Annotated in this window: 49 protein-coding genes and 1 pseudogene (2 of these 50 only partly in view); 32 read left to right on the plus strand and 18 right to left on the minus strand. The window is 54.6% G+C overall.

The window, feature by feature from the left end; translation table 11 throughout:
• The 3 genes in view from OGV94_RS19150 to OGV94_RS19160 are tightly spaced (at most 16 nt apart) and all read right to left on the minus strand, a layout consistent with a single transcriptional unit that may run on beyond the window.
• On the minus strand, positions 1–193 hold the 5' end (the start) of the coding sequence (locus tag OGV94_RS19150; protein WP_047406681.1) for a Gfo/Idh/MocA family protein. Its footprint begins 875 nt before the window's first position; only the first 193 of its 1,068 coding nucleotides appear in the window; its start codon is at positions 191–193; its stop codon lies beyond the left edge, outside the window.
• Complete coding sequence (locus OGV94_RS19155) at positions 190–1,374, minus strand: Gfo/Idh/MocA family protein (protein ID WP_087051755.1); 1,185 nt, start codon at positions 1,372–1,374, stop codon at positions 190–192. The genes OGV94_RS19150 and OGV94_RS19155 overlap by 4 nt, the downstream gene beginning before the upstream one ends.
• A gap of 16 nt (positions 1,375–1,390) precedes the next feature.
• On the minus strand, positions 1,391–2,545 hold the full coding sequence (locus OGV94_RS19160; protein WP_075145305.1) for a Gfo/Idh/MocA family protein: 1,155 nt from the start codon (positions 2,543–2,545) through the stop codon (positions 1,391–1,393).
• 190 nt (positions 2,546–2,735) lie between these two features.
• Between OGV94_RS19160 and OGV94_RS19165 the strand changes: the two genes are divergently transcribed.
• A complete protein-coding gene (locus OGV94_RS19165) occupies positions 2,736–3,791 on the plus strand; it encodes a LacI family DNA-binding transcriptional regulator (protein ID WP_043018204.1) in 1,056 nt (351 codons plus the stop codon).
• 7 nt (positions 3,792–3,798) lie between these two features.
• Here OGV94_RS19165 and msrA read toward each other — a convergent pair whose 3' ends face one another.
• On the minus strand, positions 3,799–4,437 hold the full coding sequence (msrA, locus tag OGV94_RS19170) for a peptide-methionine (S)-S-oxide reductase MsrA (RefSeq protein ID WP_043018205.1): 639 nt from the start codon (positions 4,435–4,437) through the stop codon (positions 3,799–3,801).
• A 212-nt stretch (positions 4,438–4,649) separates the two neighbouring features.
• Here msrA and tamA point away from each other — a divergent pair, with 212 nt between their 5' ends.
• Genes tamA through OGV94_RS19185 form a run of 3 tightly spaced genes read left to right on the plus strand, consistent with a single transcriptional unit; the run spans position 4,650 to position 10,503 of the window.
• Positions 4,650–6,383 carry an autotransporter assembly complex protein TamA gene (gene tamA, locus OGV94_RS19175; protein WP_043018206.1) on the plus strand — a complete coding sequence of 578 codons (1,734 nt, stop codon included), beginning with the start codon at positions 4,650–4,652 and terminating at the stop codon, positions 6,381–6,383.
• Positions 6,380–10,156, plus strand: a complete 3,777-nt coding sequence (tamB, locus tag OGV94_RS19180) for an autotransporter assembly complex protein TamB (protein WP_221922691.1) — start codon at positions 6,380–6,382, stop codon at positions 10,154–10,156. The genes tamA and tamB overlap by 4 nt, the downstream gene beginning before the upstream one ends.
• A gap of 2 nt (positions 10,157–10,158) precedes the next feature.
• The gene (locus tag OGV94_RS19185; protein ID WP_003025723.1) at positions 10,159–10,503 is read left to right on the plus strand and encodes a gamma-glutamylcyclotransferase family protein; all 345 of its coding nucleotides are present in this window, start codon (positions 10,159–10,161) and stop codon (positions 10,501–10,503) included.
• A 57-nt stretch (positions 10,504–10,560) separates the two neighbouring features.
• Here OGV94_RS19185 and OGV94_RS19190 read toward each other — a convergent pair whose 3' ends face one another.
• From OGV94_RS19190 to ppa, 3 genes are all read right to left on the minus strand, one after another.
• A complete protein-coding gene (locus OGV94_RS19190) occupies positions 10,561–12,570 on the minus strand; it encodes a TonB-dependent receptor domain-containing protein (protein WP_087052263.1) in 2,010 nt (669 codons plus the stop codon).
• A gap of 86 nt (positions 12,571–12,656) precedes the next feature.
• Positions 12,657–13,727 (minus strand): 7-bladed beta-propeller protein YncE, encoded by a 1,071-nt coding sequence (gene yncE, locus OGV94_RS19195; protein WP_080625810.1) that lies wholly within the window; start codon positions 13,725–13,727, stop codon positions 12,657–12,659.
• Between the two features lie 198 nt (positions 13,728–13,925).
• Positions 13,926–14,453: an inorganic diphosphatase gene (gene ppa, locus OGV94_RS19200; RefSeq protein ID WP_005134479.1), complete on the minus strand. Its 528-nt coding sequence runs from the start codon at positions 14,451–14,453 to the stop codon at positions 13,926–13,928.
• Between the two features lie 309 nt (positions 14,454–14,762).
• Here ppa and ytfQ point away from each other — a divergent pair, with 309 nt between their 5' ends.
• From ytfQ to OGV94_RS19225, 5 genes are all read left to right on the plus strand, one after another.
• Positions 14,763–15,719 carry a galactofuranose ABC transporter substrate-binding protein YtfQ gene (gene ytfQ, locus OGV94_RS19205; protein ID WP_008786033.1) on the plus strand — a complete coding sequence of 319 codons (957 nt, stop codon included), beginning with the start codon at positions 14,763–14,765 and terminating at the stop codon, positions 15,717–15,719.
• Positions 15,720–15,822: 103 nt separating this feature from the next.
• On the plus strand, positions 15,823–17,325 hold the full coding sequence (ytfR, locus tag OGV94_RS19210; RefSeq protein WP_043018210.1) for a galactofuranose ABC transporter, ATP-binding protein YtfR: 1,503 nt from the start codon (positions 15,823–15,825) through the stop codon (positions 17,323–17,325).
• Positions 17,326–17,338: 13 nt separating this feature from the next.
• On the plus strand, positions 17,339–18,361 hold the full coding sequence (gene ytfT / locus OGV94_RS19215) for a galactofuranose ABC transporter, ATP-binding protein YtfT (protein ID WP_043018517.1): 1,023 nt from the start codon (positions 17,339–17,341) through the stop codon (positions 18,359–18,361).
• The gene (yjfF, locus tag OGV94_RS19220; RefSeq protein ID WP_008786036.1) at positions 18,348–19,349 is read left to right on the plus strand and encodes a galactofuranose ABC transporter, permease protein YjfF; all 1,002 of its coding nucleotides are present in this window, start codon (positions 18,348–18,350) and stop codon (positions 19,347–19,349) included. Before ytfT ends, yjfF begins: the two co-directional genes overlap by 14 nt.
• A 103-nt stretch (positions 19,350–19,452) precedes the next feature.
• Positions 19,453–20,565, plus strand: coding sequence for a methyl-accepting chemotaxis protein (locus OGV94_RS19225; RefSeq protein WP_080625808.1), 1,113 nt, complete (start codon positions 19,453–19,455; stop codon positions 20,563–20,565).
• Between the two features lie 125 nt (positions 20,566–20,690).
• On the opposite strand, the gene fbp is transcribed toward OGV94_RS19225, so the two are convergent.
• A complete protein-coding gene (fbp, locus tag OGV94_RS19230) occupies positions 20,691–21,689 on the minus strand; it encodes a class 1 fructose-bisphosphatase (RefSeq protein ID WP_016155536.1) in 999 nt (332 codons plus the stop codon).
• Between the two features lie 175 nt (positions 21,690–21,864).
• On the opposite strand from fbp, the gene mpl reads away from it, so the two are divergent.
• Positions 21,865–23,241, plus strand: coding sequence for a UDP-N-acetylmuramate:L-alanyl-gamma-D-glutamyl-meso-diaminopimelate ligase (mpl, locus tag OGV94_RS19235; protein WP_286524014.1), 1,377 nt, complete (start codon positions 21,865–21,867; stop codon positions 23,239–23,241).
• Positions 23,242–23,340: 99 nt separating this feature from the next.
• Here mpl and yjgA read toward each other — a convergent pair whose 3' ends face one another.
• Complete coding sequence (gene yjgA / locus OGV94_RS19240) at positions 23,341–23,892, minus strand: ribosome biogenesis factor YjgA (RefSeq protein ID WP_008786039.1); 552 nt, start codon at positions 23,890–23,892, stop codon at positions 23,341–23,343.
• A 95-nt stretch (positions 23,893–23,987) separates the two neighbouring features.
• Between yjgA and pmbA the strand changes: the two genes are divergently transcribed.
• The 11 genes from pmbA (at position 23,988) to OGV94_RS19295 (ending at position 33,545) form a co-directional block, all read left to right on the plus strand.
• Positions 23,988–25,340, plus strand: coding sequence for a metalloprotease PmbA (gene pmbA, locus OGV94_RS19245; RefSeq protein WP_043018213.1), 1,353 nt, complete (start codon positions 23,988–23,990; stop codon positions 25,338–25,340).
• A gap of 83 nt (positions 25,341–25,423) precedes the next feature.
• Positions 25,424–25,810: a cytochrome b562 gene (gene cybC / locus OGV94_RS19250; RefSeq protein ID WP_043018214.1), complete on the plus strand. Its 387-nt coding sequence runs from the start codon at positions 25,424–25,426 to the stop codon at positions 25,808–25,810.
• A 330-nt stretch (positions 25,811–26,140) separates the two neighbouring features.
• Entirely contained in the window at positions 26,141–26,449 is a 309-nt protein-coding gene (locus tag OGV94_RS19255; protein WP_016151467.1) for a PRD domain-containing protein, read from the plus strand.
• 10 nt (positions 26,450–26,459) lie between these two features.
• Complete coding sequence (locus OGV94_RS19260; RefSeq protein WP_003830384.1) at positions 26,460–26,822, plus strand: SFCGS family glycine-rich protein; 363 nt, start codon at positions 26,460–26,462, stop codon at positions 26,820–26,822.
• Positions 26,823–26,824: 2 nt separating this feature from the next.
• Complete coding sequence (locus OGV94_RS19265; protein WP_016151468.1) at positions 26,825–27,124, plus strand: DUF4312 family protein; 300 nt, start codon at positions 26,825–26,827, stop codon at positions 27,122–27,124.
• 22 nt (positions 27,125–27,146) lie between these two features.
• The gene (locus OGV94_RS19270; protein ID WP_043018215.1) at positions 27,147–27,923 is read left to right on the plus strand and encodes a DUF4311 domain-containing protein; all 777 of its coding nucleotides are present in this window, start codon (positions 27,147–27,149) and stop codon (positions 27,921–27,923) included.
• A gap of 11 nt (positions 27,924–27,934) precedes the next feature.
• Positions 27,935–28,579, plus strand: coding sequence for a DUF4310 family protein (locus OGV94_RS19275; RefSeq protein WP_043018216.1), 645 nt, complete (start codon positions 27,935–27,937; stop codon positions 28,577–28,579).
• Between the two features lie 58 nt (positions 28,580–28,637).
• Positions 28,638–29,771, plus strand: coding sequence for an amidohydrolase/deacetylase family metallohydrolase (locus OGV94_RS19280; protein ID WP_100193876.1), 1,134 nt, complete (start codon positions 28,638–28,640; stop codon positions 29,769–29,771).
• Positions 29,755–30,873: a DgaE family pyridoxal phosphate-dependent ammonia lyase gene (locus tag OGV94_RS19285; protein ID WP_080625806.1), complete on the plus strand. Its 1,119-nt coding sequence runs from the start codon at positions 29,755–29,757 to the stop codon at positions 30,871–30,873. Before OGV94_RS19280 ends, OGV94_RS19285 begins: the two co-directional genes overlap by 17 nt.
• Entirely contained in the window at positions 30,870–31,610 is a 741-nt protein-coding gene (gene dagF / locus OGV94_RS19290; RefSeq protein ID WP_043018219.1) for a 2-dehydro-3-deoxy-phosphogluconate aldolase, read from the plus strand. The genes OGV94_RS19285 and dagF overlap by 4 nt, the downstream gene beginning before the upstream one ends.
• 21 nt (positions 31,611–31,631) lie before the next feature.
• A complete protein-coding gene (locus OGV94_RS19295; RefSeq protein ID WP_047406644.1) occupies positions 31,632–33,545 on the plus strand; it encodes a BglG family transcription antiterminator in 1,914 nt (637 codons plus the stop codon).
• A gap of 66 nt (positions 33,546–33,611) precedes the next feature.
• Here the strand turns inward: OGV94_RS19295 and OGV94_RS19300 are convergent, their stop codons facing one another.
• Genes OGV94_RS19300 through OGV94_RS19325 form a run of 6 tightly spaced genes read right to left on the minus strand, consistent with a single transcriptional unit; the run spans position 33,612 to position 41,000 of the window.
• Positions 33,612–34,004: a DUF4280 domain-containing protein gene (locus OGV94_RS19300; RefSeq protein ID WP_087051765.1), complete on the minus strand. Its 393-nt coding sequence runs from the start codon at positions 34,002–34,004 to the stop codon at positions 33,612–33,614.
• Positions 34,001–34,927, minus strand: coding sequence for a type VI secretion system protein TssA (locus tag OGV94_RS19305; RefSeq protein WP_231130629.1), 927 nt, complete (start codon positions 34,925–34,927; stop codon positions 34,001–34,003). Before OGV94_RS19305 ends, OGV94_RS19300 begins: the two co-directional genes overlap by 4 nt.
• Positions 34,924–38,463: a type VI secretion system protein gene (locus OGV94_RS19310; RefSeq protein WP_286524017.1), complete on the minus strand. Its 3,540-nt coding sequence runs from the start codon at positions 38,461–38,463 to the stop codon at positions 34,924–34,926. Before OGV94_RS19310 ends, OGV94_RS19305 begins: the two co-directional genes overlap by 4 nt.
• The gene (locus OGV94_RS19315; protein ID WP_080625802.1) at positions 38,460–39,209 is read right to left on the minus strand and encodes a DotU family type IV/VI secretion system protein; all 750 of its coding nucleotides are present in this window, start codon (positions 39,207–39,209) and stop codon (positions 38,460–38,462) included. The genes OGV94_RS19310 and OGV94_RS19315 overlap by 4 nt, the downstream gene beginning before the upstream one ends.
• Positions 39,190–40,527 carry a type VI secretion system baseplate subunit TssK gene (gene tssK / locus OGV94_RS19320; protein ID WP_080625801.1) on the minus strand — a complete coding sequence of 446 codons (1,338 nt, stop codon included), beginning with the start codon at positions 40,525–40,527 and terminating at the stop codon, positions 39,190–39,192. The genes OGV94_RS19315 and tssK overlap by 20 nt, the downstream gene beginning before the upstream one ends.
• A gap of 14 nt (positions 40,528–40,541) precedes the next feature.
• Positions 40,542–41,000, minus strand: a complete 459-nt coding sequence (locus OGV94_RS19325; protein ID WP_080625800.1) for a T6SS protein Cts2N — start codon at positions 40,998–41,000, stop codon at positions 40,542–40,544.
• Positions 41,001–41,299: 299 nt separating this feature from the next.
• Here OGV94_RS19325 and tssB point away from each other — a divergent pair, with 299 nt between their 5' ends.
• From tssB to OGV94_RS19380, 11 genes and pseudogenes are all read left to right on the plus strand, one after another.
• Entirely contained in the window at positions 41,300–41,887 is a 588-nt protein-coding gene (gene tssB, locus OGV94_RS19330) for a type VI secretion system contractile sheath small subunit (protein WP_231125750.1), read from the plus strand.
• A gap of 18 nt (positions 41,888–41,905) precedes the next feature.
• Positions 41,906–43,387 (plus strand): type VI secretion system contractile sheath large subunit, encoded by a 1,482-nt coding sequence (gene tssC / locus OGV94_RS19335; RefSeq protein WP_051642785.1) that lies wholly within the window; start codon positions 41,906–41,908, stop codon positions 43,385–43,387.
• A 19-nt stretch (positions 43,388–43,406) separates the two neighbouring features.
• Positions 43,407–43,892, plus strand: a complete 486-nt coding sequence (locus OGV94_RS19340) for an Hcp family type VI secretion system effector (RefSeq protein ID WP_043018228.1) — start codon at positions 43,407–43,409, stop codon at positions 43,890–43,892.
• A pseudogene (tssE, locus tag OGV94_RS19345) lies at positions 43,892–44,271 on the plus strand (type VI secretion system baseplate subunit TssE). Before OGV94_RS19340 ends, tssE begins: the two are co-directional and overlap by 1 nt.
• 20 nt (positions 44,272–44,291) lie before the next feature.
• Positions 44,292–46,013, plus strand: coding sequence for a type VI secretion system baseplate subunit TssF (tssF, locus tag OGV94_RS19350; RefSeq protein WP_080625798.1), 1,722 nt, complete (start codon positions 44,292–44,294; stop codon positions 46,011–46,013).
• Complete coding sequence (locus OGV94_RS19355; protein ID WP_172862617.1) at positions 45,977–46,924, plus strand: type VI secretion system baseplate subunit TssG; 948 nt, start codon at positions 45,977–45,979, stop codon at positions 46,922–46,924. Before tssF ends, OGV94_RS19355 begins: the two co-directional genes overlap by 37 nt.
• Positions 46,915–49,419, plus strand: a complete 2,505-nt coding sequence (tssH, locus tag OGV94_RS19360; protein ID WP_220771607.1) for a type VI secretion system ATPase TssH — start codon at positions 46,915–46,917, stop codon at positions 49,417–49,419. The genes OGV94_RS19355 and tssH overlap by 10 nt, the downstream gene beginning before the upstream one ends.
• A gap of 21 nt (positions 49,420–49,440) precedes the next feature.
• Positions 49,441–50,349 (plus strand): hypothetical protein, encoded by a 909-nt coding sequence (locus OGV94_RS19365; protein ID WP_075145287.1) that lies wholly within the window; start codon positions 49,441–49,443, stop codon positions 50,347–50,349.
• Positions 50,350–50,409: 60 nt separating this feature from the next.
• Positions 50,410–50,595 (plus strand): hypothetical protein, encoded by a 186-nt coding sequence (locus tag OGV94_RS19370; protein ID WP_075145286.1) that lies wholly within the window; start codon positions 50,410–50,412, stop codon positions 50,593–50,595.
• A 150-nt stretch (positions 50,596–50,745) separates the two neighbouring features.
• On the plus strand, positions 50,746–52,707 hold the full coding sequence (locus OGV94_RS19375) for a type VI secretion system Vgr family protein (protein WP_286524023.1): 1,962 nt from the start codon (positions 50,746–50,748) through the stop codon (positions 52,705–52,707).
• Positions 52,707–53,228 carry a toxin-antitoxin system YwqK family antitoxin gene (locus OGV94_RS19380; protein WP_199994924.1) on the plus strand — a complete coding sequence of 174 codons (522 nt, stop codon included), beginning with the start codon at positions 52,707–52,709 and terminating at the stop codon, positions 53,226–53,228. Before OGV94_RS19375 ends, OGV94_RS19380 begins: the two co-directional genes overlap by 1 nt.
• A 22-nt stretch (positions 53,229–53,250) precedes the next feature.
• Here the strand turns inward: OGV94_RS19380 and nrdG are convergent, their stop codons facing one another.
• The 3 genes from nrdG to treC all read right to left on the minus strand — a co-directional run.
• Positions 53,251–53,715 (minus strand): anaerobic ribonucleoside-triphosphate reductase-activating protein, encoded by a 465-nt coding sequence (gene nrdG, locus OGV94_RS19385; protein ID WP_047406606.1) that lies wholly within the window; start codon positions 53,713–53,715, stop codon positions 53,251–53,253.
• 120 nt (positions 53,716–53,835) lie between these two features.
• Entirely contained in the window at positions 53,836–55,974 is a 2,139-nt protein-coding gene (gene nrdD / locus OGV94_RS19390; RefSeq protein WP_043018234.1) for an anaerobic ribonucleoside-triphosphate reductase, read from the minus strand.
• Positions 55,975–56,383: 409 nt separating this feature from the next.
• Positions 56,384–57,671, minus strand: the 3' portion of a protein-coding gene (gene treC / locus OGV94_RS19395) for an alpha,alpha-phosphotrehalase (protein ID WP_286524026.1). The gene runs 365 nt beyond the window's last position; only the last 1,288 of its 1,653 coding nucleotides appear in the window; its start codon lies beyond the right edge, outside the window; the stop codon is at positions 56,384–56,386.

Raw genomic sequence — 57,671 nt, forward strand, 5'->3', positions numbered from 1 at the left:
GAAATTGATCGATTTTGTGCGGGTCGGGATCGTAAACCCATTTCAGCGTGGCGCCTGCTTCAATCAACCCGTTACACATGCCGTAGATATGACCATGATCGAGTGAGGCCGCGGCAATGACAAACTCGCCAGGTTTCACGACCGGCTGAGGCTTCCCGGTAGGGGCGTAGTGCATTCCATCTTGCTTGTTCATTCTTTAACTCCTGAATCTAAGTCTTTACCCAGAGGGATGGCGCCCACTTCCGTGAAATTGCTTACGGAGGCGGATTTCTCATAGAAATGCGGGGCGATGTCAATCAGGCCGCCGGTGCGATAAAACGCATCGGTGTGGTGAATGGGCAGCGTCACCACCGTGCGGGTGATGGCGGATTTATAGATAGCGGTAATCAACTCCAGCGAGCGCTTGCCCTGTTCGCCATCGACCAGGGGACGGAGCTGTTGTTCGATGGCATTAAGCAGGTTATCGATTTGCCCAGTATGTAGCGTCCATTGCAGCGGTGGCGTAGTGCGAAAAAGTGTCTCCAGATGCTGTTCCAGCTCGCCGTTATTGTCAGTTTGCGGGAAGCCGTTATCCGCCGACTGGCTGGCATGAACCTGCCACGGCGCGGAAATACGCGCTTTTTCACCCTGAATGACAATCTTTTGATCTTCACCGTGATGCACCACGGAGGCGGTCAACTGCGTCAGTGCCCCGTTCGGGTATTTGAAGATAGCCGCGCTAAGATCCTCGACTTCGGCGTTGTCATGGGCGACGTTGGTCATCATCGCCACCACTTCAGTTGGGAAACCCAGCATCCATTGAATGGCGTCAATGTGGTGTACCGCGTGATTCAGCGTGCAGCCGCCGCCTTCTTTCTGCCACGTGCCGCGCCACCATAGATCGTAATAGCAGTGTCCGCGCCACCAGAATGAATCCACCTGTGCATGGCAAATCTTGCCCGCCAGCCCGGAATCAACAACGGTTTTCAGCCGCCAGAAGGCATCGGTAAAGCGGTTTTGCGCGATGATCGATAAGGTTTTCCCGCTGGCCTTTTGCGCGGCGATCATCGCATCGCACTCTTCGAGCGAAGAGGCCATTGGTTTTTCGCACAACACATGTTTTCCGGCCTGCAGCGCATCAATGCTGATGGCTGCGTGCACGTACGGCGGGGTGCAGACATCTACCACATCGATCTCAATGTCCGCGTCCAGCATCGCCTGATGACTGCGGTAGACTCGCGCTTCGCTCAGGCCGTAGCGTGATTTCTTTTCTTCCGCTTTCTCCGGGTAGATATCAACCAACGCGACAATCCGGCAACGATCGGCAAACTGTAAATACCCCTGAATGTGGTTGTGGGAGATATTCCCGGTTCCGACAATGGCAATGTTGAGCATGATTTTCTCCTGCGCGTTACCAGCTACCGGAAGCGTCCAGCGTGCGGCTGGTCGCGGTTTTTTCAACTGAGGAGGCGATACGTTGCTGGAGCAACTGGAAGTAGCGCTGCTCATCGATTGGTAGCTCAACCCAGTCATCGGTCCAGGTAGAAAGGTGCATCGCATTGGAAAGCGTCAGGCCGCGAATGCCTTCCAGACCGGGGGCGATCAGCGGTTCGCCGTGCAGAATTGCGGCGGTGAAATTGCGGGTAATGACATAGTGCTCGCTGCATTCTGGTTCGGTAGGGATTATCACCTCCCAGCATTCAGGCTCACCAAAACCGTTTTGCCAGCGCGCATTAAAGTCGGTTTCGGATTCCCGTAGTCTCCAGAAGCGCAATCGGCCTTCTTCCACCACGACTTTTCCCCGACTGCCGACAATTTCCAGGCGGTTTGTGCCGGGCGTTTCGGCGACGGTGGTGATAAACACGCCGGTCGCACCGTTGGCGTATTCCGCGTAGGCCGTGACGTCATCTTCAACTTCAATCTGGCGGTGCTTGCCAAACTGGCAAAAAGCGCGCAAGCGTACCGGCATGCCGACCAGCCATTGCCATAAATCGAGCTGGTGCGGATCCTGATTAAGCAGCACGCCGCCGCCTTCACCTTTCCAGGTCGCGCGCCAGCCGCCGGAGTTGTAATAGCTCTGCGAACGATACCAGTTGGTAATGATCCAGTTAGAGCGACGCAGTTCGCCGAGTTCGCCGCTGTCGATCAGATCTTTAACTTTCTGATAAAGCGGATTGGGGCGCTGGTTGTACATCATGCTGAACACCACATCGCATTCGCGCGCGCAGGCATTCATCTCTTGTACCTGCGCGGTATAGACCCCGGCAGGCTTCTCGCACAGCGTATGGATGCCAAGTCGCATGGCCATCATCGATAAACCCGGATGGTCATAGTGCGGAGTGGCGACGATAACGGCGTCAATAAGCCCACTTTCCAGCATCTCACGCGCGTCGCTGAATAACGTCACCTCTTCACCGACCAGCCGTTGGATAGCCGCATGTTTATCAGGATTGTTATCACACACTGCGGTAAGCACTGCTTCGTGTACCGTTCCGGCCAGCAGGTAGCGCGCATGGACGGTACCAATGTTGCCAACCCCAATAATGCCAAAGCGTATTTTTTTCATGTCGTGCCTTTTTCATGAGAAATAAGGGATATGCGGAACATAAGAAACGCCTGGAATATCGACAATGTGATTTTGTGAGAACGGTTGCAGGATGAAAAAGAAGTTCATCCGGTCATTGAAAAAGTGTTTTAGAGTCAATGAACTACGTTTGCAAAAAATTGCAAAGATTGATTGCGAGTGAGGTCACAGAATGTCTGGCAAGCTAAAAATGGATGAAATTGCTGCCCTGACGGGGTACTCGGTGAGTACAGTGTCGAGGGTGCTTAGCGGGAAGTCATATACCAGCGATAAAGCGCGTGAGGCGATCGTCAGCTGCGCGCGCAGGCTGGGTGTTCTGGACTCGCTGTCCAGTGGACGACTGTTGATCAACGGCATTGCCGTTTTCGCTCCGTTGCGCACTTTCACCGCCCGTGGCGATGCGTTTTATCTTGAAGTCACGCGCGGAATTGCGGAGGCGATAGCGCCGCATGATGTCTATCTGAGTTACTGCGGGCTGGATGAGCAACGCGCGGACATCAAGGTCTTTCAGGAAAAGGCCAACAATAAGAATATCAATGCCATTATTCTTATCGGCATTGATGACCCGACCGTGCATAAACTGGCGCAACTGCTGGATAAACCCTGCGTGTTGATTAACTCGCAGGACAAAGAAGGGTTACTGGATGCGGTATCTCCCGATCATCGGGCGATTGGCAACCGTGCTGTGCAATACCTTTTTGATCAGGGGCATCGGCGTATTCTCCATGTCACCAGCCTGCGCCGGGAAACGATGTACTGGCGTCTGGAGGGCATTAAGGAGGTCTACAGACAGTATCAGATACCGTTTGATACCGGGCGCGATCTGCTGGTGACGGAAGGGTTTTCTGAGGATGAATCAGAGCGGGCTATAGGCAACTGGCTACGTGAAACGCCGCGTGAAGCATGGCCAGAGGTGATTTTCTGCGCCGGGGCGTCAATGTCGACGGGCATTCGGCGGATCCTGGAAAACGTTGGCGTGGAGATACCCGGTGAGCTGTCGCTGATGACGACGGATGTTCAGGAACTGGACGCGCATATCGTTGCCGCGGTAACCAGTATCACTATCCCCTGTCGGGCGCTGGGTGTGGAAGCGGTGCATTTGCTGCAGAACCGTCTTAATCGCCCCTCTGCGCCGGTATTTAACCTGTTGCTGAAGGGAAAGGTGACGGATCGGGGAACCGTCACCCACGCAACGCGCCATGCCGCGCGGGTGACGGTCGCTCGTTAATTGCGGATTAACGTTCTGGCGGCAGGCAAACGCCGATGCCACCAATTCCACAGTAGCCATATGGATTTTTGTGCAGGTACTGCTGGTGATCGTCCTCGGCATAGTAGAACGGGGTTGCCGTAGTGATTTCCGTTGTAATGGCGCGCTCGTCGCCTGCGGCGGTCATTGCTGCCTGAAAACGCGCAAGGCTCGCCTGTGCCGCGGCGGTTTGCTCTGGCGTTAACGGGTAAATGGCGGAGCGATACTGCGTACCCTGGTCGTTCCCCTGACGCATGCCCTGCGCCGGGTCGTGATTTTCCCAGAACACCTGCAGCAGTTGTTCGTAGCTGATAACATGCGGGTCATAGACAACGCGTACCGCTTCGGCGTGCCCGGTATCGCCGGAACAGACTTCGCGGTAGGTTGGATTAGGGGTGTAGCCGCCGGTGTATCCGGCTGCCGTGCTGTATACCCCGGGTAATGACCAGAATAAACGTTCAACGCCCCAGAAGCATCCCATGGCGAAATACGCTATTTCCATACCGTCGGGCACGTTGGTCATCGAATGTTGGTTAACCGCATGCAGCGTTGCCACTGGCATCGGGGTGTTGCGTCCAGGTAGGGCATCTGCTTGAGTAACAAGATGCTTTCTATCAAATAAACTCATGGCCGTTCTCCCGAAATCAGTCATTTGGGTTAAGGTTGTAACGAGACGCGTCTTTGCCCACAATAAACGGCGTGAATACGTCTAGAGTTAAACATAAGAAATATTTGGGTTGTCGTCTGTTTTTCAACTCTTATTGTTGATTTTTTGTTAAGCCGAGGAACGGCATAGTATTTTTTTCCAGGGGTGGGAAAAAAGGATATTCAGGAGAAAATGTGCCACATATCCGTCAGTTATGTTGGGTGGGATTACTGTGCTTAAGTGGCTCCGCCGCCGCCGCGAATGTTCGCTTACAGGTCGAAGGATTATCAGGACCGCTGGAGAAAAACGTCCGTGCGCAGCTGTCCACGATTCAAAGTGATGAAGTCACTCCGGACCGACGCTTTCGTGCGCGCGTTGATGATGCCATCCGCGAAGGGCTAAAGGCGCTGGGCTACTTTGAGCCAACCATTGATTTCGAACTGCGTCCGCCGCCGGCGAAAGGACGTCAGGTGCTGATTGCCAAAGTGAATGCTGGCGAGCCGGTGCTGATTGGCGGCACCGAGGTGATTCTGCGCGGTGGCGCGCGTACGGACAAAGATTATCTCGATCTGCTGAAAACGCGGCCGGCAATCGGCACCGTGCTGAATCAGGGGGACTATGACAACTTCAAAAAGTCACTCACCAGCGTGGCGCTGCGCAAAGGCTATTTCGACAGTGAATTTAATAAAAGCCAGCTTGGCATAGCGCTTGAGCGCCGCCAGGCGTTCTGGGATATCGATTACAACAGCGGCGAACGCTATCGCTTTGGACATGTCACCTTTGAAGGTTCGCAAATTCGCGACGAGTACCTGCAAAATCTGGTGCCTTTTAAAGAAGGTGAAGAGTACGAGTCGAAAGATCTGGGCGAACTGAACCGTCGTCTGTCGGCGACCGGCTGGTTTAATTCTGTGGTCGTCGCGCCGGAATTTGATAAAGCCCGCAAAACCAAAGTGCTGCCGCTAAAAGGCGTGGTCTCGCCGCGAACCGAAAACACTATCGAAACCGGGGTCGGTTATTCAACTGACGTTGGGCCACGGGTGAAGACTTCGTGGAAAAAGCCCTGGATGAACTCCTATGGCCACAGCCTGACCACCAGCGCCAGTATCTCGGCGCCAGAGCAGGTTCTTGATTTCAGCTATAAAATGCCGCTGTTAAAGAACCCGCTGGAGCAGTATTACCTGGTGCAAGGGGGCTTTAAGCGTACCGATTTAAACGATACCGAGCAGGACTCCACGACGCTTGCGGTTTCCCGCTACTGGGATCTCTCCAGCGGCTGGCAGCGAGCGATTAACCTGCGCTGGAGCCTTGACCACTTTACCCAGGGGAACGTCACCAATACCACCATGCTGCTCTATCCAGGCGTGATGATTAGCCGAACGCGTTCGCGCGGTGGCCTGATGCCTGTGTGGGGCGATTCTCAGCGTTATTCTATTGATTACTCCAACACGGCCTGGGGTTCAGACGTTGATTTCTCCGTCTTCCAGGCGCAAAACGTCTGGATCCGCACGCTGTACGACAGGCACCGCTTTGTGATGCGCGGCAACCTCGGCTGGATCGAAACCGGCGACTTCGACAAAGTGCCGCCGGATCTGCGTTTCTTCGCCGGGGGCGATCGCAGCATTCGTGGTTACAAATACAAATCTATTTCGCCTGAAGGCAGCGACGGCAAGCTGAAAGGGGCCTCGAAGCTGGCGACCGGCTCGCTGGAATATCAGTACAACGTGACCGGAAAATGGTGGGGCGCAATGTTTGTCGATAGCGGTGAAGCGGTCAGCGATATCCGCAAAAGCGATTTCAAAACCGGCGCCGGGGTCGGCGTACGCTGGCAATCGCCGGTCGGTCCCATCAAGCTCGACTTTGCCGTTCCTGTCGGCGACAAAGATGAACATGGTTTACAGTTTTACATCGGTCTGGGGCCTGAATTATGAGTTTATGGAAGAAGATAAGCCTCGGCGTGCTGATTTTTATCCTGCTGCTGTTAGGCACGGTGGCGTTCCTCGTTGGCACCACCTCGGGCCTGCATCTGATCTTCAAAGCGGCTAATCGTTGGGTTCCGGGTCTGGAAATTGGTCAGGTCACCGGCGGCTGGCGAGATCTATCGCTTAAAAATATTCGTTACGACCAGCCTGGCGTGGCGGTGAATGCTGGTGAAGTGCATCTGGCCGTGGGGCTTAACTGCCTGTGGAACAGCAGCCTGTGCGTCAACGATCTGGCGCTGAAAAACATCAACGTGGCGATCGACAGCAAAAAGATGCCGCCCTCAGAGCCGGTTGAAGAAGAAGAGAGTGGTCCGCTCAACCTTTCCACGCCTTACCCAATCACGCTTTCGCGCGTGGCGCTTAACAACATCAACATCAAAATCGATGACACCACGGTTTCGGTGCTGGATTTTACCTCCGGCCTGAACTGGCAGGAAAAAACGCTGACGCTGAAGCCAACGTCATTACAGGGGCTGCTGATTGCCCTGCCTAAAGTGGCCGAAGTGGCGCAGGAAGAGGTCGTCGAACCGAAGATTCAAAACCCGCAGCCGGATGAAAAACCGCTCGGCGAAACGCTAAAAGATCTGTTCTCAAAACCGGTGCTGCCGGAAATGACCGATGTCCATCTGCCGCTCAATCTCAACATTGAAGAGTTTCGTGGCGAGCAGTTGCGCGTGACCGGGGATACAGATTTAACGGTACATAACATGCTGCTGAAAGTGAGCAGCATTGACGGCAACATGAAGCTTGATGCGCTGGATATCGACTCGAATCAGGGAACGGTAAAAGCCAGCGGCACGGCGCAACTCACCGACACATGGCCGGTTGATATTACGTTAAACAGCACACTCAACATCGACCCGTTAAAAGGTGAAAAGGTGAAGCTGAAGGTCGGCGGCGCGCTGCGTGAACAGCTGGAAGTCGGCGTCAATTTGTCTGGTCCGGTGGATATGGACCTGCGGGCGCAGACGCGTCTGGCAGAAGCCGGATTGCCGCTCAACATTGAGGTGGTGAGTAAGCAGATTTACTGGCCGTTTACCGGCGACAAACAGTTCCAGGCCGATGACATCAAGCTCAAACTAACCGGCAAGATGACAGACTATACGCTGTCGATGCGTACCGCCGTGAAAGGGCAGGATATTCCTCCGGCTACCATCACGCTGGACGCCAAAGGCAACGAACAGCAGATTAATCTCGACAAACTCAGCATTGCGGCGCTGGAAGGAAAAACCGAGCTGAAAGCGCTGGTGGACTGGCAGCAGGCGATCAGCTGGCGCGGCGAGTTAACGCTGGATGGTATCAATACCGCGAAAGCGATCCCGGACTGGCCGTCAAAACTGAATGGCCTGGTGAAAACGCGCGGCAGTCTGTACGGCGGAAGCTGGCAGATGGAGGTTCCGGAGCTGAAGCTGACCGGCAACGTGAAGCAGAACAAGGTCAATGTGAACGGTTCGCTGAAGGGGAACAGCTACCTGCAGTGGACGATCCCTGGCCTGCATCTGGAACTGGGACGCAACAGTGCGGACGTGAAAGGGGAACTGGGGGTCAAAGACCTCAATCTCGACGCGACGATTGATGCACCGAGCCTGGATAACGCGCTACCGGGATTAGGCGGGACGGCGAAAGGGCTGGTAAAAGTTCGCGGTACGGTTGAAGCGCCACAGCTGCTGGCGGATATCACCGCCCGCGGTCTGCGCTGGCAGGCGCTTTCCGTCGCTCAGGTACGTGTCGAAGGCGACGTGAAATCGGCCGAGCAAATCGCGGGTAATCTCAACGTTCGCGTAGAGCGGATTGTACAACCTGACGTGAATATTGGTCTGGTGACGCTCAACGCCAAAGGCAGTGAAAAGCAGCATGAGCTGCAGTTGCGCATTCAGGGTGAGCCGGTTTCCGGTCAACTGGACCTTGCGGGGAGCTTTGATCGCAAAGAACAGCGCTGGAAAGGGGCGTTAAGCAATACTCGCTTCCAGACGCCGGTCGGTCCGTGGTCGCTCAACCGTTCTGTCGCGCTGGATTATCGCAACCAGGAACAGAAAATCAGCATTGGGCCGCACTGCTGGAACAACCCGAATGCGGAACTGTGCGTACCGCAAACCATTGATGCCGGCGCATCGGGACGCGCGGTGGTGAACCTTAACCGCTTCGACCTGGCGATGTTAAAACCGTTCATGCCGGATACAACCCAGGCCAGCGGCGTGTTCACCGGCAAAGCTGATGTGAGCTGGGACACCACTAAAGAGGGGCTGCCACAGGGGCAGGTCACGCTTGCCGGACGTAACGTGAAGGTCACGCAAAGCGTAAACGATGCGCCGCTCCCTGTGGCGTTTGAAACGCTGAATCTGACCGCCGACCTGCATAATAACCGTGCCGAGCTGGGCTGGCTGATTCGCCTGACCAACAACGGGCAGTTTGACGGTCAGGTGCAGGTAACGGATCCGCAAGGACGTCGTAGCCTGGGTGGTAACGTCAATATCCGCAACTTCAATCTGGCGATGGTGAACCCCATTTTCTCGCGCGGCGAAAAAGCGGCTGGGACGATCAACGCCAACCTGCGTCTGGGCGGCGATGTGCAAAGCCCGCAACTACTCGGACAGCTGCAACTGAGCGGTCTGGATATCGACGGTAACTTTATGCCGTTTGACATGCAGCCAAGCCAGTTAGCCGTTAACTTCACCGGAACACGCTCCACGCTGGCGGGCGTGGTGCGCACGCAGCAGGGAGAAATCAATCTGAGCGGTGACGCCGACTGGAGTCAAATAGACAACTGGCGGGCGCGCGTCGCGGCTAAAGGCAGCAGGGTACGCATTACCGTACCGCCGATGGTCCGCCTGGACGTATCGCCGGACGTGGTCTTTGAAGCCACGCCAAGCCTGTTTACCCTCGATGGCAACGTGGATGTGCCGTGGGCGCGTATCGTCGTACACGACCTGCCGGAGAGCGCGGTTGGGGTTTCCAGCGATATGGTCATGCTTAACAACAATCTGCAGCCGGAGAAACCGCAGACAGCCGGCATTCCGATCAACAGTAACCTGAACATCCACGTTGGCAACAACGTGCGTATTGACGCCTTTGGTCTGAAAGCGCGTCTGACGGGCGATCTGAAAGTGGTGCAGGATAAGCAAGGGCTGGGGCTGAACGGACAGATAAATATTCCGAGCGGGCGCTTCCATGCCTATGGTCAGGATCTGATTGTGCGTAAGGGCGAGCTGTTGTTCTCCGGTCCGCCGGATCAGCCGTTACTCAATATCGAGGCAATTCGTAACCCGGATGCCACCGAAGACGACGTGATCGCTGGCGTTCGCGTCACCGGTACAGCCGATGAACCGAAGGCGGAGATCTTCTCTGACCCGGCAATGTCGCAGCAAATGGCGCTTTCCTACCTGTTACGCGGACAAGGACTTGATAGCGAACAGAGCGACAGCGCGGCGATGACCTCAATGCTTATTGGTCTGGGGGTTGCACAAAGTGGTCAGGTTGTGGGTAAAATCGGGGAGACATTTGGCGTAAGCAATCTGGCACTGGACACGCAAGGGGTGGGCGACTCATCTCAGGTGGTTGTCAGCGGATACGTACTGCCAGGTCTGCAGGTGAAATATGGTGTGGGTATATTTGACTCCTTAGCGACACTCACGCTACGTTATCGCCTGATGCCTAAGCTATATCTGGAAGCAGTGTCTGGCGTAGATCAGGCACTTGATTTGCTCTATCAGTTCGAGTTTTAGCAATGCGAATATTTGTCTACGGCAGTTTACGAACCAAACAAGGCAACAGCCACTGGATGACCAATGCCCTGTTGCTGGGAAATTTCAGTATCGACAACTACCAGCTGTACAGCCTGGGCCACTATCCAGGCGCCGTTCCGGGAAATGGGACAGTACACGGGGAAGTTTATCGTATTGATAACGCCACGCTGGCAGAGCTTGACGCTCTGCGTACCCGCGGCGGTGAATACGCACGCCAGTTAATTCAAACGCCGTACGGAAGTGCATGGATGTACGTGTACCAACGTCCGGTTGATGGCTTAACGCTGATTGAAAGCGGTAACTGGTTAGACAGAGACCAGTACTGATATATCGCCTACGAGAATAAACAACGCCGCCTTCGTGTGGCGTTGTTTATTAAAGGCTTAAAACTCCACGCGCGCGCCGAGGTTATAGCGGCGTCCTTCTACCTGCGCGGATTCATTCCACGCGGTTGTCAGTTTCGGATCCTCATCCAGCACGTTGTAGACCCCTGCCATCAGTTGCGTGTGCTTATTGAGCTTATAACGTACGCCTACGTCGACCATCGTGTAGTCATCGTACTTATAGTTATTGCCGCTGTTGCGGTTACTACTGCGATAATTCACCGTACTCCATACGTCCAGGTTCTGCGTTGCCGCCCAGTTCAGCGACAGGTTCGCCATATGGCGCGGATAATCATTGAGCGCGTAGCCTTTGTTCACGCCGCTTTTCTGTTCGCTGTGGTTCCAGGTGTAGTTAGCGTTGGCTTTCACATCGGCGCTAATCTGCCAGTCGGCATTAAGTTCTATGCCGTAAACGTCCGCCTTGCTAACGTTGAAGTATTTACTGACGGAATCGGCTTTGTAGCCATTCACGGAGCACTGATTCGTCGACGTGGTTTCGCAAATAGTTTGTTCGGCAATTTTGTCTTTGAACTGGGTGTAGAAGACGGTGCTATCCAGCGACAGCGCATCCCCCGTCCAGTAGAGGCCCAGCTCAGAGTTAACGCTTTGTTCAGGTTTCAGGTCGTCGTTACCGACTGTCAGGAAGGGATAAGGTACGGTCGAGCCATATGGGGTGACGAAGTTACTGGATGTCGCACGCAGCTCTGGTTTTTTATAGCCTGCGGAAACGCCGCCCTTCAGCGCCCAGTCATTGCTGAAGGCCCAGTTACCGTACATTTTTGGCGTGATATGCGTGCCAAAGTTATCATCCTGATCCATACGGGCTGAAGTGGTCAGGATGAAATCGTCAATGCTCCAGCCGTCTTCAGCAAACAATGCCCAACCGTTACGGCTGATTTTGGTCACGGGCTCAGATCCGGGCAGCGTTTTGTTGGCCACATCAAATCTGTCATTCAGCTCTTCACGGGTAAAATTCGCCCCAACGGTCAGTTTATGGTTGTCGAGTGTGAAGGTGGTTTGCGAATTGGCGACGTAGTTCTCCATCTGCACATACTGCGGCGACTGTCCGTCATAAACGTACTTCGAACGGCCTTTTTCATAATTTATGTAGTTGGTCGTCGCGATGGTGTCGTCTGCATACCAGCCGGTATGCGTCAGAGTGGCGGCATTACGATCGAACAGCCATGACCACGGTGCGCCGCGTTTCTGAGTACGGTTTTTCTCCTGCTCACCGGTGACTACGTTGAGATCAAACAGGTTATTTTCGCTGGCGGCCAGGCCCAGCGTCATATCAACGGATTTACGGTTGTGTTTGCCGAAATAGTTATTGCGATCGTCATCGCGACGGTCGAGCCAGTCGGCCGCCACGCTAAGGCCCAGAACATCGGGCACAATCGGCCCCATGGTGAACAGATTCATCTGGCTGGTATTACCCAAATACTGGTGTTCCTGAAGCCAGGTATTGGCGGCGATTGCCGTTGTCCACTCTTTTGCGCCGTACGGTTTTTTGGTAATAACGTTGACCACACCGCCGATGGCATCTGAGCCGTACAGCGAGGACATTGGCCCGCGGATAACTTCGATACGCTCAATGGCCTCCATTGGCGGTAAGAAGTTGGCTTCAGTACCGATATCATGTCCGTAAGGACGAGATTCACCGGTATTTTGTTTGACGCTGTTGACCATAAAAGCGGTATAAGAAGGGTCCATGCCGCGGATCATAATGCTGCCAGCGTTCATGCCGCTGCTGTTGGTAACCGAGACGCCGGGAAGGTTTTTAATCGCTTCACCAATGCTACGGTCCGGCTGAATATCCAGCGTTTTACGATCGATAACTGAAATGGTGGCCGGCGCTTCGCGCTTTTGCTGCGAGAACCCGGATGCGGTGATCACCATTTCATCTTCATTATTGCGTGAGGTTTCGGTGAGTTCTTCTGCCTGAGTGGGGAAAATAACACCACCTGAGAATGCAACGATCCCTGTCAGCGTAATAAGTTGACGCGTTTTCATAATATAAGACACCTGAAAAGTAAAAAAATAAAAGCATCACCTTGCAACCCGGAAAAGCTGCAAGGTGTAAGAAGCATTTTTAATTATTAATATTTAGAGAGATCGATTTTCAGTACGTAGTCGGGCTTCACACCGGTCATTTTTTCCGGCTGTTTGACGCTGACATACAGGGTGTTGGCATCAGCCGAGAGCGCCAGGCTGTTAGGTAGGGCATTAGTTTCAATGCTTTGTTTTACCTGATAAGTCTTGCTGTCCACAATGCTGATGCGCTTTGCATTACGGTGGGTGATATAAACTTCCTGGCGTTTTTCGTTATATATTACCGCCAGCGAATTGATAACTTTAATGGGTGCAATAACCTTACCGTTATTAATATCAACAACCAGTACATCCGCTAAATCAGGATCGGTCAGGAATGCGCGATTATTTTTTGCATCCAAAGCAATATTCAGGAAAAAATGTTTTTTGCCTGGCTCAATGCTGAAGCGGCTAATAATTTGATGGTTGGTGGTATCCAGTGTAATAAGTTCGTTACGGCCATTTACGACATACAGACGGTTCTTATTTGCATCGACGGCCATGCCTGTCGGGTACTGGCCCATGTTTTCAAGGGTGGCGATTTTCTCACGCTTTTGCGTATCCACTACCCAGACAATCCCCTTTTCAGCCACGCCGGAAACGTACAGGCGGTGATGCTGTTTATCGAGCACCATTTCACGGGTATGGATAATATCTTTCGGATTTTCGGCTTCGCTCAGTTGCAGTATCGCCAGCTCTTTACCGCTGCGGGTGTCGATTAGCGTGACTGAACCTTCCAGCGTGTTGCCCACGTACAGCACCTGGCTTTCTTCATCCAGGGCAGTGGCAAAGGCACGACGGCTGGTTTCGATGACTTCAGTCGTCGTGAGCTTCTCCAGGTCAAGTTTGTAGATAAGCCCGCGGGTTTTATCTTTATCGAACGACGGCGAGGAGGCGGCAAAAAGCGCATTCTGCTGACTATCAACCGCCAGTTCATACACGCCGTTACCGACGTCGCGGGTCAGAAAATCTTTCTCAGGTAGCGTCTGCGCCACACTGGACAGGCTGGTAAATAACAGTGCTGTGGCGAGAGCCACGCAGGAATAGCGTTTCAGGGACTTCACATTGTGGAGGTTCATTGACTTTTATTCACATTTATTTACATGCTGAAGATGATAATGAGATCTAATCTCATTCGCAATTAAGATAAATGAAATGTGACTACCCAATCTGGTAGGTCAAAAAGAAAACAGCGAAGGGGAGGTGAAAAGAAAGTAGGAATTAAAAAACCCTTACTAACCAGAGGCTGGCGTTCAGGGCTATACGCTAACGCGAACTTACTTCTTCGCGCGCTCGAAGGAAGCAACGATTTCAGCTTTAGCGGCTTCAGCGTTGTCCCAACCGTCAACTTTTACCCATTTGCCCGCTTCGAGATCTTTGTAGTGCTCGAAGAAGTGGGTGATCTGCGCTTTCAGCAGGTCCGGCAGGTCGTTCACATCTTTGATGTGATCGTATTCTTTGCTCAGCTTGGTGTGCGGTACCGCAACCAGTTTCGCATCTTCACCGGATTCGTCAGTCATTTTCAGTACGCCAACCGGACGGCAGCGGATGACTGAACCTGGCTCCAGCGGGTACGGAGTCGGGACCAGAACGTCAACCGGGTCACCGTCCAGAGACAGGGTGTGGTTGATGTAACCGTAGTTGCACGGATAGAACATCGCGGTGGACATGAAGCGGTCAACGAACAGGGCGCCGCTCTCTTTGTCAACTTCGTATTTGATCGGATCTGCGTTGGCAGGGATCTCGATAACAACGTAGATATCTTCCGGCAGGTCTTTACCGGCAGGGACGTTGAGTAAGCTCATGTCTGTTTCCTTTAAATAAGCTATGGCAAACAAGTGGCGGGTATTATAGCCAACTCGCGCTGAATGTCTCCGCTTGTTTTCGCTTTCTCTGCGCGCATTTTCTTCTTTTTACCTCTCCATTGTGACAGAAAAATCCATATCTTCAGCCGCATTTTTCATAGCTAGATGAAAGCGATTACAAAGTTGTGATTAACGTTTTATTTACTTTTTTGAAGTGTGATGTAACGCAATCCGTTACATGCTCAATTGTCTATAGTTTTTTCGCAACGGTTAATTAACCAACAATAATCACCCTACGAGGATGCACTTATGTGGAAGCGCTTACTTTTAGTCACAGCAGTTTCGGCAGCCATGTCGTCTATGGCAATGGCAGCCCCTTTAACCGTAGGATTTTCGCAGGTTGGCTCTGAATCCGGCTGGCGCGCCGCAGAAACCAACGTCGCGAAAAGCGAGGCCGAAAAGCGTGGTATTACGCTGAAAATCGCTGACGGCCAGCAAAAGCAGGAAAACCAGATTAAAGCAGTCCGCTCATTTGTTGCGCAGGGCGTCGACGCCATCTTTATTGCGCCGGTCGTGGCAACGGGTTGGGAGCCGGTTTTAAAAGAAGCTAAAGATGCCGATATTCCGGTCTTTTTGCTCGATCGTTCCATCGATGTAAAAGACAAATCTCTCTATATGACCACCGTCACCGCCGACAACGTGCTGGAAGGTAAATTGATCGGTGACTGGCTGATTAAACAAGTGGACGGCAAGCCGTGTAACGTCGTTGAGCTGCAAGGGACCGTCGGGGCCAGCGTGGCTATCGATCGTAAAAAAGGATTTGCTGAAGCTATCGCTAATGCGCCAAACATCAAAATTATCCGCTCTCAGTCCGGCGACTTCACTCGCAGTAAAGGGAAAGAAGTGATGGAGAGCTTTATCAAAGCGGAAAACAACGGCAAGAACATCTGCATGGTTTACGCCCACAATGATGACATGGTGATCGGTGCGATTCAGGCCATCAAAGAAGCGGGCCTGAAACCTGGCAAAGATATTCTCACCGGTTCCATCGATGGCGTACCGGATATCTACAAAGCGATGATTGACGGCGAAGCCAACGCCAGCGTCGAACTGACGCCGAATATGGCTGGTCCGGCATTCGACGCGCTGGAGAAATTCAAAAAAGACGGCACGATGCCTGAGAAGCTGACCATTACCAAGTCGATCCTCTATCTGCCGGATACGGCGAAAGAAGAGTTAGAGAAGAAGAAAAACATGGGCTACTAAGCCTTCATGAAAATGCCGGGTGCGCTGCGCTTGCCCGGCCTACATTACGCTCTTTTGTAGGCCGGATAAGCGTAGCGCCATCCGGCGTGATGCAGGGGGAACCATGACCACCGACCAATATCAGGAAATCCTCCGCACCGAAGGATTAAGCAAATTCTTTCCCGGCGTCAAAGCGTTGGATAACGTGGATTTCAGCTTGCGTCGTGGCGAGATTATGGCGCTGCTGGGAGAAAACGGAGCCGGCAAATCGACGCTCATCAAAGCGCTGACCGGTGTTTACCATGCCGATCGCGGTACTATCTGGCTCGAAGGCCAACCGATCTCCCCCAAAAACACCGCCCATGCCCAGCAACTGGGGATTGGCACCGTGTACCAGGAAGTGAACCTGCTGCCCAATATGTCGGTAGCGGATAACTTATTTATTGGCCGTGAGCCGCGGCGTTTTGGCCTGCTTCAGCGCAAGCAGATGGAAAAACGCGCGACGGAGCTGATGGCGTCATACGGTTTTTCCCTCGACGTACGCGAACCGCTGAACCGTTTTTCCGTGGCGATGCAACAGATCGTCGCCATCTGCCGGGCGATCGATCTCTCCGCGAAAGTGCTGATCCTCGATGAACCTACCGCCAGCCTCGATACCCAGGAAGTTGAAATGCTGTTCGGCCTGATGCGACATCTGCGCGATCGGGGCGTCAGTCTGATCTTCGTCACCCACTTCCTCGATCAGGTTTATCAGGTCAGCGATCGCATTACCGTTCTGCGTAACGGCGGCTTCGTTGGCTGCCGTGAAACCCGGGAATTACCGCAAATCGAACTGGTCAAAATGATGCTGGGCCGCGAACTGGACACCCATGCGCTACAGCGTGCGGGACGCACCTTGCTCAGTGATAAACCGGTGGCGGCATTTAGCGGCTTTGGCAAGAAAGGCACCATCGCGCCGTTTGATTTGCAGGTGCGTCCCGGTGAGATCGTCGGTCTCGCCGGACTACTGGGATCCGGGCGAACGGAAACGGCGGAGGTGATCTTCGGTATTAAACCTGCCGACAGCGGCACTGCGCTGATCAAAGGCAAACCACAGACCTTGCGATCGCCGCATCAGGCGTCGTGTCTGGGGATCGGTTTCTGTCCGGAGGATCGTAAAACGGATGGCATTATCGCCGCCGCTTCGGTGCGGGAAAACATTATTCTGGCGTTGCAGGCGCAGCGCGGCTGGCTGCGGCCTGTTTCACGGAAAGAACAAAACGAGATTGCCGAGCGTTTTATTCGCCAGCTTGGTATTCGCACCCCCAACGCTGAACAGCCGATCGAATTTCTCTCCGGCGGCAATCAGCAAAAAGTATTGCTCTCGCGCTGGTTATTGACCAAACCGCAGTTCCTGATCCTCGATGAACCCACGCGCGGGATCGACGTTGGCGCGCATGCGGAGATCATCCGCCTGATCGAAACGCTGTGCGCGGATGGTCTGGCGCTGCTGGTGATTTCATCCGAACTGGAAGAGTTAGTGGGCTATGCCGATCGGGTCATTATTATGCGCGATCGCAAACAGGTGGCTGAGATCCCACTGGCTGAACTGTCCGTACCGGCGATCATGAATGCCATTGCGGCCTAAGGAGACTATGGTGATGCCTCAATCTCTCCCTCAATCCAATCCACCTAAACGGCGGTTCCGTTGGCCAAAGGGGATGCCGCAACTGGTGGCGTTGCTGCTGGTGCTGCTGGTGGATAGCCTGGTCGCGCCGCACTTCTACCAGGTGATTTTGCAGGATGGTCGGCTGTTCGGCAGCCCGATTGATATTCTCAACCGCGCCGCACCCGTGGCGCTGTTGGCGATTGGTATGACGCTGGTGATTGCCACCGGCGGTATCGACCTTTCTGTGGGCGCCGTCATGGCTATTGCCGGTGCGACGACTGCGGCGATGACGGTGGCCGGGCACAGTTTACCTGTGGTGCTGCTTGCCGCCTTAGGCTCTGGCATTCTGGCTGGGCTATGGAATGGGATACTGGTGGCCATACTCAAGATCCAACCGTTCGTCGCTACGCTTATTCTGATGGTGGCCGGGCGTGGAGTGGCGCAGCTCATCACTTCCGGGCAGATCGTCACCTTCAACTCGCCAGAACTTTCATGGTTTGGCAGCGGCTCGCTGTTACTGTTCCCCACGCCGGTAATTATTGCACTGCTCACGCTGGTGGTGTTCTGGCTGCTGACGCGGAAAACGGCGCTGGGTATGTTTATAGAAGCGGTGGGCATCAACATTCGTGCGGCAAAAAATGCCGGGGTGAACACTCGCATTATCGTGATGCTCACCTATGTGCTGAGCGGCCTGTGCGCGGCTATCGCTGGCATTATCGTCACGGCGGATATCCGCGGGGCAGACGCCAATAACGCCGGATTGTGGCTGGAGCTGGATGCCATTCTCGCGGTGGTTATCGGCGGCGGCTCGCTGATGGGCGGGCGCTTTAACCTGCTGCTGTCGGTGATCGGCGCGTTGATTATTCAGGGCATGAACACCGGGATTTTACTGTCGGGCTTCCAGCCGGAACTGAATCAGGTGGTCAAAGCCGTGGTGGTGTTGTGTGTGCTGGTCGTGCAATCACAACGCTTTATCAGCCTGATAAAAGGAGTGCGTGGTCATGATAAAACGTAATTTACCGCTGATGATCACCCTCGGCGTGTTTGTGCTGGGCTACCTTTACTGCCTGACGCAGTTTCCCGCTTTTGCTTCCACCCGGGTAATCTGCAATATTCTGACCGATAACGCTTTTTTAGGCATTATCGCCGTCGGCATGACCTTCGTGATTCTCTCTGGCGGGATCGACCTTTCCGTTGGCTCGGTGATCGCGTTTACCGGCGTATTTCTGGCGAAAGCCATCGGCTACTGGGGCATTTCCCCGCTGCTGGCGTTCCCTTTGGTTTTGCTGATGGGCTGCGCGTTTGGCGCGTTTATGGGGTTACTGATTGATGCGCTGAAGATCCCAGCATTCATCATTACTCTGGCGGGAATGTTCTTCCTGCGCGGCGTCAGTTATCTGGTCTCAGAAGAATCCATCCCGATTAACCATCCGGTTTATGACACGCTCTCAAGCCTGGCATGGAAAATTCCCGGCGGTGGTCGCCTGAGCGCGATGGGATTGCTGATGCTGGCGGTTGTCGTCATTGGCATATTCCTGGCGCACCGTACGCGCTTTGGTAATCAGGTTTACGCGATTGGCGGCAACGCCACCTCTGCCAACCTGATGGGCATCTCAACCCGCAGCACCACCATTCGTATCTATATGCTGTCTACCGGGCTTGCCACACTTGCCGGCATTGTTTTTTCCATTTATACCCAGGCGGGCTATGCGCTGGCGGGCGTTGGCGTCGAGCTGGATGCGATTGCCTCGGTGGTGATTGGCGGAACGCTGCTGAGCGGCGGGGTCGGGACGGTATTAGGCACGTTGTTTGGCGTCGCCATTCAAGGACTGATTCAGACCTACATTAATTTTGACGGCACATTAAGTTCCTGGTGGACGAAGATCGCGATTGGTATTTTGTTGTTTATTTTTATTGCCTTACAGCGCGGCCTGACGGTGCTTTGGGAAAATCGTCAAAGCTCGCCAGTTACCCGAGTAGGTACGGCGGCAACACCAAAGTAACATCCTGATTTTTCACAAAACATTTAAATATCTAAACTTTTTCCGGTTGTAGTCGATAGGTTCTGTACAGGTCTGTTTTAACCCTACAACCGGAAATATAACAATGCCAAAATCCCTTTCAATTCGATCAAGTTTGTTGGTGTTATTGTCTCTGCTGACGTTCCTTCTGTTACTGACCGGCGGAATGGGGCTATATGCCTCTACTCGTATCATTACTTCATTGATTTACCACGGTATTATGAGCGCAGCGATGCTGGCGGCTATCGCATTGCTGGCGGTTATTTGGTTTATGCTGCGAAATAAGTTCCTCAAACCGCTGGATAACATAGTTGAGCAACTGGAACGTCTGGCGATGGGAGATTTATCGTCGGTTGCTGCGCTGTCGGCCAGCGCCGAATTCAACCGCCTGAACGCAGCGATGGATGAAATGCGCCATGCGCTGGGCGACTCGGTACAACGCGTACGTGATGCCAGCTCGCAAATTGATATTGGCAGTCGTGAACTGACGGCCGGGAACCAGCATCTGGCACAACGCACTGAATCGACAGCCACTTCGCTGGAGCAAACCGCCGCCAGTATGGAAGAACTCACGGCGACCGTGAAACAGAATGCGCAGAACGCGGAACAGGCGCATCAGCTGGCAAAATCGGTGTCGGATACCGCCGATCGCGGTAGCGAAATGGTGTGTTATGTGATCGAGAAAATGCGCGATATTTCCGGTAGTTCCAGCCGAATCGCCGACATCCTCAGCGTAATCGACGGTATTGCTTTCCAGACCAATATCCTGGCGCTCAATGCTTCCGTGGAAGCGGCGCGCGCCGGTGAGCAGGGGCGGGGCTTTGCAGTCGTTGCTGGTGAAGTACGTAATCTGGCCAGCCGCAGCGCCGAGGCGGCCAAAGAGATCCGCACGTTAATCAGCGATTCGCACACCCACGTGGGGGAAGGCAGCGAGCTGGCGCAGCAGGCGGGGGAAACCATGGATGAGATCGCCAATGAAGTGATGCGCATGACCAAACTGATGCGTGAAATTGCCAGCGCCTCCCAGGAACAGAGTCGCGGTATTGAGCAGGTAAATATTGCGGTAATTCAGATGGATGAAACGGCGCAGCAAAATGCGGCGCTGGTACAGCAGTCTTCTGCGGCTACCCGTTCGCTGGAAGAGCAGTCTTCAGCGCTAATCGAAGCCATGGCCGTATTTAAACTACAAACAGCCTAACCGAACGATGGATTTTGTAGGCCGGATAAAGGCGTTTACGCCGCCATCCGGCAATATCACCGCATCGTGCCGGATGGCGCTTCGCTTATCCGGCCTACAACGTGCAGTAGACCGGGATATGGCGTTTACGCGTCCGGGAACTCGCGGATAAAGCGTTCTACATCTTCAACCATGTGGTCGTTACCCACGAAGAAGGAGCGGCGCTGGTGCAGGCTTTCCGGGGTGATATCCAGAATGCGTTCTTTACCATCGCTGGCTTTGCCGCCCGCCTGCTCGGCCAGGAAGGCCATCGGGTTGCATTCGTACAGCAGACGCAGCTTGCCTTGCGGGTGGCTGGCGGTGCTTGGGTACAGGTAGATCCCACCTTTGAGCAGATTGCGATGGAAATCCGCAACCAGAGAGCCAATGTAGCGCGAGGTGTACGGGCGCTGGGTTGACTTATCTTCTTCCTGACAGAATTTAATGTACTTCTTCACGCCGTTCGGGAATTTGATGTAGTTGCCTTCGTTAATGGAGTACGTGCTGCCTTTCGCCGGGAAGCGCATACGTTCCTGGCTGAGGCAGAATACGCCCAGAGAAGGATCGTAGGTGAAGGCGTGTACACCACAGCCGGTGGTATACACCAGCATGGTGGAAGAACCATAAACAACGTAGCCCGCAGCAACCTGCTTGTTGCCCGGCTGCAGGAAATCCTCTTCCGTGACCGGCGTGCCGACTGGGGTTACGCGGCGATAAATAGAGAAAATCGTACCCACAGAGACGTTAACATCGATGTTGGATGAGCCATCCAGCGGATCCATCAGCACAACATATTTTGCGTGTTCACAGCCTTCGAAGACGACGATTTCATCTTCTTCTTCCGAGGCAATGCCCGCCACAATGTCGCGCGCCTTCAGTGCAGCTTTCAGTTTTTCGTTCGCGAACAGATCGAGTTTTTGCTGAACCTCTCCCTGCACGTTCTCAGCACCGCTGGCACCCAGGATATCGACCAGACCGGCCTTGTTGATATCGCGGTGGATGATCTTGGCGCCCAGCTTTATTGCCGACAACAAAGCAGTGAGTTCACCGGTAGCATGAGAAAACTCGTGCTGCTTTTCGACAATAAATTCACCTAACGTTTTCATAACACTTTCCCTGCAATTTATGTGGAGTAAAGCGACCGCAACAATATTAACAAATATTTCCATTGTTGCGCTTAGGTGAATCGCGCCAGCAAACTACGGAATATCCTGAAATGCGTTTCTCACTTGCCGGACATGTGCGTAAAATGGCCCCCAGATTAAAAAAGGATAGTGACGTATGCGCATTCATATTTTGGGAATTTGTGGCACTTTCATGGGCGGTCTGGCGATGCTGGCGCGCTCGCTCGGTCATGAAGTAACCGGTTCGGACGCCAATGTGTATCCGCCGATGAGTACCTTACTTGAGAAGCAAGGCATTGATTTAATTCAGGATTATGACGCCAGTCAGCTCGACCCGCAGCCGGACCTGGTGATCATCGGTAATGCCATGACCCGTGGTAATCCGTGCGTGGAAGCGGTGCTGGAAAAGAACATTCCGTACATGTCCGGCCCGCAGTGGCTGCATGACTTTGTATTGCGCGATCGCTGGGTTCTGGCGGTTGCGGGGACGCACGGCAAAACCACCACCGCAGGAATGGCGACCTGGATCCTCGAAGCGTGCGGCTATAAGCCTGGCTTTGTGATCGGCGGCGTTCCGGGCAACTTTGAGGTTTCCGCGCGCCTCGGCGAGAGCGACTTCTTCGTGATTGAAGCGGATGAGTACGACTGCGCGTTCTTCGATAAGCGTTCTAAATTCGTGCATTACTGCCCGCGCACGCTGATCCTCAACAATCTTGAGTTCGATCACGCGGACATCTTTGACGATCTGAAAGCTATTCAGAAACAGTTCCATCACCTGGTGCGCATCGTGCCGGGCCAGGGACGCATCATCTACCCGGAAAACGACATCAATCTGAAACAGACGATGGCGATGGGCTGCTGGAGCGAACAAGAGCTGGTGGGTGAACAAGGCCACTGGCAGGCGAAAAAGCTCACTACCGATGCCTCCGAGTGGGAAGTGTGGCTGGACGGTGAAAAAGTCGGCGAAGTGAAGTGGGGCCTGGTGGGCGAGCACAACATGCACAACGGTTTGATGGCGATTGCAGCCGCGCGTCATGTTGGCGTTGTGCCTGCGGATGCGGCCAATGCGCTGGGCTCGTTCATCAACGCCCGTCGTCGTCTTGAGCTTCGCGGCGAAGCCAATGGCGTGACGGTGTATGACGATTTTGCCCATCACCCGACGGCCATTCTGGCAACGCTTGCGGCGCTGCGAGGTAAAGTGGGTGGCACGGCGCGCATCATCGCGGTGCTGGAACCTCGCTCGAACACCATGAAAATGGGCCTGTGCAAAGATGACCTCGCGCCGTCGTTAGGGCGTGCGGACGAAGTGTTCCTGCTGCAACCGCCGCACATTCCCTGGCAGGTAGCAGAAGTCGCTGAAGCCTGCGTTCAGCCGGCACACTGGAGTGGCGATGTGGATGCACTGGCAGATATGGTGGTGAAAACCGCACAGCCTGGCGATCACATTCTGGTGATGAGCAACGGCGGATTTGGCGGCATCCATCAAAAACTGCTGGATGGTCTGGCGAAGAAAGCTCAGGCAGAAGAAGAGTAAAAAAATGCCCGGTGGCGCTACGCTTACCGGGCCTACAACGGATCGTAGGCCGGATAAGGTATTTGCACCGCCATCCGGCACTTTCGGCAGACGAAGAGGTTAGGCTTCGTTTTCCGCCAGTTCGCGCAGATACTGGAAGATCTGGCGGGAAGATTTTGGCGGCTTGTTACCCGCTTTTTCTTTCCTGGCGTTACGCACCAGTGAACGCAGTTGCTGACGGTCGGCGTCAGGCCACAGGTTCATCACTTCTTCGATAGCTTCATCGCTACCGTCAACCATACGGTCACGCAGTTGCTCCAGCTTATGGAAGACAACGACCTGTTGGTTGTGGCGGTTTTTCAGCTTATCCAGCGCCTGACGGATAGGATCAACATCGCGCTGGCGCAACATTTTGCCAATCAGCTGCAGCTGACGGCGGCGACCTTCCATCTTAATACGCTGGGCCAGCTCAATCGCGGCACGTAAATCCGCATCAAGCGGGATTTTATCCAGCGCGTTTTTCCCCAGTTTTACCAGTTCCACACCCAGGTGTTTTAACTCCTCGGCGTCACGTTTTATTTCACTTTTACTGACCCAGATAATTTCATCGTCTTCGTCTTCGATGTCATCACCGGGAACGTCGTCGAGCCAGTCTTCGGGCTGCTTAGTCATGTCAGGCTCCTTAAAAAAAGAGGCTAATGTTACCAGTTAAGATGCGCACTGAAAAACGGTTCTCTGTTAGACTTCAGAGAAACTCTCTCTACATTATGGCATTTGCGATGAAAGTAATCTCACAAGTTGAAGCGCAGCGTAAGATTCTGGAAGAAGCGGTCTCGACGGCACTGGAATTAGCGTCAGGTAAGTCGGATGGCGCGGAAGTCGCTGTAAGCAAGACCACGGGTATTAGCGTCAGCACCCGTTATGGTGAAGTGGAGAACGTAGAATTCAATAGCGATGGCGCGTTGGGGATTACGGTTTATCACCAGAACCGTAAGGGCAGCGCATCGTCCACCGATTTAAGTCCGCAGGCGATTGCCCGTACCGTGCAGGCTGCGCTGGACATTGCACGTTACACTTCGCCGGACCCGTGCGCGGGCGTGGCAGATAAAGACCTGCTGGCCTTTGATGCGCCTGATCTAGACCTGTTCCACCCGGCGGAAGTGTCCCCTGATGAAGCTATCGAACTGGCTGCCCGCGCTGAACAGGCGGCGCTGCAGGCCGATAAGCGTATCACTAACACCGAAGGCGGCAGCTTTAACAGCCACTATGGCATCAAAGTGTTTGGCAACAGCCACGGCATGTTGCAGGGCTACTGCTCCACGCGCCATTCTCTCTCCAGCTGTGTGATCGCGGAAGAAAATGGCGATATGGAGCGTGATTATGCCTACACCATTGGCCGGGCGATGGGCGATCTGCAAACGCCGGAATGGGTGGGGGCAGATTGTGCTCGCCGTACCTTATCTCGCCTGTCTCCGCGTAAGCTGTCCACCATGAAAGCGCCGGTGATTTTCGCCAATGAAGTGGCGACTGGACTGTTCGGACACTTGGTTGGCGCGATCGCCGGTGGTTCGGTGTACCGTAAATCCACCTTCCTGCTCGACTCGCTGGGTAAACAAATTCTGCCGGAATGGCTGACCATTGAAGAACATCCGCACCTGCGCAAAGGGCTGGCGTCTTCACCATTCGACAGCGAAGGCGTACGGACCGAACGCCGCGACATTATTAAAGACGGCGTGTTGACCCAATGGCTGCTGACCAACTATTCCGCACGTAAGCTGGGGCTGAAGAGCACCGGTCATGCAGGCGGGATCCACAACTGGCGAATTCCAGGACAGGGTCTAAGCTTCGAGCAGTTGCTCAAAGAGATGGGCACAGGCCTGGTGGTTACCGAGCTGATGGGACAGGGCGTAAGCGGCATTACCGGCGATTACTCGCGCGGCGCGGCGGGCTTCTGGGTTGAAAACGGCGAAATTCAGTACCCGGTGAGTGAAATTACCATCGCCGGTAACTTAAAAGAGATGTGGCGCAATATTGTGACCGTGGGGAACGATATTGAAACGCGCAGTAATATCCAGTGTGGTTCGGTCTTGTTACCGGAGATGAAAATCGCCGGGCAGTGATACTCGTCATACTTCAAGCTGTGTGAGTTATTGAGGGTATCTGGCGTTTGTTTATTTTTTAATAATAAAAAAGGAAGTGAGCAATGCGTAAACACCTGTTAGCGATCGTCGCGGCTTCAACGCTGGTTTTTGGCTCTTCAGCGTTTGCAGCCGATCTCGAAGATGACATGGGGATCCTCAACGATAACCTGAAGATCGTCGAAAAAACGGATAATGCGACTGAACTGAAAGACGCGTTAACCAAAATGCGCGCAGCCGCGCTGGACGCGCAAAAAGGCACGCCGCCGAAGCTGGAAAACAAATCCCCGGACAGCCCGGAGATGAAGGATTTCCGTCACGGTTTTGACACGCTGATCGGCCAGATTGACGGCGCGCTGAAGCTGGCTAACGAAGGTAAAGTCAAAGAGGCGAAAGCCGTTGCGGAAGAGCTGAAAACCACGCGCAACGAAAACCACAAGAAGTTCCGCTAATCTGCGCTTTCCGGCCTGCATAACCGTAGGCCGGACAAGCCATCACGCTACTGCCTCCCATAAGTAAACGCTATCCCCATCACATTTTTTCATTTTTATCGTCCATTCATTGTTCGCATTTCCTTCCATTTTTCTGCTCACTCTTGCGATCTCAATCACATTCTTCCAGTGATAAATCGTGGTCACGGCCCTTTTTGCGGCACGGATCACTATCGCTGCGCGCCTTTCCACTTCGAAGTGGAAAACAACTCGCTACAAACTTTTAACCCCCACCGCTAATTTACCCTCAGAGCCATTAGTGGGGTAAGACGAGTGAATAACGGAGCTGTAATGAATGACATGGGGGAATCGGTGGAACTGGCCGACCGCATGCTGGCGCAGGTGTATGCCTTGCTGCGTGAACGCCACATTATTCCCAACGCCGTGCAGGAACAGATGCTGACATCGCATGTTCGCGCCATGGCGCACCGCTCGGTAACGGGTGAACCCTTACCAGAAGTCGATGCCAGCTTGTTTGATGAAATTTCTGCCGAATCAATGGCGCTTGCCCGCGACGTGGTCGCCGAGTTTGGCAATCTTCCTGAGGAAGAGGCCTGGCTGCTGTCGGTGCATTTCGAAGTCGCGAAAGACAACCTTTAAGGAGCAAAAGATGGAACAGATTACCGTAGTGATTGGCGATCGTCTGGGTAAAGGCCAGAAAGTGGCGGCAGGCGTTGAGAAAGCGGGCGGTCGTGCGGTTGTGGTGCCGGGCGTGGCGGCGGATATGAAGCTGGGTGACGTGATGAAAGCGGAAAACGCCACCTTTGGTATCTCGTTTTGCGGCAGCGGCGGCGCGGGTGCGATTACCGCACAGACCAAATATGGCTACAAGGCGAAATACGGCATGCGTTCGGTCGATGAAGGGGTAACCGCCATTAACGAAGGCTGCAATGTGCTGGGGTTTGGCTTTATGGACAAAGAAGAGCTCGGTGAGCGCCTGGTGCAGGCGTGGCAAAAGAAACACGGCGCTTAAGTATGAAAGAACAATTCACCACCACGGTGAGAGTCACTGGCAAGGGCGAGGCCAAAGCGCGCGCCTTTGCCGATGCCCTGAACCACGTTCAGGCGGCGGTGATGAAAGCGTCGCCGCATATCTTACTGCGTATTGAGCCACAGGATGTGCAGGTTGTTCAAGCGCGTGAATCGGTGCGCAAAGAGGCGTTTCTGTTCCTCTTTTTACGCCGGGAAAGACGCACCTTCAGCGTGGAGCTGGACGTGACCGTCAACGTGACTGCCATCAATCTCGACAAGGTGGATTTCGTTACGCAACGCTGATTCTTTATTAAAAGGCATAATTATGTTCCTGATAATATTAATAAAATCGCTCATCATCGGCGGCCTGGTTGGCGTCGGTGTCGGCGCTGGGGCTGCACGCATGTTTCATGCGCCTACCACTCAAGGGATGGGCGCGTTTCGTACTCTGGGAGAACTGAATTCCTGCGAAGGGGATCCGGCTTCTCACTTCTCGTTCGGCCTGGGCTTCTTCTTTAACGCCTGGGCTTCCTCCGTTGCGGCAGGGGCGTTCACGCAGGACGTCGACCATCGCATCATCCCCAACTGGGGCGCCGCCGCGCTGATGATTAAAAATCGCAACGTCGGTGAAACGCTGCACGATCCTAAGCGCATGGCGATTGCCTGTGGCGTTATCGGGATGATTGTCGTGACCTTCCTGAACCTCACGGCGTCATCGGTACCGGAAGCGTTGCAAGTTACCGCCGTCAAGGTGCTGGTGCCTGCGGCTAACCTGCTGGTTAACACCGTGATGCCGGTGATTTTCTGGCTGGCGGCGATTGATGCCGGTAAGAAATCCGGTTTCTGGGCCACCGTCTTTGGCGGTGCGGCGCAGCTGATCATGGGCAACGCCGTCCCGGGGCTGGTCCTCGGTATTCTGATCGGTAAAGGCGTTGAAGAGAGCGGCTGGAACCACGTCACAAAAGTGATGATGGTGGCTATCGTCGCGCTGTTTGTCCTGAGCGGCTTCTTCCGCGGCTTCGACATGAAGATGATCGAATCCTTCCATCTGACCGTGCCTAACTGGCTCGAACTTATCCACAACTCGCTCAGCGGCAAATAACGGAGGCCATCATGGAACAGAATAAAGGTTTTTGGTTCGCTGACTGGTCGTTCCCGATCTTCGTTGGCCTGCTCTCATCCGGCGTGTTTGCCGGCACGCACATGTACTACCTGTACGGTATTGGCGCATTTAACGAAGTGGCTTTTGTGGCGATGCTGAAGGCGGGAATGGACACCGGCTCCTACGGGGCGGTGGCGGCATTTGGCGCAAGTTTCCTGTTTGCCCGCATCATTGAAGGTTCGCTGGTGGGGATTTTGGACATTGGCGGGGCGATTCAGACCGGGGTCGGGTTAGGTGTTCCGGCGCTGTTACTGGGCGCGGGCATTATCTTCCCGGTCGCCAATTTCGCAGCTTCGCTGGTTACCGGTCTGGTGATTGGCCTGGCGATTGGCTACATCATCATTCTGGCGCGTAAGTTCACCATCAACCAGAGCGACTCAACCTACGGTGCGGACGTCATGATGGGGGCTGGTAACGCCTCCGGCCGCTTCCTCGGACCGTTGATTATCCTCAGCGCGATGACGGCTTCTATTCCTATCGGAATCGGTTCTCTGGTGGGTGCGCTGCTGTTTTACCTGTGGCAAAAACCGATTACCGGCGGGGCGATCCTCGGGGCAATGATCCTCGGTTCCCTCTTCCCGATTGCCATAAGCTAACTGTTGATTTGTAGGCCGGATAAGGCGGTTGCGCCGCCATCCGGCAAAGGAGAGAGCGATGTTTGATTTACTCCTGCGCCGTGCGCGCCTCGTTGACGATACGCTGAGCGATATTGCGCTCAAAGACGGCAAAATCGCGGCGTTGGGCGACGTTGATGGCCCGGCGCTGAAAACTATCGAGCTGGGCGGTGAGTGCTACGTCAGCGCAGGCTGGATTGATTCTCACGTTCATTGCTACCCGAAATCCCCGATTTACCACGACCAGCCGGACAGCGTCGGTATTGCTACCGGCGTGACCACGGTGGTGGATGCGGGCAGTACCGGGGCGGATGACATCGACGATTTTTACACCCTGACCCGGGAAGCGGCCACCGAAGTGTATGCGCTGCTGAACATCTCCCGCGTTGGGCTTATCGCCCAGAACGAGCTGGCTAACATGGCCAATATTGACGCCGATGCGGTGCGCCAGGCGGTGAAGCGCTACCCTGATTTTATCGTCGGCCTGAAGGCGCGCATGAGCAGCAGCGTAGTCGGTGAAAACGGCATCACGCCGCTGGAGCGTGCCAAAGCGATGCAAGCGCAGAACGGCAACCTGCCGCTGATGGTGCATATCGGCAACAACCCGCCGAATCTCGATGATATCGCTGAACGCCTGAGCACAGGCGACATCATTACCCACTGCTACAACGGTAAGCCGAATCGCATTCTGACGCCGCAAGGCGAGCTGCGGGCGTCAGTGACGCGGGCGATTTCACGCGGCGTGCGTCTGGACGTTGGGCATGGCACCGCCAGCCTGAGCTTTGCGGTGGCAAAACGCGCGATCGGCCTGGGCATTTTGCCGCACACCATCAGCTCCGATATTTATTGCCGCAACCGTATCAGCGGCCCGGTACATTCCCTGGCGAATGTGATGTCGAAATTTCTCGCTATTGGGATGTCGCTTCCGCAGGTCATTGAGTGCGTTACCGCCAATGCCGCCGATGGTCTGCGCCTGAAACACAAGGGGCGACTGCAGGTCGGTCTGGATGCCGATTTAACCCTCTTTACGCTTAAGCGCCAGCCAACCGTGCTGGTAGATGCAGAAAACGACAGCCTGCAGGCTGAACAACTGCTGGTGCCGCTTGCCGCAATACGTGCGGGCAAGGGCTATATGACCGAACAAGGGAGCGCGGAACATGCCTTCGATTTTTGAGAAATACAACCTAAAGCAGGTGATTAACACATCAGGCCGCATGACGGCGCTCGGCGTTTCCACGCCGCGACCAGAAGTGGTTGAAGCGGCAATGGCCGGGATGAATCAATACTTTGAGATGAAAGACCTGGTGAATAAAACCGGTGACTACATCGCGAAATTGCTGGAAGTGGAAGGGGCAACCGTCGTCTCCTGCGCCTCGGCCGGAATCGCCCTGTCGGTGGCTGGCGTGCTGGTTAAAGACAGCGACTGGCTGCTGGAGAATCTGCACGTTGCGCCCATTGAGAACAACGAAATCGTGTTGCCCAGAGGTCACAACGTCAACTTTGGCGCGCCGGTGGGCACCATGGTGGCGCTTGGCGGCGGCAAGTTAGTGGAGGCAGGTTATGCCAACGAATGTTCCGCGGCGCAGCTGGCAGCAGCTATTACGCCACGTACGGCGGCCATTCTGTATATCAAATCTCACCACTGCGTACAGAAAAGTATGCTTAGCGTGGAGCAGGCTGCGGTGGTTGCGCGTACGCATAATCTGCCGCTGATCGTGGATGCGGCGGCGGAAGAGGATTTGCAGTGCTACTACCGGGTTGGTGCGGATCTGGTGATTTATAGCGGCGCGAAGGCGATTGAAGGACCCACCAGCGGTCTAGTGATAGGTAAAACCCAGTACGTTGAGTGGGTGAAACGCCAGACGGCGGGAATTGGCCGGGCGATGAAGGTGGGCAAAGAGGGGATTCTTGGCCTGACCTGCGCCATTGAACTGTATCTGAACGCGCAGAAAGAAAGCGGTGCGGAGATGGTCGAGAAAATGACGCCGTTCATTAACGCGTTAAACCAGCTTCACGGCGTGAGCGCCCGCGTGGTGTGGGACAGCGCAGGGCGTGACATAGCGCGCACGGAAATTAAATTTGACGAAGCGGTAACCGGGATCGCCACCGGCGAACTGGTTGATGCGCTGAAGCAGGGGGAATACGCGATTTACTTCCGTGGTTACAAAGCCAATGAAGGCATTATCGAAGCCGACGTGCGCAGCGTCGATCGCGCGCAGCTGGAGATTGTGGCCCGTCGAATTGGCGAAGTGATTTCGCAGGAGAAAAACGCATGAAACTGACCCCTAACTTTTATCGCGACCGCGTCTGCCTGAACGTGCTGGCCGGCTCCAAAGAAAATGCCCGGGATATTTACGCGGCGGCGGAAGGACACGTTCTGGTTGGCGTGTTGTCAAAAAATTACCCTGATGTCGCAAGTGCGGTAGCGGATATGCGTGAATACGCGGCCCTTATCGACAATGCGCTCTCCGTGGGGCTGGGGGCGGGCGATCCAAACCAGTCGGCGATGGTCAGTGAAATCTCCCGTCAGGTGCAGCCCCAGCATGTTAATCAGGTTTTTACCGGCGTGGCGACCAGTCGCGCGCTGCTGGGCCAGCAGGAGACAGTGGTCAACGGTCTGGTCTCGCCAACCGGCACCCCGGGCAGGGTGAAAATCTCCACCGGTCCGCTAAGCAGCCAGACGCCAGACGGCATTGTACCGATAGAAACCGCGATTGCGTTGCTCAAAGACATGGGCGGTAGCTCAATTAAATACTTCCCGATGGGCGGCCTGAAATGCCGTGACGAGTACATCGCGGTTGCGCAGGCCTGTGCCCGTCATGACTTCTGGCTGGAGCCAACCGGCGGGATCGATTTGGATAATTTCTCTGAAATCCTGCAGATCGCCCTCGATGCCGGAGTGAGCAAAATCATTCCTCACATCTATAGTTCGATTATTGATAAGGTGAGTGGTAACACCCGCCCGGACGACGTACGCCAACTGATGGCGATGACCCGGGCCTGCGTAGGCTAACTGAAAGATGAGGAAACTGACGTGCGATTCCCCAACCAACGTTTAGCGCAGCTGTTTGGCATGCTGCAAAACGAAGCGCTTCCACAGGACGAGCTGGCGCAGCGGTTGTCGGTTTCCACACGCACCGTACGGGCGGATATCACCGCGCTAAACGCGCTGCTCACCCAGTACGGCGCGCAGTTTGTCCTCAGCCGTGGGAACGGTTATCAACTCAAGATTGACGACCCGGCAAGCTATCACACCCTGCAAACGCAGCGGCCCGACGCGTTGCTGCGCATCCCACGCACCAGCCAGGAACGGGTACACTGGCTGGTGGTTCGTTTTCTGACGTCGGCCTTTTCGCTGAAGCTTGAAGATTTGGCTGATGAATGGTTTATCAGCCGTGCGACGTTGCAAAACGATATGGCTGAGGTGCGCGAGCATCTGCAACGTTATCATCTGACGCTGGAAACGCGTCCCCGTCACGGCATGAAGCTGTTCGGCAGCGAGATGGCGATTCGCGCCTGTTTGACCGATCTGCTATGGACGCTGGCGCAGCAGGATCCGCAGCATCCGTTAGTGACGCAAGAGGCGCTGAATGCCGGGATCCCTGAACAGCTTCAACCCGTTCTGCAGGACATTTTTGCCCGTTTTCATATTCGCCTGACCGATGAGGGCGAGCTGTTTTTACGCTTGTATTGCGCGGTGGCAGTCCGGCGGATTAGCGAAGGTTATCCCCTCCCGGAGTTTGCCGCAGAAGAAGCCGAGCAATCGGTGTGCCTGGCCACGCGAGAAATCACAACGGTACTGCACCGGCTGGCGGACAAACCGCTTTCCGTTTCTGAAGAAAACTGGCTGCAGGTGCATATCGCCGCCCGCCAGGTACAAGAGATCGCCCCCAGCGCCATCAATGCGGATGATGACGAAGCGCTGGTCAATTACATCCTGCGGTTTATCAACAGCCAGTACAACTACAACCTGTTGAATGACAAACAGTTGCATGCTGACCTGCTGACGCATATTAAGACGATGATCACCCGGGTGCGTTACCAGATAATGATCCCCAATCCGCTGCTGGAAAATATTAAACAGCACTACCCCATGGCGTGGGACATGACGCTGGCCGCCGTCTCGGGATGGGGAAAATATACGCCGTACACCATCAGTGAAAATGAGATTGGCTTCCTCGTGCTGCATATTGGCGTTGGGCTGGAACGTAGTTACAACATTGGTTACCAGAGGCAGCCGAAGGTTCTGCTGGTATGCGATGCCGGAAATGCGATGGCGCGGATGATTGAAGCGGTGCTGGCGCGTAAGTATCCGCAGATAGAGATCGTCGATACCGTAACGCTGCGCGACTACGAACAGCGGGAAAGCATTAGCGAAGATTTTGTCATCTCTACCGCGCGGGTGGGTGAAAAAGATAAGCCTGTGGTGATGATTGCGCCGTTCCCTACCGATTATCAACTGGAACAAATTGGCAAACTGGTGCTGGTCGACAGAACCCGTCCATGGATGCTGAACAAATTCTTCGATGCCGCCCATTTTCGTGTGATCGATGAGCCAATGGATCAACAAACATTGTTCAACGTCTTATGTCGCCAGTTGCAGGATGAAGGCTTTGTCGATGCGGAGTTTCTTGATTCGGTGGTTGAGCGTGAGGCTATCGTCAGCACCATGCTGGGTGACAGCATTGCTCTGCCGCACGCCCTCGGCCTGCTGGCAAAAAAAACGGTGGTCTACACCATCCTCGCCCCGCAGGGTATCGCCTGGGGCGATGAAACCGCGCACGTGATCTTCTTGCTCGCCATCAGCAAAAGCGAATACGAAGAGGCGATGGCCATTTACGATATTTTCGTCACTTTCCTGCGCGAACGCGCGATGACGCGGCTCTGCGCATGCCGGAATTTCACCGAGTTCAAAACGGTCGCCATGGAGTGCGTGAGCCGTTTTTAAAGACGCTGCAATTACCTTGCAGCGTAGTCTCCTGCAGTCGTTACCCTTAATTTCAAGGGCATAACATCACGCCACAACAGTCGTTAGCTGCCCAGGAAAGCTAATCTGGATCACGCCGCCCCACATGCAGATCAACTGCGACTGAGCGGTGAGAGCGGGCATATTTCCCACCAATACTGTGGGTGATCCCGGCATCCAGGGGGCTGGTGTGGCGGGGATGCACGGCATTGGCGTCAGCATGCCGAGCGCTGCGGCGGTTGCGGCTGCAACGGTCGGGTTGGCGAGGCTGTTGCACATGCCGAACGGCATAATGTTCACCAACGGTTTGTTATCCATAATATTCGCCATCGGCATGTTTCCGACGATTGTTCGGCTGGTGGGCAGCACGTTCAACGTACCTGGCGCGATGCCAAAGGAACACTGAAGCAATGCGCCGGTACAAACTCCGGGACAGCTCATGGTAGTACCCCCAATTGCCGCCACAGTCGGCGAGCGGATTCGTCGCTGGTGATCAGTTCATTGAGTAGTTCCGGCAGTGGCGTGTGCCCCCAGGCATAGGCGCGATACAGTAAATAGGGTACCGGGCTATGCGGTTCGGTGCGCGCCAGGTAATCTGCGACCTGTTTAATCATCAGATATGCCTCTTCCCGATGGGCAAATGTGGCGTTATAGCTGAGTGTTGGGGAGCTTTCCTCGCTGACAGATTGCGGCTGCACCGGCAATACGCTGCCTCCTAACGCCTGCAGGCCGGTTTTGATCTTTTGTTCCAGTGCATTAAATGAAGGTGCAGATGCTGCAGGCCAGTTCTGACAGACGGCATTGAGACGTGTGAGCCACGCCATGCTGGATGTCAGGGATTTTATGGTGGACTCGTCTGCGCCTGGCAGCGGAACATCAGAAAATTTTCCCTGCTGCCACTGGGTCAGTGAGACGGTTTCCCCATGAGCGATAAACAGCGGGGCTTCAGCGACCAGAGTGGCGTAGTGTTGCGCCATCCAACTGAGCGGTGCGGCGCGATAGTCATAGTCACCTTCTTTAATTTGGGGATGCAATTCCTCGGGATAATGCTCCAGCGCCAGAGTCACTAATGCCAGCGCATCGGGCAGGGCCGCTAAGCCGCGAGCTCTCATCCATGCTTCGCCCAACCAGCTCATAATGACCAGGTCTTTGCTGAGCGTTTTCGTCAGCACGGTGGCGATTTTGGCGACTTCATCCCAGTCGGCACGGCGCGGCGTACTTTGCCAGACGCCGGTGGGCAGCGTTTCGTCATCCTGCTGGCGGGCGGCAACCAACTGGTCGAATTCTGGTGAATAACGGATAGAGTCCCCGCACGGATTATCCGCCTGAATGGGGGCCAGTAATGCCTGAATATGTTCCATCATTTTCCTCCTGATAATCCCTGCTCGGTGAGCGGTATCCATGGTAGCGGCGCTTTGTTTTGGACATCTAACAATGTGACCTGCCAAAATACCGTCGACTGCAATGGCTTCTGACCATCGCCTACGGGGAGCGAAAAGCGCAGCGGTAGCGGTTGCGTCAACGCGCCACCGACGCGTTGTTGTTCAATCATCCTGAGCAGCGACCACGCTCCCTGCCAGCGCCAACGCCCAGTATCACCGCTTACCGTTACGCCTGTCTGTGACAGGCCTGGCATTGGACGCCAGGCGGAATTGGCTGCCCAGCGCAGGCTAAAGTTCAGGTTATCGCCGCTGCGCCAGTGCAGGTCAGTTGAGCCGTCGGGGTAGCTGATCGATTGTTGATTGCCGATGAGTCGCCAGTCGGCAATCTGATCCGCGCCAGCCTCATGGTTGCGTGAGGTGCGCCAGATAACCCGTAACGTCACGCCTTCAGGGCTGACCAACGCCGAAAGTAACGGTTGTGCTGCTGCCAGTTGCTGAATCAGTGGCGGCTGTTCGGATAGCGTTTCGGCGGGGAGTTGCGTGAGCAAAACGGCCAGTTCGCGCACCCGATCGACATCAGCATCCGGCGCGTTTGGCACGGCGGTAAAGGGGAAGCGCCCTGCAAGCCAGGTGTTGTACAGATTGAAGATCTTCTGTACCGCGCCGATGCTGGCCTGTTGGCGTAACTGCTGGCATTTTTGCAATGATGCGTTTACCAGCGCGTTGAGCGATTGACCGTAAAAATCGTTACTGCCCGCGCTGCGAAACTGCGCCAATTCACTCTGGCAGTTCTGTGCGGAGAGCGTCGGCAGCGCGGCGGCAAGGGTCGCCATCTGCATCGGCGGACTGCCAGGATCCTGTTGTTGCAGTCGTTGCATGGCCGCCAGTGAACTACTCCAGCGAACGATAAGCTGGTTATCCATTGCCGTTAGCCATGGGCGCTGCTTGTCGAGCCAGTCAATATCCTGCTGATAGCGGACCAGGACGCCAGAGATTTGCTCTGCTTGTGCGCTAGCCCACCCGGCAATTTTCTGCCCGCTAGCCTGAGCCTGTTCTGTGGTAGCGTAATTGACCGCCGGAGGGTTAATCGACGGAAGTAACGCGCCGCCGTCCTGACGTACCCGGCTAATCACCTGGGCTGCGGTTTGTTGGCGCAATGCTATAGCAAGCTGAGGACGATTGAGCTGGTTGAAAGCCTCAATGATCTGATCCGCGCTGGTGGTGCTGACATTGCTGTTGTCTGGGGTTCCGGCTGTCCCTGCGTATAGCGCCTGACGGATGGCGTTTTCCACCGCCTGTCGCGCCAGCATGGTGATTTTGGGTCGCCAGATGCTGTCTGGAAGCTGCTGTGTAAAGCGCTCAAATCCGCCATACAGCGCCTGCGCCTGCTGGAGTTGCAGATTGCCAGGATAACCAACAGGGTCCCCGGTGGGCTGACTTGCTCCCTGCTGCCAGAAGGGTTGGTTAAGTAAATCACGCAAGCTTTTTTGTAATGCCAGAAGATCCGGCGATACGCTGAATTGCCCTTCCGCGGATTGCTCGGTTAGTGAGGAGAAGTGCAGCCTGGAGCCATCAACCTGTGCCAGAAAGCGTTGGCGAAGTAGGGTTTCGTGGCGAAGCAGTTCCTGAACCACGCCGTTGTCGATAAGCCTAAGGGTCCGTGCCTGCGTGAGCAGCTCATCCAGTGGCAGTCTGATTGGCGAATTTGTTGCGTCACGACTCAGGTTATTGATGGTTGTCAGCGTTGCCTGTAAGCGGCTGACCTGGCGGATAAGCGAGCGGACGAACAACGGGGTAACCCCTGAGCCGTTGCCAAATAGCGCCAGCAGTTGTTCGAGTTGCTCTTCGTTGTTATCCAGGCTGGTATTGCCATAGTTTTGCTCCAGCCAGCGCATGGTTTCGTGAGAAAAAAGTACGCTGTTGCGCTGAGTCAACTCGCTGGCGTCGGGTAATTTCAGTCGCGAGAGATTGAGCGTGGCAAACATTTCGTTGAGCTTTTCCTGCGAGGGCAAAGAGTCGGTGTCAACGGTCACGCCCCAAACGCTGGCGCTGACGTTTGCCAACGTCTGCACAGTGGGTTGCTTCATCTGCATCAATTGCAGCAACGGCAAATAGCGCGACTCCATTTGTTTTGCCTGAGTGAGCAAGTGCTGAATTTGCCGGTAACGCTCTTCGGGTAGCAGATCGTCCTGCTCAAAGCCCCTTTCATGTTGATTTTGCAGGCAGATACTGTTGGTGGCGGGCACCAGCAGGCTAACCAGGGTAACGTTGCTAAACGTCTCGCGCAATTTTGTATCGGTACGGCTGAACAGCGAGCCGGGCCAGACGATGGAACGAAACTGCCACTGTGGAATGCCGTTGAGAACCCGCCAGTACAGCGTGGTGGAACGCTCACCCGTGATATCGGCTCGGACGGCTGTGGCGAGGACCTGCAGACGATCGTGCAATAGTACGGCGTTGGTGTGCTGGTATCGCCAGCTCCAGGTCATGGCGGCAAGCCAGAGAACGCAAAGGCAGCTATAGCAGGCGAGGGTTATGAAATGGCGGCGCAGGTTCAGGCGCAGCAGGCGGCGAACCGGAAGCGCGAGACCGCGCTCAGCGGTAATTTTCCCGCTCAGCAGCGACTGACAAAACTGCATCTGCGGTTTGCCCTCCGCCATCGTTCGTGCAACAAACCAGATCCCGCGCAGCTGCGGCGGCTCATCGCGGGCATGACTGTTAAACAGGCCGTCAAAAGCGTCATGCAACGGTGCGGCAAGCGGCGGGAAGTTTTCTGGCAGGCGGAATAATTGCTCCGGCGTGTTGCCTCGCAGCGCGCCAAGCTCGGTTATGGACATCCGCAGCGAAGTACGGGTATTGTCCAGGGCATTGTCGATCCACTGCGGTTTCCAGATGGCTTCTCTGGCGACCGGAATCGTGCTGCCAACAGGACTGCGGCGAGCATCCTCTGGCAATAGCTCCAGTAAAGAGGTGGTGCCTTCCAGTGATTCCATGCCGCTGATGATCAGGTAAATTGGCAGACTCAGTCCGCACACCTGCTGCAACTGCTGACAGTTATGCAACAAGCTGGCGCGGACGGTATCATCGTCGTACAGCGTCTCTAATGAAAGGGTGATAATCAGTGCGTCCAGCGGTCGCTGTGGGCGGCTTTTCACCAGTGCAGACAGCGTCTTCTGCCAGTCGTTCTGGCGAATTAGCCGCTTTTTGCCAACGGTTTGTAGCGTTTTCGGCAGGCACAGAAGGCTGCACTGAGGATTAAACCACCATTGCCCGAACCAGTATTCCTGGCCGTCGGTGAGTGACCAACTGCGGCAAAGCAGACGATTATCCTCTTCATCGCCAAGCATCAGGATTCGCATACTGTCGTAAGGATCCTGGCCTGTGCAGGCTCGCTGGATCTCCTTTTGCGCACGGTTGAACGTATCGTTTCGGTATTCCCACTGCCACCAGACGCACCAGAGAGTAATCGCCAATAGCACCAGCATAATAATCAGTAGCGTAAGCCAGGGTTGCGTCACTTATCATCTCCCTGGCAAGACTGGGTTACCGGAAAATCTGGCAGCGTATTTACGCCAATGGCATCTTCAATACTCAGCCACAATCGCTGACTCAGCAGCAATAGCGCCAACAGTATGACGAGGGCGATAAGATGCATGCGCGAATTGTCTGGCAGGCGGCGATGCGCCGGAAGCTGTAAAGGGGTGCCCAGCGCGGTCGATTCCATACGTTCGGCTATATCGCTGAGCTGAGCGTCACGCTGAAAGGCAAAATGCCACAGCAGGCGGCAGGTTTCCTGATGATTCTGCAGATTAAAATCGCTACGTCGGGAACCAAACCCCAGCGTCAGGCAGCGCAAATACAGCGCGGCTAAATCTCGTTTACCTGGGCTACGTTCATTGAGCAGGGCGGTGATCTTGCGGGGGATCTGATCCCCTGCGCTATGGGTTTGCCACAGATGATACTCCAGTGGGCAGGACTGCCACAGGGAGAGCGCGGGCCAGTCGCCGTAGAGTACGGACTCATCAATCAGCGCGACCAGGGCATAAACGGCAGCGTCAATCTGCTGCTGAAAGGGCGAACCCAGTTCGCGGGTCAGACGTCGGTTGTACTCTTCTACCACCTGACTGGCATATACAACGGCCTGATTATGCAGCTCATCTGGCGGTAGCGGAGTGCTTTTCCAGCGTTCGAACTGCGCCAGCCAGCGGGTGTAAATCTCATCAAACAGACGGCTGGCAGGCATATCAGGATGCGCGGGCGTCATGGCTTACCTCCTGACGGTAGAGCATGATCTGCTGCGGCATATCCTCTGTTTCATGCAATGGGGCAATAACCAGCGGCGTCCCTTTTTCGAACCACTGGAGGGTAAGGGTGAGGGTAAACAGGGCCACATTGCCGTCGATTTCCCAGTCACTGCGCTGCTCTGCAGCCAGCGGCGAGAACGTCATTCCGTGCATCCGCTGACGACGCAGGACGGGTACAAAGGGATGGCTGGTGATAAGGCTCATTTGTAACCATTTTTCTGCTTTGGCGGCGTTGCCTCCGGGCATCAGCAGACCTATCACCACCTGCTCTCCTGCGTGGAGATCCGGCGGAAGTTGCAGTGAAAAAGCGTTATCCAGTTTGCTGAAATTTAGCCGCTGATAGCGGCGATGAATATGCGCCAACTGGTTTTTCAGTACGGTGAAAAGAGATGCAAATGCGGGCAGCATGTTCTGATAATCAAAAGCTGGCAGCAGGGGCAGTGTTTTATCCTGAGTCAGTATTGCCGTTTGCCCGATAAAGAGACTCAGCGCGCGGTAAAGATCCTGTGGGTGCGGCCGCCCGCTGCTAATCAAGCTTTCCACCAGCGGCAATGCGCCCTGGATACTCTGCAGCGACAGCGTAAGCCATAGCCAGTCGTTGGTACGCTGCCCGTGTTGCGCCAACTGCATTTCCCGGCTCAGAAATAGAATTTTTTCTCTTGCCTGCAGGCAGAGTTGTCGGGTTTGGCGCGCCAGGTAACTCTCTTCGTTGACGGTGGGAGAGGGGGGAAACCACTCGCTCTGACGAAATCCGCCTTCGCTATACACAACCTGCAGCAGCGGCAGACAGACGAAATCGGCGCGATCGTGCTGGCAAACCAGACGCGGTTCGGGCTGCCATTGCGAAATGCTCTCGGGAAATTCACCGCTACTCAGGTCAGGCAGCGGGGGGCTGTTGACTGATCGACAGCGGCTATTCATCAACTGCCACTGTCCGGCACGGTTTAGCGGCGGCAGCGCCAGCCAGAGGATATGCTCACTGTCCGGCGCGGCAGGCAGCAAACGGGCGCAGTCAAACTCCAGTGATAAATCGTCGCTAATGTCATAATTGACCGGCGTGCCGTCGGGCATAATTGCTTTCAGGCGCAAAATACGTAGCGTGCCTGCACACAGCGCCGCTTCGTCAATCTGTAGCCGGTTGACGCCCCAAAACCACGGATTAGCGCACCCGGTGAGCGCTGCGCAAAGCGTTTCATTGCGCAATGCCTGCAACTGGAAATGTTGAGGTAGCATTGCCATCCCTTCATACCAGCAAACCATTGCCGGAATTGTGCTCATAGTACTTTCCTTGTTCAGGGGGCCAGGACTGCTTCATCCGTCATTAGCAGCAGATGCAATGAATCTGCTTTATCCAGTCTTAAGCGGTGTTCTCCTGCGCTGCTGTAGCGGGCAAACAGCAGAATTGCTTCTGCCTTAACGCCCTGCAGAGGGGAGCTTTTGGTCACAAAACGCGAATTCGGCACCAGCTCCAGCGACCAAACGTGCAGCCCGTCAGGGCTATCGCGCAGCAGTTGTGATTTGGCGTTAAACCATTGTGTTGCACTAAGCGTTTGTACGGTTGGCAGCAACGCGTTATCGGCAACCGCGACAATATCCACTGCGACTGGTGTGTTATCGTTTGCATCTGCTACGGTTTCAATAACCACATCATTAAATGCCACACGGTTTTGCCACAATGAACAGCCGCTACTCAGTAAAATTAAAATACTGAATAATATTATGATGGCTGGATGGCGTAGGCCGTTTGTCATATAAAATCCTTTTATATCTTCCTTAAGAAGGTAATTAATAGCAACGGTTCTGTTTTTGACTTAAATCATTATTGGACGAATCTGAAGTAATAAAATTCGTTAACATTTAAATATTCATGTGATTTATATTTCAAGTGTAAAGTATTATTTTTAATTAACTTTTGGTGTAACTTATTGATTTTTATTGGTTGATTTTTGGTTAATTGATTTTTATCAAATGTTTTATTTTTGTGTAAAAAACAAAAAATTAAGTTGATATTTATTTTTTGTTGTGTTTTTTATATTGCAGGTAGTTATTCATGAATATCACTTTTCGAATAATGGTGCGGCAAATATCGTACCAGGGATACTATTGCAATAAAAAAGGATTAAATATGGCCGAGAGCATACAGCATAAACTCAACCGTATTAGGCCGCCGCGCGTACAAATAACATATGATGTGGAAACGGGTGGGGCGATTGAGAAAAAAGAACTTCCCTTAGTTGTTGGTATTCTGGCTGATTTATCCGGGCATCCAGCATCCCCACCCGCTAAATTACGTGAGCGGCGATTCGTCGAAATCGATCGTGATAATTTCGATGATGTGCTTTCCTCCATCTCACCTCGTCTGGCGGTTCAGGTAGAAAATCGTCTGGCTAATGATGGCAGCAAATTGAACGTTGAGCTGCGCTTTAACGAGTTCGACGACTTTTCGCCGCTCAATATTATCAATCAGGTTAAACCCCTCCAGCGTCTTTTCCTCGCCCGCCAACGCTTGCGCGACCTCCTCACCAAACTGGATGGTAACGACGATTTGGATGCGTTGTTACAGCAGGTGGTAAACGATAACGCAGAACTTCAGGCGTTAAGACCTGCTGCTGAAGAAAAAGCAGCTGAAAACGCGTAACGGAAAAGGAGAAGAGCAATGGAGAATGTGCAAGAACAAACTGAAACGGGTGGACAGACCGTTACGCTGAGCGTACTGGACCGCATTATTCAGGAAGGACGGATGGCTCGTGATGAGCTGCAACAAACCTATGCGCGGGACATGCTGGAAGAGCTGGCGACGCAAATCCTCGATGAAGGAATGGCGATCGGAAGCGACACTGTGGCGATGATCAACCACCGTATTGCTCAGATCGATGAGCTTATCAGCGCCCAGTTGAATGAGGTGTTGCATCATCCGGATACCCAGAAGCTGGAGTCTTCCTGGCGCGGGTTGCATCAGTTTGTAATGAACACTGAAACCAGTACGCGATTGAAGTTACGACTGCTGAATGTCTCGCGCAAAGAGTTGCAGGACGATCTGGAAAAAGCGGTTGAGTTCGATCAGAGCACGCTGTTCAAAAAGCTGTACGAAGATGAGTACGGCACCTTTGGCGGTAACCCTTACAGCGTGCTGGTGGGGGATTTTGAGTTCGGCCGTCATCCGCAGGACGTGGCGCTACTGGAGAAAATATCTCAGGTTGCGGCGGCCGCTCATGCGCCGTTTATTGCCGCTGCCAGCCCGCGCTTGTTTGATATGGGATCGTTCGCTGAGCTGAGCGTGCCACGCGATCTGGCGAAGATCTTCGAAAGCACCGAGATGATCAAATGGCGAGCATTCCGTGAAAGCGACGACTCGCGCTATGTCTCGCTGGTGCTGCCGCACGTTTTACAGCGTCTGCCCTACGGGCCGGATACGGTGCCGGTAGACGGGGTAAACTTTATCGAGGACGTTAACGGCCTGGATGCCAGCAAATACCTGTGGGGGAATGCCGCCTGGGTACTGGCCAACCGCATTACCGAGGCGTTTGCTTTATATGGCTGGTGCGCGGCGATTCGTGGCGCAGAAGGTGGCGGACTGGTGGAAGGCCTCCCGGCGCATACTTTCTCCACGCCATCCGGTGATATCAGTCTGCGCTGTCCGACGGAGGTAGCCATTACCGATCGCCGTGAAAAAGAGTTGAACGATCTTGGGTTCATCGCGCTGTGTCATAAAAAGAATACGAATACCGCCGCGTTTTTTGGCGGGCAAACCACCAACCAGGCAAAAATCTACAACACGCCTGAAGCCAACGCGAATGCGCGGATCTCGGCGATGCTGCCGTACGTCCTTGCCGCCTCCCGCTTTGCGCACTACCTGAAAGTCATTATGCGCGACAAAGTCGGCAGTTTTTTGAGTCGCGAAGATGTTGAGCGATTCCTCAATAACTGGATTGCCAGTTACGTGCTACTCAGCGACACAGCACCGCAGGAAATCAAGGCGCAATATCCGTTGCGCGAAGCACGGATAGACGTACTGGATGTTCCCGGCAAACCTGGTGTCTATCGCGCGGTGGTATTCCTGCGCCCTCATTTCCAACTGGAAGAATTGACCACATCTATCCGCCTGGTGGCGGAATTGCCACCGCCTGTATCGGCTTAATTACATAAGGGAAGATTCTATGGATGCTATTTTTTTAAAGATTGATCCGATCAAAGGTGACAGCAACGTTGATGGATATGTAGACCAAATTGAAATTATGTCCTTCAGCCATAATGTTGCGATGCAGGTTACTAATGATGTGAGTAACACCAACCGTACGTCTGGTCGGGCGCATGTGGGGGAGATGTCACTGACCAAATTTGTCGATATTTCCACTCCTGAACTTAATCTTTACTGTTGTTCCGGGAAAATGATTACGCAGGCTGTTTTAACGCTATGTCGCAATGATGGCGATTCGGTGCTGCCGTTTATTGTCTATACCCTCGACAACGTATTGATTTCACATATCAGCGTCAGCGGCGGCTCGGGCGGTAAACCTGTTGAAACGCTATCCCTAAACTTCAGCAAAATTAAATGGGAATTGAAGGCCCAAAAATTAGAAGGGGCGGAGAAAGGTGCGGCGGCGTCGACCTGGGATATGGCGATGAATAAAAATGGTGGTTGATGATGAAATCATCCATCCCGGTTGCATTGTTCGACAGACTGATGGATGAAGGTGTTACGCCGCGCGAGTCGGTGTGCCGGGAGCTGAGGCGATTGTTCAACTCCCGCGCTCCTGCGGATGATGACGCGTTGCCGCTGCTGCTTGCCTGGGGCGTCCCGGAATGGCATGGACTGAACGCGGGCGATGAACGAGTGCTTAGCTGGTATTGTCGCCGCTACGCGCAGCCATTTTACGCAACGAGCCGCGGATCCAGGCGCTAACTATCAGTGTGAAGGATGCGCATCATCAGACGCTGGCGCTACGCATTGAAGCGATGCTGTGGAACGATGACGACCCGTTGACGCTGAGTCTGGCGTATCAAAACGGCAGTTGGCAATAACCCGCGAAAGGGGGAGATCAATGGACGATCGATTGCTGGAAAATTATCTGCAGGAATTGCGATGGTTGCGAAAAGCCAGCGGGGAGTTCGCCCATCGGCACCCGCACGTAGCCTCTCGTCTGCGGCTGAGCGAATTTGATTGCCCGGATCCGCATGTTGAACGGCTTTTAGAAGGCTTCGCTCTGCAAAGCGCCAGACTGCATCAGCGCCTTGACGACGGCTTCGGCGAGCTGTGCGAATCGCTACTGGAGCAGCTTTCTCCCCATGCAATACGACCGTTTCCTTCCTCTGCTACCGCCAGTTTTACTGCGGATCCGCTGGCAGGCGATTTGAGTCGGGGTTACGCCCTTCCAGCCGGAACGCCGCTTTACGCGCTAACGGAAAGCGGCGAGACGGTCTGGTGGCGTACCGCGCTGGCGCAAACGCTGTGGCCTATTGAGATTGAAGATGTTAGCTGGTGTGATGCGGCCCAGGCCCGGCAGTTAACCGGGCTGATGCGGGCGCGCGGCGCGTTGCGGATTCAGCTACGTTGCCTGCCGCCACATCAGTTTTCAACGTTGGCGGTAACACAGTTGCGCATTCATCTCAGCGGCTCGCCGCAAATCAACGCCACGCTGTTTGATTTGTTGTACGCCCATGTCATCGGGCCGCTGCGCCCACATCCTATTGGCCTGCTGAATGCCGAAAAGATTTTGCCCTGCGAACCGGGCGTAGAGTCCAGCGTGCTGGCGCTCAGTGCCTGGATGAACTGTCCGCAGGCGCTGATGTATTTTGATTTGCCGCTGCCGCCGACGAAGGATGGCGATGGCATGACCTTGTGCATTCCTTTCGATCGCGCTCCGCCGGGGTCACAGCATATTCACTCGGGTGATATTCGTCTGGGCTGTGTGCCAATCGTTAACCTTTTCACCCGGACCTCTGAGCCACTGAGCGCCGGGCATACCCGCAGCGAGCATCGGCTGGTGGCCGATCATCACGATCACCATGTACAGATCTACCGTGTACAGACGCTGTGGATGAGCCGCCGTGAGGAGGCCTGGTGCGTGCCTGCATATTACTCGGCCCGCGGGCATAGCGAGTCCCGCTGGTTCTGGCATGCGCGGCGCAACCCCCAGCAGGGCAATGCGCTGTGGTTAACCCTGGTGGACAGCCGCTTCGACCCGTTTGCTCCGGACGAAGAGACAAGCCTGACGGCGACGCTCTGGTGCAGTAACGGTGAGAAGGCTGCACAGCTTTGTGCGGGAACGCCTCTGACCTTTGAAGTCCCTGGTCCGGTCGCGCAGGTGCATTTATTGGGAACGCCGACCACGCCTTCTGCGTCCGCCTTGCAGCGAGATGCGCGTTGGAAACTGCTTTCTTCGCTGGCGCTCAATCACCTTTCATTGACCGAGGGAGAGAGGGCTCTGGACTCGCTCAAAGAGCTGCTGGCGCTGTATGCCCCTTCCTCTGCGTCACCCGCCGTCTGGCAACAGATAAATGGCATCCGCGAGATGTGTTGCCAGCGGGTTAGCGAGCACCGCGGAGGCGATGCCTGGCGCGGCTGGCATAACGGTATTCGGCTGACGCTGACCCTCGACCCACAGGCATTTACGGGCAACAGTCGGCTGTTGTTTGCGGGGATTGTCGCCCGTTTTCTGGCGCGTAACGCGACCGCTAACTGCTTTGTACGTACGGTATTGCTGGATGAAGGGGAGGAGCTGTCGCTATGGACAGACGTCGAACAGACCGCGCTGATAGCGTAATGGCGCAACTTAAGGGCGAGCCGTGGCGCTTTTCGCTGGAGCAGTGCCTCAGGATTTTACAGGCGAGCGGTGACACGCCCGAGCTGTGGGGTGAGCTGGGGCTGGCGTTTGCGCCTGCGGAACTTGGCGCGCTGAACAACGACGTTCTCCAGGTGCGTAGCCTCGGGCCGGGAGGTGCGGATGGCGTACTGCCCTACGGCTGGCTGGAATGGCTGCAGCAGGCGACGCAGGATAAAAACAGCGCACCGCAGGATTTTATCTTTATGTTTCAACAGCGTTTTATTCAGCATCACTCCCGAAGCCTGAGCCTGTATCGGCTGGCTACGCCCTACGCGCGCCAGGATAACGCGCCGGGGCAGTCGGTGATGCGGGCACTGTGTGGTTTCAGGCTTGATGCCATGGAAAAGCATGAGTCTGCACAGGTGCAGAGCCTGCTGATGCAATGCGGCAGCCTGACGAATCGCAGGCGTTCTGTGGCTGGATTTGTGGCGCTGGTCGAGGCCGTACTGAACGTCACCGTGCATGTCGAAGAGTTTGTCGGCCGCTGGCAGCCTTTGCCGCAGGCATCCATAAGCCGGACGGGATGTCGGCTGGGGCGCAACAGCGTCGCCGGGCGACGGATCTGGAATCAGCATGCGGCGCTGCGGGTGCACCTGCATGCTGAAAGCCCCACCCGGTGGCGGGCGTTTTTATCCGATGGGCAAGCCTTTCTTCAGCTCAGCAAACTGGGGCAAATCTGGTTTGGCCCAGGGATAACGCTGCAACTGATGATGCGCGGGACGCTAAATCTTGACCACTGCCTGAGCCGCGATACGCCGCCGCGTTTGGGCTATACCGCTCAACTGGCAGGGCGTAAACCCGCCGTGTTTCACTGCCAACAGCAACTTGAGGAGAACAACGCATGGACTTAAAAGCGCTGGTACAACGACTGAATCCGGTTTGCTTTCGTGCGCTGGAGCAGGCCGCCGAACGCAGCCGGGCGCAGGGACACTGGTTTGTTGAGCCGGAGCATCTGCTGCTGGCATTACTCGATGATGAACACTGTGATCTCGCGTATTGCCTGAGCGGCGCGGCGATTTCCGTCGACACGCTGCGCGAAGAGATCCATAGCGCCCAGGCGCAGTTTAAATCGGGCTGCACGCGGATGCCGGTATTTTCCGTGCAACTGGTGGAATTGCTGGAAGGTGCGGTTTTGTTGGCGGCTTTCCAGCGTTTGTTGAAGGTCCGTTCAGCGTTGTTGCTGCAAGCCTTACTCACCCGAGAACGTCTGCGCGCCCAGCTAGCGCAGGGAATGCCGCTGCTGTTGCAGCTTCCGGCGGGGGTGATGGAAAGCCAGTGGCAGAGCTGGTGTCGTGGCTCCGTTGAAGAATTAAGCGATACGCATACGGGAGAAAACCCGGAGCGTGAAAGCGGCGTGCTGGATCAATACACCCACGATCTGACCCGTGATGCGCGGGAAGGGCTGATCGATCCGATCATCGGGCGCGACGCGGAGATCCGCCAGTGTATCGACATCCTGCTGCGCCGCAGGCAAAACAACCCGATTCTGGTTGGCGCGCCGGGGGTGGGCAAAACCGCCGTCGCCGAAGGGCTGGCGCGACGCATTGCCGAAGGAAGTGTGCCGCCGCCGCTGCGCGATGTCGCTCTGCTGTCGCTGGATCTCGGCCTGTTGCAGGCGGGCGCGGGCGTGAAAGGTGAATTTGAACAGCGGCTGAAAGGGGTGATTGACGCGGTAAAAAAATCCCCGCAACCGATCATTTTATTTATCGACGAAGCCCACACGCTGATTGGCGCGGGCGGCGCCGAGGGCGGCAGCGACGCCGCCAACCTGCTGAAACCGGCGCTGGCGCGTGGGGAACTGCGCACCATCGCCGCGACCACCTGGCAGGAGTACAAAAAATATTTCGAAAAGGATCCGGCGCTGGACCGGCGTTTTCAGCGTATCCAGATCGAGGAACCGGACGAGAACAGCGCGGTGGTGATGCTGCGGGCGGTGGCCGACAAGCTCGAGGCACACCACGGCGTGCAGATCCTCGATACCGCCATCCGCGAGGCGGTGCGTCTGTCGCAGCGCTACATCTCCGGGCGCCAACTGCCGGACAAAGCCATCAGCGTGCTCGACACCGCCTGCGCAAGAGTGGCGCTGGCGCAGCATGATGTGCCGCCCCAGCTTGAGGAGATCCGTCAGCAGCAGGCGGCCATCGAAGAAGAGAGTGAACGCCTCAACCGCGAGTTGCTGGTGGGCGTCGATCATCACGACCGACTGTGTGAACTGGAGGCGCTGGCGGAGAAGTTACGCTTGCAGGCGAGAGAAGTGGAAGGGCGCTGGCAGGATGAGCGTCAGCGGGTCGGCGAACTACTGGCGACCCGCCAGCGGATGCTGGATCTCAGTGCGCGGCTGGACGATGACGAGGAACTGGAGCAAGAGCTGGTGGAGTGTGCGGCGCTGATTGGCAAACTGGAAACCGCCGCTGCCCAACTGCGCGACGAGGTGCCGCTGGTGCCGGATTGTGTCGATCCCGCCACGGTGGCGGCGGTGATCGGCGGCTGGACGGGCATTCCGCTCGGACAGATGCTCACCGACGAAGCCCACGCTCTGCGTACGCTGGTTGAACGGATGAGTGCTCGGGTAATGGGTCAACAGGCAGCGCTGGAGACCATCGCCCAACGCCTGCGCGCCTATCGCAGCGGTCTGACCGATCCGCAAAAGCCGGTCGGCGTGTTCCTGCTGGTGGGGCCAACTGGCGTGGGCAAAACCGAAACCGCGTATGCGCTGGCCGACGCCCTGTACGGCGGCGAGCGCAATCTGATAACCATCAACCTGTCTGAATACCAGGAGGCGCACACCGTCAGCCAGTTGAAAGGCGCGCCGCCGGGCTACGTGGGCTACGGCAGCGGTGGAGCGTTAACCGAAGCCGTGCGCCGTCGCCCCTATTCGGTGGTGCTGCTCGACGAAATCGAAAAGGCGCACCCGGACGTGCTGGAGGCGTTCTATAACGTCTTCGACAAAGGCGTAATGGAAGACGGCACCGGGCTGATTGTCGATTTCAAAAATACGGTGATGCTGGCGACCAGCAACGTGGGGGCGGAATTAATTCTGGATACGCCTGCGGCTGAATTAAACAGCGAGCGGTTTAATGAGGCATTGCGTGAGGAGCTGTTGCGTCATTTCCGTCCGGCGTTTTTGGCAAGAATGACCACGGTGGCCTATCGGGCATTGGATGAGGAGATATTAAAAGGGATTGTGTTGGCGAAACTGGAGAAATTAGCGCAGCGATATTTAGTGGCGACGGGAGAAAAATTAAATATGGAGGATGGATTGGTCGAAAGAGTAATGGAGAAATGTAAGGGAGTGGGGGCCAGGGATGTTGAGAATCTGGTGGTTGGGGAAGTGATGGGGAATTAATGAATTATTGAGGAAGAGAATATGTGGTGTCCTGTATTTAAGTTTTCTGCAGAGTATAAAGTTATTGAAAGTGAGCTTGTTGAATTAATAGCCAGCAAAAGGCGATTGGAAAAACAAATTGCTGAAATAAAAATGATTGGCCGCAAGAGTGCTAAAGAGCGGAAAGGAATATATTCGCCACATAATTCTACTCATAGGGGTTGTTATACGATAGGTCTAAACCTTTTTCTTTACCGAGTTTATGTTCAAAAAAATATTCTTTTTAATATATCCAGTAGGGATGTCGATTTTTCAATTAGCAAAATTTACCGATATAAAGACAATCCACATATCTACCATAGGGCTCGCTGTGTTTCTGGTATAGCGGGACGAACGCGCATAAGTACAAAGATAGATGCTTTAAAATCGTATATCTCATTTGATTCACCGGAATTTACTTCTGGGGAGGCAGGTTATACGTATGTAAAATCTGTTTTTTATTGTGTGCCAAAGTCTGCGTTTAGTTCTTTCAGACATACTGGTCAGAATAGCGTCATGGGAGAGAGTGCGAATGATCACATGAATAAAAAATACGTAGGTATTCATGTTGGTTATGAGTGGTGTCACTTACAGGCCCATAGTCATGGTGGCGAACAGAGTATTTCAAATTTAGTTGCAGGTACAAGAAATGCCAATTCCTTGCAGATTGCAGTCGAAGATGCTTTGTTATCACTTGGCGGAGTGTTTAATCTTACAGTGAATATTATCTGCTCCGTTATTCGTGAAACACATATTGGTGTAAATTGCAGATATAGTATTTTTAGTGGTAACGGATTGCTATTGGTAGTAAATGTAAATATGCAAACCCCTAATGATATTGGATTGCAGGTCGGGCATGAAAAAGCCTTTGCAAGTGAAGTAAGGAGAAGAGTCATCGAAATGTGTAGTTAATTTTTCGTGTTTTATTATTTCTGTGCAGTCTATCTTTTTTGAGTGAGTAAGGAATTTCCCATGCCCGATACCGCTATTATAGAATTCACTAATCCGACGCTAACCGATCTCACGGCTGTGACTGTACAAACTGATTCCCGACCGATCGTGTTGGCGACTAAGTTGGAAGAAGACGCTGAACTTAACCGAATCGCTGATGAACGCGAAGGCGGAAAGCGGATAAAGATATCCTTAGATGAGCTGTAATCAGGCTATTTTGACGCGGTTTTGCCGGGTGGCGGCTTCGCCTTACCCGATCTACAAACCACTTCACTTCAGCATATGCGCGAGCTGTAGGCCCGGTAAGCGTAGCGCCACCGGGCATGACGTACTCTACAAATATAAAAGGAATTTTCTATGTCAGATTCCACCATCATCAAACTCACCGCGAAGCTAACTGGCCTTAGCGCCGCGACCGTTTATACCGAATCGCAGCTTAACGCCCTGACCACCGCGACCATCGCCGCAACCACCTCTGCGCCGTTAACGCTCGATGCCGCGCTGGCGACCCATCTGACCGCCACCATCAACGACGCCGATTACGACGGTCTGATTGCCGAGGCGCACCAGCTTCCGGCGACCAGCAATGCCGATCGCTACCAGTTTGTGCTGCGCCCCTGGCTGTGGTGGCTGACGCTCGCCAGCAACAACCGCGTGTTTCAGAACCTCAGCGCGCAGGAGATCGTCGAGAAGGTGTTTAAAGACGCCGGGTTTACCGACTACAAATTTCAACTGAAAAGCAAACCGGCGAAGCGTGAATACTGCCTGCAATATAACGAGAGCGACTTTAATTTTGTCTCGCGGCTGCTGGAGCAGGAGGGAATATTCTGGTTCTTTACCCACGCAGCAGGCAAGCACACGCTGGTGCTGGCGGATGATAACAGCGCCTTCCCGCCGATACCTGGCGATAAAAAGGTCAAGTATCAGGCGGCAGCAAGCGGCGCGCGGGAAACCGGCATGATTCGTTCGGCGCAGCTGCGTTTGCAGGCCACTGCGCAGGGCTTCCAGAGTAGCGACTATAACTACGAACAGCCAAAAGCCACGCTGTTTGTCCAGGCCGGGGAGAAGAAGGGCGGCATGCAGTATCAGCATCCGGGGCGTTTTAGCGTTAAAGCCGAAGGCGACGCGCTGGCGGCGTGGAAGGTTAACGCCCTGAAGGCGCAGGCCAAACAGCTGGTCGGTGAAAGCGACTGCGCGGCGCTGATGGCCGGGCACTGGTTCACCTTAACCGAGCACGACGACAAGGCGCTAAACATCGACTGGCTAATCACCGCCGTCAGCCACGAGTACGACGGTGAACATTATCGCAACCGCTTTACCGCCATTCCAAAAGCCACGCTATACCGCCCGCAGAGCAGCACGCCAGTACCGTTTATGCATACGCAGACGGCGCTGGTGGTGGGTAAAAGCGGAGAGGAGATCTGGACCGATAAGCTTGGTCGGGTGAAGGTGCAGTTCCCGTGGGACAGAGAGGGTAAAAACGACGAAACCAGCTCCTGCTGGCTGCGGGTCGCCACCGCCTGGAGCGGCAACGGTTTTGGCGCGCAGTTTATCCCGCGCATCGGTCAGGAAGTGGTGGTGAGCTTTATCGACGGCGACCCGGATAAACCGCTCATTACCGGCTGTGTGTATAACGGCGCGAATGCGTTGCCGTACGCGCTTCCGGCGAATCAAACCCAGTCCGGGATAAAAACCCACAGCGAAAAAGGTTTTAACGAACTGCGCTTCGACGATAAAAAAGATGCCGAACTGCTGGCGATGCAGGCGCAGAAAGACTTCCAGCTCACCGTGCTCAACGACAGCAAAACGACTATCAGCCACGATGAGATCGCCAGCGTTAAAAACGATCGCACCCGTACCGTTGAAGAGGGCAACGAAACCGTCACCCTAAAAAAAGGCAACCGGACGGTGAAAATTGAAAAAGGCAGCGACACGCTGGAGGTAAAAGAGAAGCGCAGCGTCACGGTGAAGGGCGATCAGGAACACGCCATCGACGGCAACCAGACGCATAAGGTAAAGGGCAACTACACGCTGAACGTCGACGGCAACCTGACGATTAAGGTCAGCGGTACGCTAACCCTGGAGAGCGGCAAAACCCTGAAAGTGAAAAGCGGGGCGGATCTCAGCGCCAGCGCCGCATCGGGTCTGAAGCTGGATGCCACCAACATCGCCAGTGAAGCGAAAGCCTCGCTGACCCAGAAAGCCGCGACGATAACCCACGAAGCGAAAGCCACGCTCACCAGCAAAGCCAGCGCCACTCAGACTGTGGATGGCGGCGGGATGCTGATGATTAAGGGTGGGATGGTGAAGATTAACTGATGAGCGATACGCAGGAGTATCAACAGGATAGCACCCTGCTACGAGCGAATTTCGCAAACGACCAGCTTAACGGTGAAACGCGAATTGAAGAAAACGGACGGCTGCTGGCGGTTCTGCGTTACCAGCAGGGTGCGCTGAACGGGATGATGGAGCGCTGGCATCCTAACGGCCAGCTTGCCATGCAGCAGGCGTATCGTGAGGGCAAGCCGGACGGTATTGCTCGTTACTTCTCGGAAAACGGTGAGCTACTGCGAGAAGAGCAGTGGCTTAACGGTCAACTGCACGGCGAATGCCACAGCTTTTATCCTTCCGGGCAGGTACAGCTACGTGAACAGTGGCAGCAAGGGCTGCGCCACTCTCTCAGCGAACAGTTTTACCCGGACGGGACGCTTGCCCAGCGTTTATCTTATGAAAAGGGGATAATGAAAGGTGAGGCGCAACGCTGGTTGCCGGATGGGCGCGCCATTGATGCCACAGGTAAAGCGCAGTCGCGAATGAGCAAATGGACGGAGAGGCTGTGAAAAAGCCTCTCCAGATCGCGTGTTAACGCAAATGATGTACCACCTGGTTGCTGCTGCCGCGCCAGATCAGCGCCGGGTCTTTCAGATCCTGCACAAATTTGCCGTCGACCAGCACGTTGATGAGATCCACCACCTGCATTTGCGCAGCGTTGAGTTCCTCAAGCTTGTAGCCGGTCCACACCCAGATATCTTTTCCCGGACACTCAGCGCGAATACGCTGTACCAGTTGCAGAATATCCGGCACGTTTTGCGGATGTAGCGGATCGCCGCCGGACAGCGAAATCCCCTGACGGTGAATGCGCGTGTCGTTCAGATCGGCAATGATCTTATCTTCCATCTCTTTGGTAAACGGTTCGCCGGAATTGAGCCGCCAGGTGCTTTTGTTATAGCAACCGGGGCATTCGTGCACGCACCCGGAGACAAACAGGGTGCAGCGGGTTCCAGGGCCATTGACGATATCGACGGGGTAATATTGGTGGTATTGCATAGAGGATGTCCAGAAAGCATGTAGGCCGGATAAGGTGCTTGCACCGCATCCGGCAACATTGTGATGCCTGATGGCGACGCTATTGCGTCTTATCAGGCCTACGGCCTTTGCAAACGGAAATTAACCTATCTGCCCATTGCCTAAATGCTTAACGCGGCGCTTCACTTCTTCCTGCTTACCAGCGTTAAACGGACGCGCGTCCGGGCTGCCTAAATAACCGCATACGCGGCGGGTGACCGACACGCGGGCCGCGTCGTGGTTACCACATTTCGGGCAGGTGAAGCCTTTGCTGGTGCATTCGAACTCGCCGGTAAAGCCGCACTCGTAGCATTCATCGATGGGCGTGTTGGTCCCGTAATACGGCACGTGCTGATAGCTGTAATCCCAGACGTCTTCCAGCGCTTTCAGGTTGTGCTGAATATTTGGGTATTCGCCGTAGCAAATGAAGCCTCCGCTTGCCAGCGGCGGGTACGGCGCTTCGAAATCGATCTTGTCGTACGGGTTTACCTTCTTCTCCACGTCGAGGTGGAAGCTGTTGGTGTAGTAACCTTTGTCGGTGACACCCGGCACTACGCCAAACTCGGCGGTATCCAGACGGCAGAAACGATCGCACAGGTTTTCACTTGGCGTGCTGTACAGGCTAAAGCCGTAACCGGTCTCGTCTTTCCACTGATCGACCGCCTGACGCAGGCGTTCCACAATGGCGATACCTTTGGCGCGAAGCTGCTCACTGTCGTACAGGTGCTTGTCGCCAAACAGCGCGTTGATGGTCTCGTGAATGCCGATGTAGCCCAGAGAGATGGACGCGCGACCGTTTTTAAAGATTTCTGACACATCATCGTCCGCTTTCAGACGCACGCCGCAGGCACCTTCCATATACAGAATTGGCGCAACGCGAGCTTTCACGCCTTCCAGACGCGCAATACGGGTCATCAGCGCTTTACGCGCCAGCACCAGACGATCGTCGAGCAGTTTCCAGAAGGTGGCTTCATCGCCATGGGCTTCCAGCGCGATACGCGGCAGGTTGAGGCTGATAACGCCGAGGTTGTTACGGCCATCGTGAACCTGTTCGCCGTTCTCGTTTTCCCACACGCCGAGGAAGCTGCGACAGCCCATTGGCGTTTTGAACGAACCGGTGACTTTGACTACCTGATCGTAGTTCAGGATGTCCGGATACATACGCTTGCTCGCGCACTCCAGCGCCAGCTGTTTGATGTCGTAGTTCGGATCGCCAAACTTGTGGTTCAGGCCGTCACGAATCGCGAACACCAGTTTCGGGAAGACCGCAGTTTTACGGTTTTTACCCAGGCCAGCAATGCGGTTACGCAGAATGGACTGCTGGATCAAACGCGATTCCCAACTGGTTCCCAGACCAAAACCGAAGGTAACAAACGGCGTCTGACCGTTGGCGGTATGCAGGGTATTCACTTCATACTCGAGCGACTGGAAGGCGTCGTAGCACTCTTTCTCGGTACGGGAATGCGCATAGCCGTCGGCGTCCGGGATCTGCCACTCTTCAGCGGTTTTGCGATGCTTGTTAAAGCTCTCGGTCACGAACGGCGCAAGAACTTCGTCAATACGGTTAATGGTGGTGCCGCCATAAATATGGCTGGCAACCTGCGCGATGATTTGCGCGGTGACGGCGGTCGCGGTAGAGATGGATTTTGGCGGTTCAATCTCCGCGTTACCCATTTTAAAACCCTGCGTCAGCATGCCTTTCAGGTCGATCAGCATGCAGTTAAACATTGGGAAGAACGGAGAGTAGTCGAGGTCGTGATAGTGAATATCACCACGTTCGTGCGCCTGGACGACATCACGCGGCAGCAGGTGCTGACGTGCGTAGTGTTTGGCAACGATACCGGCCAGCAGGTCGCGCTGGGTCGGGATCACTTTGCTGTCTTTGTTGGCGTTTTCATTCAGCAGAGCAGAGTTGGTTTGCTCAACCAGACCACGAATTTCCTGGTTCAGACGGCCACGTTTTTCACGCTGTATATCACGGTCGTGGCGATATTCGATGTACGCACGGGCGAGTTGTTTATACGGGCCAGACATCAGCTGGTTTTCTACCGCTGTCTGGATCTCGTTGATATCGACCTTGCTGCGCTCATTCATCTGGCTACTAACGACTTCTGCGACGGTGGCACAGTAATCTGCGTCATCGACTCCCGCTGCTTTAGCTGCACGCAGAATGGCTTCTTTGATGCGCTCTGATTTAAACGGCACTTTACAGCCATCTCGTTTCATCACATGCGGTGTCATGATCACTCCATATTTATAAGAACAGGTTATCCACAGAGGTTGGGGAAGCGGCCATGGCTTTATTCATCTCTATTGCCAATGACTTCCCGCAATCCTGACCCACTTTATCCACAATTCCACCGTCAAGCGGTGCACTGTAGTTGTAGCAATTGTAGTCGATTAATACAACATATTGGGTCGGCGTGCATTTTAAGTTCTATATGTAGTGATTTGCATCAAGGATGTTTACGATTTTTTTGATGTAGCGCAAAGTAAAAATCGGAGCGTACAGATGACGGGCAGTACAGCCGATTGTAAATTGTAGGTAGAAAATTCTGATTATTTATTCAGCAAAAACAGAAGGGTAAGCTAAGCGTATGTAACAAAGCCCGGCAGCGCTATGCGTACCGGGCCAGAACATAATTGCAAGCTATTTTTGCACCCACCAGACGGCTTCAAAAGGACGTAGCGTCATGTCTGCAGGTTGGCTGGCGACTTCGGCATAGTTGTGCATTAGCACCTGCCAGTTTCCGTCGGTTTGGGTCGGCTGCCAGTTCTGGACGGTATCGCTCAAATTAGCAATCACCAGCAGCCGTTGCCCTTGCCACTCTCGTTGATAGCACCACAGATGCGGGCTGTCCGGCAGCAGATCCTGGTAGTCGCCCCAGGTGATAACCGGCTCCGCTTTGCGTAAGGCGATCAGCTTCTGATAGGTATAGAACACCGAGTCGGTATCACTCAGCGCTGCCGCTACGTTGATATCCGCCGCGTTGTCACACAGATCGATCCACGGCTGACCCGCGGTGAAGCCCGCGTGTTTGCTGGCATCCCATTGCATCGGCGTGCGGCTGTTATCGCGGGATTTGCTGGCGAGGATCGCCAGCAGCTCTTGCGCATCGCGTCCCTGGCCGTTCAGGGTGGCAAACATGTTATGGCTTTCCACATCGCGATAATCGGTAATCTGGCGGAAATGCGGGTTGGTCATGCCAATCTCTTCCCCCTGGTAGATGTAGGGGGTGCCCTGCATGCCATGCAGCACCATCGCCAGCATTTTGGCGGCCGGAACGCGGTATTTCCCTTCATCGCCAAAACGCGACACGATGCGCGGCTGATCGTGGTTACACCAGAACAGCGCATTCCAGGCCTGATTGTGCATGCCCTGCTGCCAGTGGCGGAACAGGGTTTTGAGCGCCACATAGTCGGGTTTTGCTAACGACCACTTTTCGCCGTTAGGGTAATCCACTTTCAGGTGGTGGAAGTTAAAGGTCATCGACAGTTCGCTGCCATCGAGTGCGGCATACTGCTGGCAGTTTTCCAGCGTGGTGGACGACATTTCCCCGACCGTCATCAGGTTGCGGGGTGTGAAGACGTCGCGATTCATCTCGCGTAAAAATTCATGCGCGCGCGGACCATCGGTATAAAAACGGCGGCCATCGCCGTCAGGATCGTCCGGGAAGTCCTGATCTTTGGAGATAAGATTGACCACGTCGAGACGCAGCCCGTCCACGCCGCGATCGGCCCAGAACTCGCACACTTTCTTAAGCTCGGCACGGACTACCGGGTTCTCCCAGTTAAGGTCGGCCTGCTCCGGAGCAAAGAGGTGCAGATAGTACTGCTCGCTTTCGGCGTGCCAACCCCAGGCGTTGCCGCCAAATTTGGAACGCCAGTTATTCGGCGGGCTATCTGGCGTGCCGTCGCGCCAGAGATAAAACTGACGA

This window comes from Citrobacter sp. Ce006 (assembly GCF_030336535.1).
GTDB lineage: Bacteria > Pseudomonadota > Gammaproteobacteria > Enterobacterales > Enterobacteriaceae > Citrobacter > Citrobacter europaeus.

Bases quoted from the DNA above. Each gene is read 5' to 3' on its own strand.
- OGV94_RS19155 (WP_087051755.1), bottom strand. From the start codon at position 1,374: ATGCTCAACATTGCCATTGTCGGAACCGGGAATATCTCCCACAACCAC.
- OGV94_RS19160 (WP_075145305.1), bottom strand. From the start codon at position 2,545: ATGAAAAAAATACGCTTTGGCATTATTGGGGTTGGCAACATTGGTACC.
- OGV94_RS19165 (WP_043018204.1), top strand. From the start codon at position 2,736: ATGTCTGGCAAGCTAAAAATGGATGAAATTGCTGCCCTGACGGGGTAC.
- msrA (WP_043018205.1), bottom strand. From the start codon at position 4,437: ATGAGTTTATTTGATAGAAAGCATCTTGTTACTCAAGCAGATGCCCTA.
- tamB (WP_221922691.1), top strand. From the start codon at position 6,380: ATGAGTTTATGGAAGAAGATAAGCCTCGGCGTGCTGATTTTTATCCTG.
- OGV94_RS19185 (WP_003025723.1), top strand. From the start codon at position 10,159: ATGCGAATATTTGTCTACGGCAGTTTACGAACCAAACAAGGCAACAGC.
- OGV94_RS19190 (WP_087052263.1), bottom strand. From the start codon at position 12,570: ATGAAAACGCGTCAACTTATTACGCTGACAGGGATCGTTGCATTCTCA.
- yncE (WP_080625810.1), bottom strand. From the start codon at position 13,727: ATGAACCTCCACAATGTGAAGTCCCTGAAACGCTATTCCTGCGTGGCT.
- ppa (WP_005134479.1), bottom strand. From the start codon at position 14,453: ATGAGCTTACTCAACGTCCCTGCCGGTAAAGACCTGCCGGAAGATATC.
- ytfQ (WP_008786033.1), top strand. From the start codon at position 14,763: ATGTGGAAGCGCTTACTTTTAGTCACAGCAGTTTCGGCAGCCATGTCG.
- ytfR (WP_043018210.1), top strand. From the start codon at position 15,823: ATGACCACCGACCAATATCAGGAAATCCTCCGCACCGAAGGATTAAGC.
- ytfT (WP_043018517.1), top strand. From the start codon at position 17,339: ATGCCTCAATCTCTCCCTCAATCCAATCCACCTAAACGGCGGTTCCGT.
- yjfF (WP_008786036.1), top strand. From the start codon at position 18,348: ATGATAAAACGTAATTTACCGCTGATGATCACCCTCGGCGTGTTTGTG.
- OGV94_RS19225 (WP_080625808.1), top strand. From the start codon at position 19,453: ATGCCAAAATCCCTTTCAATTCGATCAAGTTTGTTGGTGTTATTGTCT.
- fbp (WP_016155536.1), bottom strand. From the start codon at position 21,689: ATGAAAACGTTAGGTGAATTTATTGTCGAAAAGCAGCACGAGTTTTCT.
- mpl (WP_286524014.1), top strand. From the start codon at position 21,865: ATGCGCATTCATATTTTGGGAATTTGTGGCACTTTCATGGGCGGTCTG.
- yjgA (WP_008786039.1), bottom strand. From the start codon at position 23,892: ATGACTAAGCAGCCCGAAGACTGGCTCGACGACGTTCCCGGTGATGAC.
- pmbA (WP_043018213.1), top strand. From the start codon at position 23,988: ATGGCATTTGCGATGAAAGTAATCTCACAAGTTGAAGCGCAGCGTAAG.
- cybC (WP_043018214.1), top strand. From the start codon at position 25,424: ATGCGTAAACACCTGTTAGCGATCGTCGCGGCTTCAACGCTGGTTTTT.
- OGV94_RS19255 (WP_016151467.1), top strand. From the start codon at position 26,141: ATGAATGACATGGGGGAATCGGTGGAACTGGCCGACCGCATGCTGGCG.
- OGV94_RS19260 (WP_003830384.1), top strand. From the start codon at position 26,460: ATGGAACAGATTACCGTAGTGATTGGCGATCGTCTGGGTAAAGGCCAG.
- OGV94_RS19265 (WP_016151468.1), top strand. From the start codon at position 26,825: ATGAAAGAACAATTCACCACCACGGTGAGAGTCACTGGCAAGGGCGAG.
- OGV94_RS19270 (WP_043018215.1), top strand. From the start codon at position 27,147: ATGTTCCTGATAATATTAATAAAATCGCTCATCATCGGCGGCCTGGTT.
- OGV94_RS19275 (WP_043018216.1), top strand. From the start codon at position 27,935: ATGGAACAGAATAAAGGTTTTTGGTTCGCTGACTGGTCGTTCCCGATC.
- OGV94_RS19280 (WP_100193876.1), top strand. From the start codon at position 28,638: ATGTTTGATTTACTCCTGCGCCGTGCGCGCCTCGTTGACGATACGCTG.
- OGV94_RS19285 (WP_080625806.1), top strand. From the start codon at position 29,755: ATGCCTTCGATTTTTGAGAAATACAACCTAAAGCAGGTGATTAACACA.
- dagF (WP_043018219.1), top strand. From the start codon at position 30,870: ATGAAACTGACCCCTAACTTTTATCGCGACCGCGTCTGCCTGAACGTG.
- OGV94_RS19300 (WP_087051765.1), bottom strand. From the start codon at position 34,004: ATGAGCTGTCCCGGAGTTTGTACCGGCGCATTGCTTCAGTGTTCCTTT.
- OGV94_RS19305 (WP_231130629.1), bottom strand. From the start codon at position 34,927: ATGATGGAACATATTCAGGCATTACTGGCCCCCATTCAGGCGGATAAT.
- OGV94_RS19315 (WP_080625802.1), bottom strand. From the start codon at position 39,209: ATGACGCCCGCGCATCCTGATATGCCTGCCAGCCGTCTGTTTGATGAG.
- tssK (WP_080625801.1), bottom strand. From the start codon at position 40,527: ATGAGCACAATTCCGGCAATGGTTTGCTGGTATGAAGGGATGGCAATG.
- OGV94_RS19325 (WP_080625800.1), bottom strand. From the start codon at position 41,000: ATGACAAACGGCCTACGCCATCCAGCCATCATAATATTATTCAGTATT.
- tssB (WP_231125750.1), top strand. From the start codon at position 41,300: ATGAATATCACTTTTCGAATAATGGTGCGGCAAATATCGTACCAGGGA.
- tssC (WP_051642785.1), top strand. From the start codon at position 41,906: ATGGAGAATGTGCAAGAACAAACTGAAACGGGTGGACAGACCGTTACG.
- OGV94_RS19340 (WP_043018228.1), top strand. From the start codon at position 43,407: ATGGATGCTATTTTTTTAAAGATTGATCCGATCAAAGGTGACAGCAAC.
- tssF (WP_080625798.1), top strand. From the start codon at position 44,292: ATGGACGATCGATTGCTGGAAAATTATCTGCAGGAATTGCGATGGTTG.
- OGV94_RS19355 (WP_172862617.1), top strand. From the start codon at position 45,977: ATGGACAGACGTCGAACAGACCGCGCTGATAGCGTAATGGCGCAACTT.
- tssH (WP_220771607.1), top strand. From the start codon at position 46,915: ATGGACTTAAAAGCGCTGGTACAACGACTGAATCCGGTTTGCTTTCGT.
- OGV94_RS19365 (WP_075145287.1), top strand. From the start codon at position 49,441: ATGTGGTGTCCTGTATTTAAGTTTTCTGCAGAGTATAAAGTTATTGAA.
- OGV94_RS19370 (WP_075145286.1), top strand. From the start codon at position 50,410: ATGCCCGATACCGCTATTATAGAATTCACTAATCCGACGCTAACCGAT.
- OGV94_RS19375 (WP_286524023.1), top strand. From the start codon at position 50,746: ATGTCAGATTCCACCATCATCAAACTCACCGCGAAGCTAACTGGCCTT.
- OGV94_RS19380 (WP_199994924.1), top strand. From the start codon at position 52,707: ATGAGCGATACGCAGGAGTATCAACAGGATAGCACCCTGCTACGAGCG.
- nrdG (WP_047406606.1), bottom strand. From the start codon at position 53,715: ATGCAATACCACCAATATTACCCCGTCGATATCGTCAATGGCCCTGGA.
- nrdD (WP_043018234.1), bottom strand. From the start codon at position 55,974: ATGACACCGCATGTGATGAAACGAGATGGCTGTAAAGTGCCGTTTAAA.